Genomic DNA, 54,003 nt, shown 5'->3' on the forward strand with positions numbered 1-54,003 from the left:
TCACTACCCTACGTGAAGTGTTTTTGCTAAATGTTAGTATATTATTAAAGTAATAAACATAGTATTTACTTAAGCAAATCTTGGAGGATATCATGATTATCAGAAAATTCAGCATACGGTGAAGAATGGGGGTTATTAGACCCTAAAGTCTTGGAAAGAACTAAAAATAAGCCTCTTCTTTCTGATGAAGAAGCTATGGCAGCAATTGATTTAAGCAATGTTGATTTCCAAAATGCGAGAGATGGCATGGGTTCGCCAAATAAAGATTTGGCTAGTTCATCAATTATTGATAAAAGTATTTTAGTTCAATGTGAAAATAGATATATACCTGCTATAGTTTGCAGGCCTGCTAGTAAAATTCCCACACGCAATGCCTGTCTATATTTGCATGGTGGTGGCTTTATCGGTGGTAATAGTTTAACTTTGCTAAATCAATGCCGTTTAATTGCGGAGAATGCAAATTGCACTGTTATTTCTCTTGATTATCGTTTAGCTCCAGAAATTCCCTTTCCAGGGGCATTGTATGATTCTTATGAAGCAGTGCAATGGATTTGTTAATCATCAAAAATATTTAGGTTTAAAAATTGCCAGTGTAAAGTAAATAATAAGAACTAAGCCTTTAAAAAGCAGGTCATTGACCTTACAAAAAAAGAAGATGAATCACATTTTTATGATTCATCTTCTTTTTTCTTTGCTAAATTGACGGATAGAATAAACCAGATGCTTTTGCAAAATAGTAAAGTCTAAAATGAAAACCTAAGATTTTTTAAACTATGGCATAACTTTGGCACATAATGATTGGTTTCTGATCGATTTGAGTTAGTTAATACTATCAAGACTGAGGAAAAATGTATGTATAAAGGACACTGACCGATAACCTCAGTGCGCTTTTGTTGATCTGGTAAAAGATCTTTTTCAGAATTATTTATTTAGGTTTTTAACATTTAATTCTACCAGCTAAAATTTAGCAGGAACAATAAGGGGTTCATAATTTTTGCTATTATCTTCTCCACTTAAACTCTTAAGTAAAATTTCTGCAGCACTTGCTCCCATTAGATATGGGTTTTGGGAAATTAATCTTGCTTCGGGTAAAATGGTTTGTACTAACTTGGTATCTGAAAATCCAGTGATCAAGACTTGGTCGCTATTTAAAAAGCCATCGGCAAAAAGCATAGGTAAAAATGCAAGTAGCCAACGTTCTTTGAAACTAAAAATCAAAGTTTTTTTATTTCGAACTTTTTGTTTTAACAGGAAAGATTCAATCTTATTTTTAATCGTCACATAATTATACGACTCTTCGTCAAGCTCAATTAAATGAATTTGATCAGGATTTGCAATAGCACAAACACCACTGTATCTGTCTCTTCTTGTGGAAGCAATTTTGACTTCAGAAGATAAAATTAAGATGTCATCGCAACCTTGTTTTAAAAAATATTTCGTGGCGTCCTTTGAAGCCGTAACATTATTGGAAATAACCTGAGGCCAGCGTTTGGTGGCTAGCCGTCTGTCTAAGATTACTGTGGGAATGTTATGGATAAATTCAGATTGAATGGTTTTTATATTACTACCCAAGGGTTGAAACAGTAGTCCATCAAAGAAACTGCTGCTGACGGTTTTAATTAATTCTCGTTCTCGTTGCTGTTCTGCATTGGTATCTAACAAAAAAGCCTCATAACCTTTAACTCTGAGGATGTTAGATGCTCCTTTAAACAATTCAGTTGAAAAATAATCGTCTATATTGGAAACAACTACGGCAATAGTCTTGCTTTGATTAGTAGCCATTTGACGAGCTGCAAGATTAGGAATGTAATTTAAGTCTTTAATTGCTTGTTCTATTGCCTTAGCTTTTTCTTCGGAAAGTCTACCTTTAGCCTTATTATTTAAATACCTTGATACAGACGCAACGGAAACATGTGCTAATTCAGCTACGTTACGGATTGTTGCTTTTTTCATAATCACTATTCTTTTTGTTAAATGTTTTTAAAACTAGTATATCATTTTAATGCTCTTAAAAAGATATATTGCAAAAATCAGTATTAATTTGAAAAGCGCTTGCAAAGACAAACTAAATGTTTTATATTAAGAAGGTAACCGGTTACCTTAAAAAGAAATATGCTGATATTCATTAGATGAAATAATGAGTTAGTAAAGAGGTAAGTGTAATGAATTCTACAATAATAGCAATTTTGCTATTAATAACTTTTGCTTTATTTATATGGTACATTTTAAAAGGTGGAAACTTGATGATTGGCTTCTTCGTGATGGCAATCTTATGGTGCTTCATTGGTTTAGTACCATTTAATGAAGCAATTAATAAAGTTTTTGCGCAGCCAGCGCTCAGCTATGGTCCAACTATTATTTATATTGTATTTGGTTCATGGTTTGGTCGAGTACTGGTAGATAGTGGGATTGCACCTGCAATATCAGAAGCTACTAAGTCAATTGGTAAAAAGAAGCCACTATTAGCAGCAATTTTAGTTGTTTTAGTTACAGCTTTTATTTTTGTAAGTGCATACGGTGTTGGTTCAGTAATAGCAATTGGAGTTATTTTATTACCAATTCTATTATCATTGGGATTGCCTCGAGATGTTGCTTTGGCAGCATTTTCTATGGCTATTGGTGCCCCAATGTATATTAACGTTGTGCTTTATAACCAGATGAAGGCCTTTGTGCCAAAAGCTGCTTATGACAGTAAGTACCTTGCTTTTGGTATATGTGCTGCAATAGTACAGCTGCTGGCAATTATTATCTTTTTATTCTTTAATCGTAAAAAGATTGATCCGGCGATGGCAGATAATAATCTTAAATTAATTGGAGCCGAAAATAATGAAAATAGTGTTACTAAAGTTCCTAAAATAGCGTACATTGTTCCTGTTATTCCAGTTGCAATGAATATGGCATTTAAATGGGATGCGGTACCTGCATTAACTTTAGCAAGTATTATTGCTATTTTCTTAACTGGTCAATTTAAAGATTACAAGAAGGGACTTAAGTTTTTAAATGATTCAATTTCTCATGCAATCAGTGATATTGCAGGATTGATCATGTTTTTAATGGCTCTGGAAAGTTTTACTGGCGCTGCAACTATTAATGCTGAAAGATTTCGTCCGATATTGTCAGCTGTTTTGCCTCATGAACACTTAATCCTTTGTCTTGCTTTGGGTATTTTGGCTCCACTCGCTTTATTCCGTGGTCCTTTACACGTTTGGGGTGCCGGAGCAGCCACCGCTGCAGTTTTGTATAGTACTGGATTATTCAGTGATGCCTTCTTATTACCACTCTTATATGTTCCAACTTTGATGGCTGTATCTGTAGATATTACCCAATCTTGGAATGTCTGGGGTTTAGACTATATGAAGGTAAAGTCAAAGGACTTCTTAAAATATGGTGTACCTGTAATGTGGGTAGTTTCAATTATAAATGAAATACTTGTTTATCACTTTTTTGGGTGAGTATGAAAGACAAAGAGAGGAAAGATTATGTCTGAAGTAATTACTATTGGTGAACCACTTGTTATATTGTGTTCAAAAGATCCAGATGTTTCTTTAGTAGACGCTGAAGAATTTCACAAGGTGATGGGTGGTGCTGAACTAAATGTTGCTATTGGCGTGAGAAGGCTGGGACACTCTGTTGAGTATGTTACACGAGTTGGCGAAGATCCTTTTGGCAAGTATGTTCAAAAAACTATTGCTTCTCACAATGTAGGTACTAAGTATGTTAGTTATGATGATAAGTATTTTACAGGTCATCAATTAAAGCAGCTAGTAACACATGGTGATCCTGCGACTTTTAACTACCGGCGTGATTCTGCTGCTTGTCACCTAGAAGCCAGTCAGATTGATAATATTGATTTAAGCGATGTTAAAATTGCCCATATGTCTGGAATTTTTCCTGCAATTTCTGATACTGCAGAAAAAACTTTCCGTGCTTTTTACAAAAAGCTAATTGCTGCAAAAAAGCTAATCACGTTTGATCCTAATTTGCGGCCACCTTTATGGAAGAGTAAAGATTATATGATTAAGACAATCAATGAACTGGCGGGCATGGCTGATATTGTCTTGCCGGGTATCAGTGAAGGCAAGACATTAATGGGTTCGGAAGATCCAGAAGAAATAGCTGACTTTTACTTGAAAGGTGAAAGAACTACAACAGTAATGGTTAAACTAGGAGATAAAGGAGTTTTCGTCAAAAATGCTAAAGGTGAAGAATACACTGTTCCTAGTTTTAAACCAGATAAGGTTCTTGATACTGTCGGTGCTGGAGATGGATTTGCTTTAGGTCTGATTACTGCTTTGCTTGAAGGAAAAAGTTTGAAGGCCGGAGCTATTCGCGGTAATGCTGTAGGTTGTCTGCAGGTGCAAACCTTAGGTGATAATGACGGGTATCCTACAAAAGAAGAATTAAAAGAATTTTATCAAAAACAGGGTGTTTCTGAAGATGAAGCTGCAAGTCGCAATTGATCGGGTCTCTTTAGCCGATGCAGTTCAACTGGCACGAAAACTTGATGGTATTGCTGATATTGTAGAATTTGGTACTTCAATAATAAAAGATTATGGCTTTTATGAAATTCAAGCTGCAAATGTCAATTTAAAACACAGTTTGCTTTTATTGGATACTAAAACTAATGATGAGGGCCAATACGAATTTGAACAAGGATTTAAAACCGGTGCAGATATTCTAACAGTAATGGGAACGGCTGGTCAGGAAACTCTTGCCGGCGTTTATCAAATTGCAGAGCAAAAAAACAAGAAAGTACTTATTGACTTAATGGGAATGAGCAATAAAGCCATTTTAGAGATTGCCAAATTTCCGAATGCAATTTATAACTTGCATAATTCTCATGATGCTGGCAAAAACACGGATTTGACTAATCTAGTCTCTGATTTCAAGAAGAATTTTCCCGCAATTAAAAATATAGCAGTTGCTGGTAGTATTGATTTAGAGCAGGCAAAAAAATTAGCTGTGCAAAACGAGGTACAAGAGGTTATTGTAGGAAGTAAAATTGTTCATTCTAATGACCCTGTTAATGAGGCCAGCAAGTTTAAGGAGATTATTAATTTATGTTAGATTCTAAACATTTAATTAAACCTGTTTTAGCAGAAATAAATACAGTTTTAGATAAAGTAAGCGAAGCAGAAATTGATCAGGCTGCAACGTTAATTACTAAGGATAAAAGAATATTTGTTTTAGGCTCAGGCCGCTCTGGGTTTATGGCTAAAAGTTTTGCTATGAGGTTAATGCATATTGGCTACCAGGTTTATGTTATTGGAGAGACAATTACACCTTCAATTCAGCCAAACGATGTTTTAGTTTCTGTGTCAGGTTCTGGTAAAACCAGCAGTGTGCTGGAATTGACAGAAAAAGCTGCTGAATCTGGAGTTGAAGTAATTGCAGTATCGAGCAACTCCAATTCACCTTTGGTCAAATTGGCGGACCGCGTGATAATAGTACCTGGGGCAACGAAAAATGGGGATGGAGTTAAATCTATTCAACTTTTAAGTTCTCTGTTTGATCAAAGTGTGCACATTGTGCTAGATATTCTTTGTCTCAAGTTGAGCATCAGGGATGAAGTTTCTAATGGTGCTGCTAAAAAGCAGCACAGTAATATGGAATGATAGGAGAGTTAATATGCTTTTAAAATATGAATCGATAAAGAGAATTCAGAAAGCTGGAGTTGTAGCAGTAGTTAGAGGGAATAATGAAGAAAATTCCTACCAAACTGCCAAAGCATGTATAAAAGGACATGTCACTGCTATCGAATTAGCATTTACTTCACCCAGTGCAGATATAACTATCAAAAGATTAACAGAAGAATACGGCAGTGACAAAGATGTGATTGTTGGTGCAGGTACGGTGCTGGATCCAGCAACAGCAAGGCTGGCTATTATAGCGGGAGCTAAATTTGTAGTTAGTCCATCTTTAAATAAAGATACGGCCAAGCTTTGTAATTTATACCAGATTCCTTATATTCCAGGGTGTTTTACTTCGACTGAAATTCAAGATGCGCTAACGTATGGTGCCGATGTAATTAAAGTTTTCCCTGGTTCAGTTGCTGGCAAAACAATGATCAATGAAATTCATGGACCGTTTCCAAACGTAAATGTTATGCCAACAGGTGGTGTTTCATTAGAAAACATGAACGAATGGTTTGAAAAGGGAGCTTTCGTTATTGGAGTAGGCGGTAGTTTAGTCGGACCGGGTAAAAAGAATGATTACGAAGCTGTTACTGAAAATGCTAGAAAATTTAATGAGAAATATATCAATTTTAGAACAAATAGGAGCAAATCATGACTTTAATAATAAATACATTGGTTTATGAAAAAGAAATTCAAAGTGGTATTAGCCAACTGGATTTAGTGGATAGAATTGCTGATTTAGCTGCAGATGGAATTGAAATTAGACGTGAGTATTTCAAAGATGTAGATGCAGAAATCAAAGAGCTGGCACCAGCTGTTAGAGAAAAGGGTTTATTGCTAAACTATAGTGTGCCTGATAATATTTTTGATGAGAACGGTAATTTTAATCAGAATTTAAATAAGTATTATAAAGAAGCCCAAGAGCTTGGTGCACAGAAAATCAAGTTTAGTACCGGTAATTTCTATAAATACCATGGTGATTTAGCAGAAGATCTTTCAAATTTACCTTTAGCAACTATTCAAACAACTATTGAGAACGATCAAACTCCAATAAGTGGTAACCCAGATACAATATTTGATTTTCTGACTGCTGTCAGAAAAGCTGGGTTCAATTCAATTTTTGCTACATTTGACCTAGGAAATCTTGCTTTTACAGGTTTTGATCCAAATTTAGCCGCAAAGAAGCTTGCACCTTTTGTAGCGTACATTCACTTGAAGAATCCTATGCTTAATGCAAAGGGCAAAATGCAAAACACTGAGTCATTAGACCTTGGGATGTTCAATTGGAAAGCAGTAGTAAGATACCTGCCTAAAGATGCACAATTTGCATTTGAATTTGCAATGCCAGATGATGAAGTTATTGGCAAGGAAATGGAAAAGTTTCATGACTATTTCAATGGTAAAAGATAACTTTTAAGAATTTTGGATATTAATTTAGCTGATTTCCTCACAAAAAACTTATACAGACTTTAAGCGCTTAAATAATCGTTAGTTAGAAACTTGAAAAAAACAAAAAAATTTAATTGGTAAATCGTCGTTTTAATGTGAAACAAGATTTACCCTTTTTATTTGGCTAATAAAAAAAGGTAAATTAGTTTTATATGCATCTTTACAGGTTTAAATAAACAAACCTAATAATCTTTATATTTTTAATGATGCTCAAAGAATAAAATTCTATGAGCATTTTTGTTGTTCAATTCTTTGCACCAACAGTGTTGAATTAATTTGGAGTTCTTTTTATAATACCGCTTTCATATAATTTAAATATAGAAAGGAGCAAGCAAAATGACTCTAATTTCTAGGCAAATTAACATTGCAACAAACTTATTAAATAACCCGCAGACTTATAAAGTTAAGGATTTATCTGCTAGATATAAAGTTTCAATTAGAACTTTAAGAAGTGATCTCAAAAAAATAGCAGAATGGATAAATAAGCAACCTGGTTGTAAGTATAATTCAAAGCCTGGTAAGGGAATATGGATAAGTTTTGCTAGTGATTTTGATCGAAAAAATGCAATTAACTCATTACAATCTTTTTCAAGCGAAGAAGTAATTTCGCAGTATTTAAGTCCAACTCAAAGAAAATGGAAAATTTTGACCAGTTTGATTTTTGCTGATGGATTTATAACCGGTAAAAAAATGACTAAAATGCTTGACGTTTCTGCAAATACTTTTTTAGCAGACATAAATAATGCCAAGTCAGAAGCTAAAAGATTCAATTTGCTTTTAGAAGGGAAAAATTATTATGGCTACTACTTAACTGGAGATGAAATTAATATTCGTGCGCTAATGGAATATATCTTGCAAAAGCAAATAGATAGATATTCATTTGGTGCCAACAATTTGATTGATTTGATTTCTAAAATAAGTACAAGTTCAGCTGGTAACACGAATTTACCTAAAAACATAAATAAGTTAATCAATTATGTTTCTTTAATATTATGTGACATTTTAAATCTAAAAAAGGCTTTTAATACTGGCATGGATTTGAGCATTGCTAAGTCAATGATTAATCGGTTAACGATAATTATTTTAGAAAATCATCGTCATCGATTTTTAAATCTTTCTGGTTATGGTAAAAGACTTAATCAGACTCAAAAGCATTATGCCCAGATCTACAAATTTGTAAGTGAAATTTTTGATATTAAACCAACAAAAGATGAAGAAAAGTACTTTATTTTTGGAGTAAAAGTGTTGGAAAAAGATGTGGAAACTAATAAGGCTGTCAAGGAGATTATTTCCTATGTTTCACAAAAAATGGTTTTGCCTTTGGAGAATGATTTACAGTTACAAGACTCATTAACTCAGCATTTGATAAGTGAATTGAATAGTAATTTTCAGCATTTTAATGACTATACTCCTTTTACAGCAGAGGTTAAAAGTCGGTTTGGCACTTTGTTTGAAACTGTTAAAGCTGCATTGGACAAATATATTTCTAAAAGCCCACTAATTAATAGTGATACTTTTGTGACTTTAGTTTCTCTTCATTTCTTGGTTTCAATTAGTGATTTGCAAAAAGTACCACAAGTCAGTGCACTTTATGTTTGTTCAACCGGTCTAGGAGCAACGAAACTTTTAAAAAAAGTAATTCAAAGCAGAATTCCATACATTACAAGTGCTGGTTTTGCCTCAGCAATTAATTACCGCACCAAAATATATGAAACAAAGCCTGATCTCGTAATTAGTATTTTCCCTTTGAAAAAAATAGAGTCAACTAAAATCATACAGGTTAATCCGATCCCTAATGAGCAGGATATGTTGAAAGTTGAACGGGAAGTTTCTTTCTTACTCAAACAAAATGCTGTTAAAAATGACAATGATTTGAGGAATGTTATTAAGGAAGAACAAAGTATTAATAATGTAGAGAAAATACTTTCTTTAAGTATAGAAGCCTATATCAATGTCAGTGAATATTTAGGAGATCGCATCAGTAAAAAATATGAAAAAGCATTTATGATCCATGTGCAATTAGCAACGGAGCGAATCTACTTTGATAAGCAATATGACTCTAAGCCAACTGATAAACAATTAAATAAATTTTCAAAAACTGACATCAGTCGACTGCGCACAATTTACTTAGATTTGGGCTTACACATTAATATTAATGAAATAATAGCAATTTTACGTTATACGTTGTTGAGATAAAGAAACGGTAATTTAGATGAAAGTAGAGTTATATAAAGAATTCCAAAAATATATTGCAAAAAGTAATTATAAAGATGAATTAAGGCGGGTAATGGTATATGTAGTTTCTTTAATACATCAAAATAAGCTGCATCCGAGCGACATAGAAACTCAAATTTTAGGTAATCATTTATCTGAAATGGTTAATAGAGCAAAGAATGGAAAAAAATTAGAAAAAGTAGATAAGAAAATTTTTGCTAAGGTTTCACAGCAATCGTTAGAAATGTCTCAGCAAGTTGTGGATTTTATTGATAATAACATCGGCAAAATAGCTGAATCAGAAAAGTATGTTTTGTCAATTCACTTTGAGAATATGAAGTTAGATTAAAGGAGAAATTAATATGTTGAAAATTGTAGTTGCTGACCGAATGGGAAAAGGAAGTAATGTTGCTAAAGGCATTGAAAAAGCGGGCGCCAAGGCTATTTTAATTCCTGGGATTGGTGCAGACATGAAATTAGGGGATGTAATGAATAAAGAAAAAGCTGATTTCGGTATTTCTTTTTGTGGTAGTGGTGGAGCTGGCGCTTTGATTGCCAATAATAAATACGGCTATCCAGAAAGACATGGCATGAGATCAATTACTCAAGGGGTTACTGCTATTAATGATGGTAAAAAAGTTCTGGGTTTTGGCTTTATGGATAAAGAAGAGTTAGGAGAAAAACTTGTTGAAGCAATCAATAAAAAGTATCCCAACAAGTTTTAGGTGTTCAGATGAAAAATGTAATTCAAGCAGAAGATAGAAACATTGTAGTGAAAGGAAAAGCAAAGAATAAGAAAGAGGCATTTGCCAATGCAATAAACCAAGTAGCAAGAAATTTAGGCGCAAAAGAAGATAATTTGATTTTTAAGATAGAACCAAAATCTTTTGAAGTGGAAGAACTTAAGGAAATAGATGAAAAAGAACATTTTTTATTTTTCTTTTTCCCAAGAATACGCAAGTCTTATGAGGTTCAACTTAGAGTTTTGGTTCATGTAGAGTACGTTTGCGTTAATGAAATAGATTGTCAGAAAGTAGCAACTACTGACAACCCACTTTTTAACAGAGCAACTAAAGGAGTATAAAAATGCATATTTTGATAATTTTAATTGAATCCTTAATTATTGGTACTCTTGTTGGTTTAGCGGTTGGAATAGGAGCAGCTAGAATGTTTAATGCTCCAACTGTCCAGGCTTTAGGAGCATTCAGAACATTAGGCGAAATGAATGCAAGTGAAGGAGATCCTGCATCACACTTTTCGTTTGGATTGGGTTTCTTCTTTAATGCGTGGGCTTCCACTGTGGCAGCAGGATCTTTTACACAGGATGTTACTCACAGGGTAATACCAAATTGGGCCGCTGCACTTTTGATGTTGAAAAATCACGATGAAAAAGAGATGCATGATGCTAAGAAGATGGGTATAGCAGGTGCAATAATAGGAGCTCTCATTGTATCTTTTCTTAACTTAACGAGTTCAGCTTTGCCCCAATCACTTCAAATTACGGCGGTAAAAGTCCTCGTTCCAGCTGCAACATTATTAATTAATACTGTTATGCCTGTTATCTTTTGGCTGGCAGCAATTGATGGCGGAAAAAGATCTGGAATTTTCGGAACGGTCTTTGGTGGCATTGCTCAGCTGATTATGGGCAATGCTGTTCCAGGAGTAGTTTTGGGAATTTTAGTCGGTAAAGGAGTGGATGAAAGTGGTTGGAATAAGATTACTAAAATTATTCTAATTACTACAATTGTCTTATTTATTTTGAGTGCATTTTTCAGAGGAATAGATCTGACACTGATTAAGCAACTGAATATGGGAGTTCCTGCTTGGTTAAAACAAATTCACTCAGTTTTTGGTGGCTAAAACCTAGTTGAAAAGAGGCAAAGACATGGATAAAAGTGATGAAACTTTAGAAGAAAAAGAATTAGATTTAAAGAATACTAAAAGTTTTTGGTATGCCGATTGGAGTTTCCCAATTATTGTTGGCTTGATGTCGGCTGGGGTATTTGCTGGAACTTCAATGTATTTTAACTATGGTACTGGTGCATTTAATGAAGTTGCATTTGTTGCCATGTTGAAGGCAGGTATGACTGGTGGCTCGTATGGTGCTTGTGCAGCGTTTGGAGCTAGCTTTCTGTTTGCCAGAGTTTTAGAAGGATCGTTAGATGGAATCTTAGATTTAGGTGGCTCAATTTTAACTGGTGTTGGTTTAGGTATTCCTGCTATATTACTCAGCATGAACATTAAAGAACCAATTAAGAGCTTTCCGCTGGCTCTATTGACCGGTGCTATCATCGGAATTTTGATCGGTCTTGTTATTTATGCTATTAGACATTTTACTTTAAAACAATCTAACTCAACTTTTGGTGCTGATATTATGATGGGCGCAGGTAACGATACAGGCAGATTTTTAGGCCCATTAATCATAATTTCTGCCTGTCAAGCATCAATTCCTATTGGCTTAGGTGCAATTATTGGTGCGGTAATATTTTATGCTTGGAAGAAACCGATCACTGGTGGCGCAATTATTGGAGCTATGATTGCTGGTTTGTTCTTCCCTGTGAAAGTTTAGTTGAGGTAAAAGATGATAGATTTGTATTTGAAAAATGGTAAAAGGGTTACAGACGGTTCTCCAATCGAAATTGGCGTTTTAGGTAAAAAAATTGTTGCTGTCGGTCATTGTCTGGATGGAATCGAAGCTGGTAAAGTAATTGATCTTCAAGGAAAGTATGTTTCGGCTGGATGGATTGATGATCATGTTCATTGTTACGAAAAATTGACCCTTTATTATGATGATCCTGATGAAGACGGTTATAAATCTGGTGTCACTACCGTAATTGATGCCGGTTCTACCGGAGCAGAGAACATTGGTGATTTTTATGATATAACCAGAAATAAAATTACTAATGTCTATGCAATGATTAACGTCGGCCAAACAGGCATATTGGCACAAAATGAACTGGGCGACATTAACACTGTTCAAAAAGATCCTCTGATGGAATCTATTCAAAAATACCATGATTTTATTGTTGGCATCAAAGTAAGAGAAAGTCATTCTGTAGTTATCGATAATGGTGTAGTGCCTTTACAAAAAGCTAAAACATTCCAAAAAAATTTAGGTGGCAATTTCCCGATTATGGTACACGTTGGTGCAAATCCACCACAATTAAAAGAAGTTTTAGACTTAATGGACGATAACGATATTTTAACTCATGGCTATAACGGTAAACCAAATGGCATGCTTGATGAATCAGACAACATTCGTCAATTTGTCTGGGAAGCCTATCGCAGAGGTGTAACTTTTGATGTTGGACATGGTACAGACAGCTTTAACTTCCATACTTTTGATATTGCAAATGCTGCCGGTTTAATTCCATATTCTATTAGTACTGATATATATAACCGCAATCGTGTAAATGGTCCTGTGTATAACATGGCTACAACTTTGGACAAGTTTTTAATGTATGGCTATTCGCTTAGCGATGTGATTAGTAAGGTAACTGCAGCTCCGGCAGATAATTTTAACTTGATTAACAAAGGTCATTTGAAGCCGGGATATGACGCTGATCTGACTATTTTTGAATTAGAAGAAAATAAAGAGGTTACACTTACAGATTCAAATCATAATCAGCGTCAATTTAATGAACATATTTGTCCTAAAATGGTTGTCGTTATGGGTAAAGCTTATCAGATTGGAGAATAAAATGGATTATTATCAGAAATTGAACTTAAAGCATGTAATAAATGCCAGCGGTAAGATGACAATTTTGGGTGTTTCAAAAACAAGTAATGCAGGAATTGAAGCCCAAGAATTTGGCGACAAACATTTTTTTGAAATGTCAGATTTAGTCAAAAAAAGCGGGAAGTATGTGGCTGAATTAATAGGAGCTGAAGATGCAGTCATTGTGAACTCAGCGTCTGCCGGGATTGCTTTAGCAGTTGCAGGAGTTATTGGTCAGGGAAGTCAATATCATGTTTATCATCCCTACTCACCCAAATTTAAAACTAGAAATATTGTGATACCTAAAGGGCAAAATGTGGACTATGGCGCTCCTGAAGAAGAAATGATTACTTTGGGTGGAGGTAATGTAGTTGAAGCAGGCTATGCTAATATGTGCTCACCAGAACATTTGGAAATGATGATTGATGAAGATACTGCAGCTGTTTTCTACGTTAAAAGTCACCATGCAGTACAAAAAAGCATGCTTACAGTTAAACAGGCAGTTGAAATTGCTCATAAACATAACTTGCCTTTAATTTTAGATGCTGCAGCAGAAGAAGATCTAAAAAAATATCTGGCTTTAAACGTAGATATTATTCTTTTTAGTGGTGCAAAAGCAATTGAAGGTCCAGCTTCAGGCTTGGTATTTGGTAAAGCAAAATACATCGATTGGATTCGTATGCAAAGTTCAGGAATCGGTAGAGCGATGAAAATTGGTAAAGATAATCTTTTGGGTTTGGTAGGAGCAATTGAAGAATATGTCAGCGCAGGTCCAGAGGATGGCACACACATGCGTAAGCGACTCGCACCATTTTTACAAAATCTGAACACAATTCCTGGGCTTACAGTCAAAGAAGCACAAGATCAAGCAGGACGAGAAATCTATCGTGCCGATATTAAAATGAATGCTGATGCATCGAAGAGTGCATTTCAAGTAATTAAGGAATTAAAAAACAATGATCCGGCTATCTACACTCGAGAATATCGTGCTAATGAAGGAATAATTGAGTTTGATATCAGAGCACTCGATTCAGAGGAAATGAATTTAATAGTTGAAAGATTAAAGGAGATTATGAAATAAATGGAATTAGTACCAAATTATTATAAGGCTAGAGTAGCGTTAAATGTTTTAGCCGGAAGTGTCGCCAATGCTAAAGAGATATATGAAGCTGCTGATGGTCATGTTGTTTGCGGCGTCTTAACTAAAAACTATCCTGATAATGACAGCTGTATTGCTGATTTGAAAAAGTATCAAAGTGCCGTCAATAATGCTATTTCGGTTGGATTAGGTGCAGGCGATCCTAATCAAAGTAAGATGGTTAGTGAAGTATCGCAAGTAATCCAACCGCAACATGTCAATCAAGTTTTTACAGGGGTTGGCTATTCTCGGGCCTTATTAGGACAAGACCAAACTATTATTAATGGTTTAGTTTCACCAACAGGTAAGGTTGGTTATGTCAATATTGCAACAGGTCCTCTAAGCTCTAAAGAAATGGCAACAGAAGTTCCTGTTACTACTGCTATTGCATTGCTGAAGGATATGGGTGGCAGTTCATTTAAGTTCTTTCCAATGAAAGGTTTAGCACACAAGGCGGAATACAAATATATTGCTAAAGCTTGTGCCGCAAATGATTTTAGCCTTGAGCCAACAGGTGGCATAGATTTGGAAAACTTTGAGGCTATTTTAGATATTGCTTTAGAAGCCGGAGTAACTAGAATATTGCCACATGTATACTCATCAATTATTGACAAAGATACCGGGCTTACCAAGCCAGATGATGTAGCAAAATTGTTTGAGATTGTTAAAAGAAAACTTGCATAAAAGTAGGCACTAAGATGAAGCGAAAACTAGGAATATCGATATACCCAGATCATAGCGATTTCGCCAGTGATAAGGCCTATATCAAAAAAGCAAGTGAATTTGGTTTTTCCAGAATTTTTATGAGTTTGCTTGAAATTACCGGCGAGAAGGAGGAAGTAGTTTCTAAATATCAAGAGTTAACTAAATTGGCAAAAGAACTTAACTATGAAGTGATTTTGGATGTTTCACCGGCAATATTTAACCTTTTGAGGATTTCATATGATGACCTCTCATTTTTTGTTGAACTTGGTGTAGATGGTTTACGTCTGGATGATGGATTCGATGGCAAAAAAGAGGCTTTGCTCAGTTATAACCCGCAGGGATTAATTATTGAATTAAACATGAGTAATGATGTTGCCTATGTAGATAACATTCTGAGTTATCAAGCTAATAAACCTTTTATTTATGGCTGTCACAATTTTTATCCTCAAAAAGGAACAGGTCTACCTTATGATTTCTTTGTGAAATGTAGTCAGCGTTTTAAAAGAAATAACCTCCATACAGCTGCTTTTATCAGTTCTCAATCAGGAAAAATTGGCCCCTGGAGCGTGAATGATGGCTTACCAACTTTAGAAGAAGATCGTGAATTGCCTATTGAAGTGCAAGCTAAAAAAATGTTTGCGACCGGACTCATTGACGATGTAATTATCGGTAATTCCTATGCTAGTGACGAAGAATTAAAAAAACTTAGTTTAATAGATCGCTATCAAGTGGAATTAAAAATTGATTTTGTTTCAGATATAAATAAGGTTGAACATGACATCGTTCTTAAAAATCAACATGTTAGACGAGGGGATATTAATGAACAGGTAATCAGGTCAACAGAAGTTAGAAAAAAGTATCATAGTTTTTCCAATTCGCCCCATGACAATGAAATTGAGTTTCAAAAAGGGGATGTAGTCATAGGCAATAATGGGTTTGGAAAGTATAAGAATGAGCTACAGATTGTATTAAAGCCACATAAAGATAATCGTAAAAATCTCGTTGGACATATCAATACCGATGAACTTTTACTATTACCATTTATTAAGTCTTGGTCAAAATTTAAGTTTGTCTGTTAAAAATTCTATAACTAAAAAATAAATATGAGGTGAAAATAAATGAATAATTTTGTCAATTTTTTGGAAGCAAAAATTCTACCTGTAGCTAATAAAATGGGTCAGCAAAGACATATGACAGCTATTCGTAAAGGTATTATTGCTACCTTACCACTAACTATTGTTGGCTCTTTCTTTACCATTCTGAGTAATATGCCCATACCAGCAGTCGCTAATTTCTTAGCACCTTATCAGGCAATTCTAGATATTCCTTTTCGCTTTACGGTAGGAATTCTGTCGTTATATGCAACATTTGGTATTGCTTCTGCTCTTGCTGAAAGCTATAAAATGGATACTTTATCCAGTGGTATATTAGCTGTACTCGCATTTTTAGTAGCAACAGTACAGCCAGTTAAAGTAAATGCAGATGTTAAAAATGTGATTACGGCAGGTCGCTACATTAATATAGCCAATTTAAGTGCATCTTCGTTATTTGCAGCGATTGCAACAGCCTTGATTTCTGTCGAAATTTACCACTTTTTAGAAAAGAAAAACATTACAATTAAAATGCCTCAGGGTGTCCCACCTGAGGTTTCCAATTCTTTTGTAGCTCTTTTTCCAGCAGCGGTCATTTTAATATTATTTTGGGTTGTAAGAGATATATTTAATTTCAATATCGCTACTTTTATTTCCAATATTTTAATGCCGTTAAAAGGATTTTTAGTTGGCAACAGCTTGGCCGGTGGCCTGACTACTGTGTTCTTTATCTGTGGCTTCTGGACACTTGGTATTCATGGGGCAGCTATTATGGATCCAATTGTTAGACCATTCTGGGAAATGTCAATCGCTACCAATATGAATCAATTTCATGCTGGTGTATCAGCGACTCACTTATCCACAATTTTTACTGAACAATTTTTACAGTGGTTTGTTTGGATTGGTGGAGCTGGTGGTACGCTTGCCTTAGTAGTACTTTTTATGTTTTCTAAATCGAAGTACTTAAAAGATTTAGGTAAGTTATCTATTTTACCTGGTTTATTCAATATTAACGAGCCAATTATATTTGGTGCCCCAATTGTGTTAAATCCGATTCTTGGTATTCCATTTATTTTAGCTCCACTCGTAACAACTACCATTTCTTATTTTGCAACTACTTCTCACCTGGTACCAATGATGATGGTCAGATTACCATTTACTATTCCCGCACCAATTGCAGCAATCATGAGTACAAATTGGAGTTGGAATGCTTTGATACTGTCAGTGGTTAACTTTATTATCTACATCATCATCTACTATCCATTTTTCAAAGTGTTTGAAAAACAGCAATTGGAAAAAGAGAATGATGCTTTGCAAAGCTAATTAACTAAGGTTAAGTGAAATAATAATGATATATATAATTTTATTAGCTGTATATTTTATAGCTTGTCAGGTAGTAGTTTTTAAGGTTGATCGCGTCAGAAAATTCATTAACGAATATAGCGCAGGAAAGATAGTTTTATATGGCATAATTGCTATCGGCCTGGGGACAATTTTATGCATGACTTTAAAAGTAAGCTGGATATTAATTGCTTTAATTACTGTTTTTGAATGTTCAATTATTTCAGAAAAATATCGACTTGTTTTCAAAGACATGGAAAAGGGGAGAAAAATATAGAATAATAAAACTATACATTATATCAAAATAAATAATTTAAGGACTAATATCTAATGCTTTAGATAATTAGTCCTTTTTATTAAATTAATAATGTTAACTTATGTTAATAAAGTAGCGACATTTAAGGTTATAAATTACAGCTTCTTACAAAAATTTTGTCACAGTCAGTTTTTTCCCAACATTTCAATATAAATTGTTGGTTGTTTATCTTTTCTACATCAATATAATTAAAACAACTTAAATTGAAAGAAGAGAAATTCATGACTGGAAAAAAAGCTAATTTAATTTTTGGAACTCTTTTGACTGGAACAATTGTTACATCGTTTCTTCAAACTTCTTTAACAACAGCCTTACCACAAATTATGCATGAGTTATCATTGACCGCACTAACTGCCCAGTGGTTAACCAGCGCTTTTAGTTTAGCTATGGCAGTAATGATTCCTATATCAGCATATTTGATTAAAAGCTTTACTACTAGGCAAATATTTTTATCGTCAATGCTATTATTTGCTTTCGGCACATTACTTTGTTGTTGGGGGAACAATTTTCCTATTATACTAATAGGTCGTATATTTCAAGCTTTGGGTAGCGGCATTATTTTACCATTAACTCAAGTAGTAATTATGATTCTTTATCGGGTTAACAAACAGGGAATGGTCATGGGGATATTGGGATTGGCATCAGGAGCAGCACCTGTGATAGCACCAACTTTAACAGGCTTCTTTATTGAAATATGGGATTGGCGTAGTGTTTTCTTTATTTCAGCAGCTATATCACTGTTTATTATAATTTTAGCAATCTTTAGCGTTGAAAATGTTTCACCAGTTGCAAAAAATCATCTAGATTACTTTTCTTTATTATTAAGTACTGGTGGCTTGAGCAGTATGTTGATAGGACTAAGCAATATTACTACTAGATTATTTACAAGCTTAATCTTGATGGTTATTGGAACAGTATTAATAATTATTTTTTGTAAAAGACAGTTACAAGATGATGAACCATTACTAAATCTAAGAATTTTTAAGAATTCAAATTTTCGTTTGGCTGTATTAATCAGTATGCTTCTTTATGCAATAATGATGGGTAGTTCAACTATTTACCCTATTTTAATTCAAACTGTAATGAAAAAATCAGCCTTTATTTCAGCATTTATAATGTTGCCCGGATCGTTAGCTATGGCTATAATTAATCCTTTTACAGGGATGTTTTATGACAGATTTGGAATAACTAAATTGGCAATTTCAGGAAGCTTGTTATTAGTAATTAGTTGCTTGGGAGTAACATTTATTAGTTCTCCAAAAGAAATAATTTTGTTAGGAGTTTTTTATCTTCTCCGTTTATTTGGGGTTGGCTGCTTGATGATGCCAATCGTAACTTGGGGAATGCAAAGTTTGCCTAAAAATGAAGCAGCAAATGGTACAGCTCTTCTAACTTGTTTAAGAACATTAAGCGGTGCTATAGGAACTTCTTTATTTATGGAAGCTATGACTAGCGCAACCCACTTTATTGATACCAAAGTGACAGCAAATTATATAGGAATTCAATTCACATTCGGTATGATGTCATTTTTGGCTTCAGTTCAATTATTTATTAGCATATATAAATTCAAAAAGCTTTAACAAAAAGATTTTTATATGTCATAATCATTTCTATGAATAAAAAAAGAAATCGCACCGTATCACGTAAAAAAATTCAAAATGCCGTCGTAGAACTTTTAAAGAATAGTAACTTAGAAAATTTAAAAGTCACTGAAATTTGTCAAAAGGCACATATTAACAGGTCAACTTTTTATGATAATTACACAGATATTTATGATATGGCAGACAAATTAAGAAAATATCTTGTTGATGAATACGCACTAACACAAAAGAATTTAAAAAAACCATGTTTTTCAAAATTATTGCAACATGTTAAAGACAACCAAGATTTATATCGTTTATTTTTTAAACTTAATTTACAAAATGGTATTACTGAAAAGTTTATAGATAGTCATGAAGAAAAAGATCATTATGATGAGGTGTTTTTTCGCAATGGCATAGTAGCTATAATTAGCGAGTGGCTAAAAAATAATTGTTCTGAGCCAATAAATAACATTGTCAAAGTAATTGATGCTCATCAAAATTGTTTGAAGAATAAAAAAACAATCTGAAATTCAGATTGTTTTTCTGTTTTAAGCCAGTAAAATAGCATCGTCTTCAAGCCCCGAACCAAGGTGCTTTTGGAATAGTTCCATCAGTTTAGGCACCGTCAAGTTTTGTTTATCTTCACCGGCCAAATCAATTGCCACACGACCTTGATGCAACATAATCAATCGATTACCGTATCGTATAGCATCTTCCATGTTGTGGGTAACCATAAAAGCTGTTAAATGCTGTTCGGATATTAACTTTTCAGTTAATTGCATGACTGTAATCGAGGTTTGCGGATCAAGAGCAGCAGTATGTTCATCCAGTAAAATTAAATCTGGTCTTTGCAAAGTAGCCATTAAGAGTGTAATTGCTTGTCTTTGACCGCCGGAAAGAAGTCCAATTTCAGTTTCCAAACGGTTTTCCAAATTTAAGTTAAGTTGGGCAAGCTGTTTTTTGAAAAATTTTCTATCCTGTTTTTTAACGCCGGGACGAAAACCGCGTCGTTGGCCTCGTTTCATCGCTAAAGCCAAATTTTCTTCAACTGTTAATCTGACCGCTGTTCCCATTTTAGGATCTTGAAATACGCGACTAATATTTTTTGCTCGTTTAGTAACAGGCATTTTTGTAATATCGGTACCTTTTAAAATAATCTGACCCTCTTGAATAGGCAACGTACCAGCAATACTATTAAGTAAGGTAGATTTACCCGCTCCGTTACTACCAATAATGGTCACAAAATCCCCGGCTTCTAAATTAAGGTCAATTCCGCGTAAAACCCGGTTTTCATTGACAGTTCCTTGTTCAAAAGTTTGATGTAAATTTTTAATCTTTAGTACTTCTGGCATTTTGCTTTCCTCCTTTAAGATTGCGTGGCAAGTGGAAATTCGGCAAAGTTAAGCACACAACTAAAACTAAAGCTGAAGCTAATTTTGCATCAGATGGTTCTACATTCATCTGGAAAACCAGGGCTAAAATCAGCCTATAAATGATGGCACCTACGACTAAAGTAAGTAAACGACCACCAATTGACAGATTCCTGATAAGTACTTCTGCAATAATAATTGAAGCTAATCCAATAACCAGAGTACCAACACCAGAGTTAAGATCGGCAAAGCCGTTATTTTGTGCTAAAAGTCCACCTGACAAGGCAATACAGCCGTTAGAAATCATGTAGCCTAAAATTTTCATTCCTTGAGTTTTGATACCATTAGCGGCACTCATTTGCGGATTATCACCAGTTGCTCTCATAGCTAGGCCAATTTCAGTTTTGAAGAAAACAACTAATAATAGTATAACCAAAAGTGCAATTATCAATCCCATCGCAATTACTGCATTGTTACGACTTAATCCCCAATTTTGCGCAATTGTAAAAACTGTATCTTTGCCCAACAATGAAACATTAGCAGCGTTTTGCATTACTCTGGAAGTAATGGAGTACAGTCCAGTCATTGTAATAATTCCTGCTAGTAAGGAAGGAATACGCAATTTGGTGTTCAAAATACCAGTAACTAAGCCAGCAATCAAACCGCCAACAAATGCGGCAATTGTTGCTAAAACAGGATTAATTCCCTTAATAATACACATCGTTGCAACGGCTCCCCCTAACGGAAAGCTGCCTTCAGCTGTCATGTCCGCTAGATCTAATATCCGAAAAGTTAAGTAAACACCGATTGCCATTAATGACCAAAGTAATCCTTGAGAAGTAGATGAAAGTAATAACTCCCAAAATGTATTCAACATAACTATTGATTCACGCTGCCTTTCTTTAATTTACTTAGGTGCTTTAATTGAAGCAGGATCAATTCCAAGTGCCTTTGCCATTTTCTTGTTAACCACCAATTTCAAATCAGTTGCCCTTTCAACTGGCATGTCTTTAGGCTTAGCTTTACCGTCTAAAATTTTAGCAGCCATTTTACCTGTTTGTTTACCAAGCGCCTCGTAATCTATTCCAATTGAAGCCAAGCCGCCAGTTTTAACCTGGTCAGTTGAACCAGCTACTAGTGGGATCTTCTTTTCCTTAACAACCTTACCAATAATTGAAGAAGCAGAAGCAAATGTGTTGTCTGTTGGTACGTAAATTCCTTGTACTTTACCAGCTAAGGTTTCTGTTACTTGTTGAACATCGCTAGTGGTATTAGCTGTTTTAACTAAAACTTTAACGCCAGCTTTTTTCAGTGCCTTGATGGCTAGATCAGCTTGAATTTTAGAATTGGCTTCGCCCGCATTGTACATAATGCCAATTGTTTTAGCCTTAGGCACAATTGATAAAAGTAACTTGATTTGTTTATCAATTGAGACCATGTCAGTAGTTCCTGTGACATTTCTGCCAGGTTTAGCATCTGAATTTACTAATTTTGCAGCTTTAAGATCAGTTACGGCAGTGACCACAATAGGAATATCCTGGGTCGCATTAGCAACACTTTGCGCTGCCGGTGTAGCAATTCCCAAGATTAAATCTGATTTTTCATTGACTAATTTTTCACTCATACTCTTCAGATTGTCTTGGCTGTTTTGCGCATTTTGGTAATCAATTTTCAAGTTCTTTCCTTCAGTGTAGCCTTCTTCTTTCAGGCCTTCTTTGAAACCTTTGTTAGCCTCATCTAAAGAGGGATGCTGTACTACCTGCAGTATACCCACATGCTTGACAGTTGCTGTACTTCCTGATTTCTTGTTGCTGCAGCCACTAAGCAGCAACAGACTAGTTAAAGCCATTCCCATAATAATTTTCTTGATTCGCATTTTCGTTCCTCCGTAATACTGCTGACCGTAAAAAAATATCCACTTATTTCTAAGTGGATATACAAGAATTATTAGTAATAATCATTTGTGATTAGCCACTTAGAAAGTTATGTGGCTAACCGCAATTAAAGGACTTTAGCCATCATAGATAAATTCAAAACTTGAGTCTGGTTTGAATTCATCTAGATGAACCCAAACCTTATCTAAAATAGCTAAAGTAATAACGGTTATTCAGTTGTGAGACTCGTATTAAATTATATTTCATAAAACTTTACCTCCAACCTTAATGAGAAGATTATAAAAAATAAAGAAGAAAAAGTCAAGAAATAATAAATTTAGCTTGTAAAAATAATAATAATTATGATCACTTAAAGCAAAAATTAAATAAAATTCCTCGTTCTAGTTATTATTGTTAAATAAAAAGGTCACCCTTTTGAAATAAGCAACAAAGCTTTTCACTTTCATCGTTTATTTCACTGTTCAGTGGCCTTTTTATATCAACTTAAAATTATTTGGGTGCTTTAATTGATTTAGGATCAATTCCCAGTGCTTTAGCCATACTCTTGTTAACAACTAATTTCATATCATGTGCTCTTTCAACCGGCATGTTAGCTGGCTTTGCTTTTCCAGATAAGATTTTAGCAGCCATTTTGCCAGTTTGTTCTCCTAATAATTCGTAATCAATTCCGATTGAGGCCAAACCACCTGTTCTAACTTGATCGACGGAACTTGCTACCAGGGGAACTTTCTTTTCTTTGACTACTTTTCCAACTACAGAAGCAGCTGAATCGAAAGTATTGTCAGTAGGAACGAATATACCGTCAACTTTAGAGGCAAGCGTTTCAGTTACTTGCTGGACATCATTAGTTGTGTTTGCAGTTTTAATCAAAACTTTCACTCCTGCTTTTTTCAGTGCCGCCGTAGCTAAATCGGCCTGTATTTTAGAGTTTGATTCACCGGCATTGTACATAATACCAACCGTTTTTGCTTTAGGAACAATTGATAGCAGCAACTTAATTTGCCTTTTAATAGAAACCATGTCTGTTGTTCCTGTAATGTTTCTGCCAGGCTTAGCATCTGAATCAACTAACTTGGCTGCTTTTAAGTCAGTTACAGCAGTAACAACAGTTGGTATTTTTTGGGTCGCATTGGCAACGCTCTGTGCTGCCGGCGTGGCAATGCCCAAAATCAAATCAGATTTTTCATTAACCAGTTTTTCACTCATACTTTTTAAATTGTCCTGATTATTTTGCGCATTCTGGTAATCAATCTTAAGATTTTTACCTTCGACAAAGCCGCTTTCTTTTAGTCCCTTTTTAAAACCTTTGTATGCCTTGTCTAAAGAAGGGTGTTGTACTACCTGTAAAACTCCAACATGTTTGACATCTGGCGCTTTGCCAGCTTTTTTGCTGCTGCAGCCTCCTAATGCCATTAATCCGACAATACTAATTCCTGTGATCAATTTCTTAAAACGCATTTTTCTGCCTCCATAAAAATACCCACTTACTTCTAAGTGGGTGCACAAAAATTTTTATTGCCAAAAACGATTGGATGTGGTCAGCCACTTAGAAAGCTATGTGGCTAACCAAACTAAAAGAGTCTTAGCCATCATAGATAAATTCAAACTTGTGTTTAGTTTGAATTCACCTAGATGAACCCAAACTCTTATCTATAGTAGCTAAGATAATAACGATTATTTAGTTGATTTTCTTTTTGACTAAATTGAATCATTATCCTTACCTCCAATTTCAATAATCGAATTATAAAAAAATAAGAAATTAAAGTCAAGGCTTAATTTAATTTTATTGTTAGTGTTAAAAATGTATGGCTAAAGATAAACTCTTTAAAATCTAATTTATGGTAGTAAGGATAAATAGAAAGCGCTCTGATTAATGGTTATAATACAGATAATGAAAGTAGGGGTAGTTAAAAGAAATGAGTATAGCTAAAGAGCGTGTATTAAAAGAAATTGAATTATTACCAGATGGTACAACAATTGACACGAAGGGTCTCGCCCAAAAGTTAAATTTATCTAGATCAGTAGTTAGTCATTATCTTAACCAATTAGTTAAAGACAAGAAAATACAAAAAATTGCTGAACGACCGGTTAAGTGGTCTAAAGTTGAGGCTAAAAATCCAATTAAACATGCGTCTTTTGAGAGTGTAATTGGTAGTGACGGTTCACTGAAAAAAGCAATAGAACAGTTAAGTGCTGCAGCAGCTTATCCTCCTGATGGATTAAATGTTCTAATTACAGGTAAGTCAGGAGTAGGGAAAAGCTTTTTAGCTCGTAAATTATATTCTTATTCTAAAGAAATTGGTGTTATTGCTACTAAAGCACCTTATATAGTTTTAAACTGTGCTAATTATGCCAACAATCCTGAACTTATTTCCAGTATGCTTTTTGGCTATGTTCAAGGTGCATTTACTGGCGCCGATACTGCTAAAGATGGCTTGCTGAAAGAGGCAAATGGCGGCTATTTATTTTTGGATGAAGTGCATCGTCTCAGTAGTGAAAATCAGGAAAAGCTTTTTAGTTTTATTGACTCCGGGCAATTTTATAAAATGGGAGATAATGTACATCCGCAAAAGTCAAAAGTCAGACTGATTATGGCAACGACTGAAACGCCTGAAAATGTTCTTTTAACAACCTTTTTACGACGGATTCCCGTCAGAATAAATTTACCTGATTATATTGATCGACCCGTTGACGAACGATTGGAGCTAATTAATACATTATTTATGGGTGAAGCTCATAAAATTAATAAAAAAATTTTTGTAGATAAAGATGTGGTATCAACACTTTTACAACTAAATCATACTGGAAATATTGGGTATCTTAAAAATACCATTAAAGTTTCATGTGCTGCAGCCTATCATGATTGTTATAACAGCACTACCATTACTCTTAAATTAAAAAATCTAGAACTGGAAACTTTACCTGAATTTAAAGATTATGGAGAAATAATTGTTGATCCAGATAAAAAGAAATCTTTTATACCCCAGATTAGTTTGGAACAAAAATTAACTGATATTACTGATTCTCTAAAGATTCTTGAAGAAAATTATACTGATGAAAACTTGAATACATGTCGGTTAAGAGTGCAGGCAGTTAATAAATTTATTAATAAAGAGTCATTAAAATCTGGTTTACATGTTCAACATCAATACCTTTTTAAAAATATCATTGCCAAACAATATGGTTTAAATAAAACTGATTATTTAGAACCGATTATTTATTTGTTATATGTGCGTCACTTTAAACCCAATTGTGATATCTCTAAGCTGAAAGAAGTAATAACGAATTATTTGCCTCGTTCATTTCATGTAGCCAGCAAATTTTATGAAAAATTACCTGTTTTAGATTCTGAAAGTCATAAAAGCATAGCTTTAATCCTGGCATTGTTGTTAAGTGACCATGTGGATGAAAATATTCAGTTACGTGGTTTAATGGTAGCTCATGGTGAAAATACAGCCACCAGTATTCAGGCAGTTATTAACTATCTTTGTGGCAACTATATTTTTGATGCAATCGATATGCCAATTGATGCTGATATAACTACTGTTATCAAGGAAGCTAACAAGTTAATTAGTAGCTTTAACACCACCAATGGTTTCATTTTGATGATAGATATGGGTTCATTGAGCCAGCTTTATGGCCAAATTAGTGCCCAATTGGATGGCGATTTGTTGGTAGTTAATAATTTAACAACTTTAACTGCCTTAGATTTAGCACTTCAAATGAAACAAAATTTGCCTTTCAAGCAAATAGCGGAAAAAGCAGAAAAAGATTACAGCATTGATGTTAAGTATTATGAGGGCTTTTCCCAGTCAATGAATATTTTGGTTTCATGTATTTCTGGATTAGGAATAGCTGAAAAAATTAGTGATATTATGCGACAATATTTACCTGTAGGGATAAAGGTAATACCAATTGGTTATAATTCTTTAAAAGAAAAAATTGCTGGTAAGAAATGGTCGTATTTCAAGCAAACGCTTTTTGTATTAACTACAATTGATATCACAGAAAAAGTTGAGTTTAACCATATGAATCTATATGACATATTAGATTCCCGTGGTGAAAATAAACTTAAGAAGTGGCTCTCTCCTTATCTAACTCCAGGACAATTGGAAAGCTTTAATAATCAATTGTTGCGTTTCTTTTCAAAGGAAGGAATTTCAGAAAGGCTTAGTTTTTTAAATCCAGATGTAGTACTTGGAGAAGTGGAAACTATTAATAGGAAATACGAAGACTATTATAATTTAAAATTAGATGGTAAAGTCAAATTGAATCTGTACATGCACATAGCGCTTATGATTGAACGCACAATGATGCGTAACACTTCAGAAGTTCCTGTTAAACCAAAGTCAGAAAAAGAAAGGAACTTTTACAAAATTACCAAAAGTATATTTCAACCTATTGAAATCAAATATAATATTAAAGTTTCTACATACGAGATGTCCCTTTTATATGAATTGTTTAAACAGTTTATTTAAAAGAGTTTAAAATTTTACTAAGAAGTGTTTACTGGCTTAAACACTTCTTTTTTTATGCTTTTAAACAGCACTTGGCATTATATTTGCTAAATATTAGTGAAATGGTAAATAACTAAAGGAGTGACAAGATGACAGATATATTGATTGCAAGTCATGGGCATTTTGCCAGTGGCTTAAACAGCTCTATCGAAATCTTAACGGGTATGAGCAAGAAAATTAAAGTTATCGATGCCTATGTTGATAAATCAGACTATATAAAACAAATAGATGATTTTATTGCAAAGTCTAAACGACCAGCTGTGATTTTTACAGATTTAAAAGGGGGCAGTGTAAATCAAAATGTAGTCTTAAGAGTTGCTAAGGAAAAAGATATATTTGTAGTTACTCAAACTAATCTTGCAGTTGTATTAGCAGTGCTTTTAGATACCGAAAAGCTAACTAAACAACATCTACAGGATTTGATAAATCAGAGTCAAGTAGAATTGTTCCAAATTGACGATGATAATAATAGTTTGTCAAATCAAGAAGAAGAATTTTTTAAATAAGGAGAGAAAAGATGATTGCGGCATTAAGAGTAGATGAAAGACTGATTCACGGTCAGATTTCAATGTCATGGAGTAAAGCTTTAAAACTGCAGGGGATTGTGGTAGCTAACGATAAAGCGGCATCAGATAATATGCAAAAAATGATGCTCAAAATGGCAGCACCGTCAGATATTAAGACGATCATTTCATCAGTAGACAATGCAATTAAGTTGCTTAATGATGAGCGTTCTCACAACATGCGTTTACTAGTCATTACGACCACTGTCAAGGATGCCCTTACTATTGCAGACAATGTCAATGAAAAACCGGAGCAGGTCAACATTGGTAATGCCGGTAAGATGGATGCAAAGGGTGATGAGGTCACTCTCACAAAAGAAGTACGGCTGTCACCAGAAGAGATTGAATATTTAAAGAAATTAGTAGCAGAATATCCTGATACTTATTTCCAAGGTACACCAAATATGGAAAAACATATGGGTAAAGATCTTTTAAAGAAACTAGAAAAATAGGAGGTAAAAAATGTTTTATGATGCTTTAATGACTGCTATTGCGGTTTTTGTAGGCACTGCAGGACATGAATTTTTTGGAAATGCCATGCTTAGCAGACCCATTGTAGTAGCGCCTTTACTGGGATTTTTATTAGGTGATATACACACAGGACTACTAGTAGGAGCTTCAGTTGAAACTATTTTTATGGGTGTCGTCAATATTGGTATTTCCAGCACCGCAGAGCCGGCATTAGCTGCGGCTTTGGCTACAGTGTTTACAATTCAGTCTGGAAATATGGGCGCCAATATTACACTTGCATTTCCACTAGCAGTATTAGGCTTACAGTTTTTAAACATGATTCTTTCGTTTGTAATCGGGCCTTTTGCTCCTTTATTCGCTAAATTTGCAAGAAAAGGCGAAGATAAAAAAATGGTAGCACTACACTATGGCTTATGGTTCTTACACTATGGTTTATATTCGCTGATCCCGTTTTTTGCTGTTCTTTTTGGTTCAAAGGCAGTGCAATTTGCTCTGCAAGCAATTCCTAAGTCAATTATGAATGGCCTAACAGTTGCAGGTAATTTATTACCAGCAGTCGGAATGGCAATGTTACTACTACTGTTATGGGACAACAAGTTGGCACAATATTACTTTTTAGGAGTCGTATTAATGGCTTACTTAAAATTGCCATTAATGGCTATTGCGGTCATTGCGGCTATTGTAGCTGTAGCTATTGCTGAACGTGATATGAGTGAAATAAAAATTTCTAAAAATAAGGCAGTTACTAGTTCTGTATCTGATTCAGATCAAAAGGATGAGAAAAAATCATTTAGTCAAGAAGAGGAGGACTTTTTCGCATGAAATTAACACAAGGTTTGTCTAAAGATGAAAAGAAAATGATTCGCAGTATGTTCTGGCGGTCCTCAACCATGTACATATCTGTTAACCCAGTTTTGATGGGTGGAGGCGGTTTCTGCTACTCACTAATGCCTTTCATTAATAAATATTATAAAAATGATGAAGCTGGTAGACGTAAAGCTTTGGAACGTGAAACTTCTTACTTTAGTACCACTGTACCAATGTCTACATTTGTTATGGGTATTGCCGCTTCAATGGAAAAGGAAAACAGTAAAGAACCTGATTTCAATGCTGATTCAATTAATGCTGTTAAGACCAGCTTGATGGGGCCTTTAGCTGGTATTGGTGACTCTTTATTTTGGGGAGTTTGGCGTGCAGTTTGTGCTGCTTTGGCTATTAATTTTGCTAAAAATGGCAATTTCCTCGCACCAATTATATTTTTAATCATGTTTAATATACCTAATTACATTATTCGTTATTATGGCGGTTTCTTGGGCTATTCTTTAGGCTCAAGTTATGTTAAAAAACTTTATGAAAATGGATTAATGAATGTATTGACCAAGGCTGCAAGCATTCTAGGACTTGTAATGGTCGGTGCTATGACTGTGCAAATGGTAATTTTTAAAACTACGATTAAATGGACAATGGGTGGCAAAACGATAATGGATGTCCAATCGGTCCTCGATCAAATATTTAAAGGTTTGTTACCTGTGGCAATTACTTTAGTATGTTACAAACTTTTAAAAGACAAGAAAATCGGTGTGATCAGCCTAATTTTTGCAATTGTTGTGCTATCGATTTTAGCGTCATTAATCGGAATAGTCTAATATGAATCCTTCAATTAAAAAAATTGTCGAAGAAGCTTGGCAAACACCAGAAAACAATTTTTATAACATTACCTCCTTGCAAAACAAAGAAGCAAGCACTAATAAAGAAAGTTATTATGAACATTTGCTTCCTGACAAGGACTTTTCAATTGATATTAGTAATCAAAAAATGCTTGCTAGCTTAGATGAAAAAGGCACTATAAAAAGTATCAGCTTTTTTAGAGACTCGTATTATACTGAAGATAAACCTGGTACTTGGGTCTCTAATGGCTTTGTTCAAGAAGAGAATATTACTTCTGAAATTGAATTTAATAACCAAAGATTTTCTTTGGCAGAGGGAACTCACACAATAAGATATGATCTTATGTATAATTTGTTTCCTAGGTATATTCATAATTTTGGCAGTTTTAAAGTTTTACAACTATTTTTACCAATCTATTTAGAGTCAGGTGCTTCTGTTAGTGGACTAATTGAAGTTTGTGCTTTGACAGGTAATGATAAAGCACATTTAATTTTCCCCAGATGTTTTAATCGAAAATTTTCCGATCGTCATAATGTAGAATTTAATTACTGTGCGGGGAAACGTACCATGCATCAAGGTATTAGTTGGGTATTTATAACTGATCCCAATGCCACATTTAATGTATCTAAAAAAGCAATGGAAAATATTATTATTTCTTCCTACGATCATATTGCGCAAAAGTATGGGCAATTGGAAATACCTGAAAAGCCACAATTGGCAGCACTAATTATTAGAAAAACAGATAGTGCCTTAAATAGTATTTCTTGCGCTACTGATAATAAAGTTGTTGGTGCAAATTGGGGCTCAAGTCCAGTAATTAATCGTACCTGGTTGCGGGATATGTATTATGCCAGCTTGCCAGCCATTTATTTTGATCACGGATTGGCTAAAAGAATTATTTTGTGGTTTTCACAATATGAAATTAAACCACAAGGTGACAAATTTGCTGGAGGGGTTGAGCATTCTGTAGTAAATTCATTGAATTGTGCAAACTTGTTGTCATTTTATTTGGCACAAACAAATGATTTTGAATTTATTAGAAATAACCCTCAAATGTGGCAACATGTTTTATATGTCGTTAATTACTTAATTGCACATTTAGATCAAAAATACGGATTGATAAAATCACAGTGGATTTCTGATGGCCTGGCTTTAGGAGAATTTCATACTGGAACTCAGATAACTCTATGGTCGGCTATAAATAGTATCAGTAATATTTATAATAAAATTTTGGGCCAACCAAAAGAGGCAAAGTATTATAAAGAAGTTGCCGATAAATTGAAGAAGAATATTGATGAATATTGCTTAGTTGAAAATGAACAAGGTAGAAAAAAATATCTTGAAGGTATAAATCCAGGCAATCACAAACTAAGTGTAGATTCCAAGCAATATGAAACAGGACTGTTAAAGCAGGGACTTGACTTTCTAACCAGAGTAAATCACCACGGGCAAATTACTTTAGAATTCCATGATGGTGAAGAATCCGATACAACACTTGCACCATTTTATGGATTTTGTAACGTAATTAATGAAAATTATCTTTCTACTATGAAATTTGCTGGAAGTAAGCAAAATCCTAGTTATAGTTCATTAAGCAAAGGAATTTCATGGGGAAACCAATCAGAAGCAACTTTTCCCGGGTACATTACTTTGCTAATGGGTACAGTTGATAATAGTAATGAATTTAATAAGAGATTAACTTTGCTTAATAAGCTTGCAGATTTAGATGGCAGCTGGTGGTGGTGGCCATACGAGGTTGGTCACAGTCAGGAAGAAGTTAGTCGCTTTAATCATTGTGGTAAATGTGGTTGGAGCGATGGAACTTTTAGTGCTTTAATGATAAAAAATATATTGGGCATTCAGTTTGATGCACCAGAAAATAAATTATGGTTAAGACCGCTAAAAATTACTCCTGATTTTACTTGGCAGCAATTTCCGTTAGCTCAAGGATTGAAAGTAAACCTAAATTATCAAAAAAACGAAATGGAGAAAAAAATCACAGTATCTTTAACTGGATCTCTAAAGAAAGAAATAGAGGTTATTTTCCAGCCACAGAATTGTGACCATTTAATAAAGAAGAGTTTAAACACTAATAATAGTGTTCAACTTGAAGAAAGGAACGTTTAAATGTTTAGCAGTTTAACAGAATATAATTCTTTTGCTACCAGAGCCATAACACCAGAGAATCCAACAGGAACCAAAGGAAAAGCAGCTATGACGGCAAGCGAACTGGGACCAAGTCGTAAGGGCAAAGCCAGCATTACTTTACCTGTAAATGAAGAAATAACCATTGCCGATATTAATGGTTCTGGTGAAATAAAACATATGTGGTTTACTATTCGTGATCATACCGAACAAGGCAGTTTTATTATGCGTAATACAATTTTACGAATCTATTGGGATAATGAAACAGTTCCAGCTGTGAATTGCCCTTTGGGAGACTTCTTTTGCAATGGATTTGGGGAACGCTATGATGTTAATTCTGCACCAATTGTTGTTGCTCCCACTGGTGGTATGAACTCATATTTTGAAATGCCTTTTAAAAAACATGCACGTATAACTATCACAAACTTGTTCAGGCAGGATATTAGATCATTTTTCTATACTATTAATTATGAACTGCATGATCAAGTTGATGAAGCTCATAAATTATATTTTCATGCATACTGGAACAGGGAGAGACAAACCCAAATTCAACAAGACTATACATTGTTGCCTGAGATCTCTGATCATGGCTACTATGTTGGAACTTTCATTGCATTAACTGCTTTGGAACGATACTGGTGGGGTGAAGGAGAATTTAAATTTTATCTTGATGGAGACCATAAATACCCTACAATTACTTCTACAGGGATGGAAGATTACTTTGGTGGAGCATGGGCTTTTCACAAGTATAATGAAGATGGTACAACATATCCTGCTACTTTTTGTACACCTTACCTTGGATTCCCTTACCATAGTAATGTAGACCATTCACGAGAACACTTCAGTACTGGTAAACCGAATTCGCCTCATGCATTTGGTAATGATGGTTTGCCGCAGAATGCTTTATACCGCTGGCATTTAGTAGATCCTATTTCTTTTGATGACAATATTCATGTTACTCTGCAACAAATTGGTAACGATGATGTGGGATTATTTGAAAGAAGTGATGACTTATCTTCAGTAGCTTATTGGTATGGTGCTAATCCAAATGGAATAACAAATAGTCTTCCTGCAAAAGAAAATTTACGTCCACGATAGAAAGTTTTTTCCTATAAATATAATTTGGTATAATTGTATTTAAATAAGAGGAGGAAAAGTCGATGACGCGATTGCAAAAAATGGTATTAAAGCCGAAAGAGCAGTTAGTGACACGGCTTTTTTTGTCACCAAAATTAAAGCAGAATTTAACCGTTCTTTCCTACAGTACTCATGACTTAATAAATGCTATGAAGGAAATGAGTGCTAGCAATCCCTTTGTGACTTTGAAAGAACCTAAAGGCGAGATGCAAAATTTGGAATGGCTGCGCTCGCCTGAAACAGAAAATTTAATAGATCATTTATTGATGCAAGTGGATTTAAGCGACTGGCACAGTTGGGAAAAAAGTGCAGTCAAAGCTTTGATTTATCATCTTGATGAAGATGGCTACTTGAGAATTGATTTGGCTAAAATTGCGGAACAAACTGAGTTTACGCTTGAAAAATTATTACAGGCAAAAAGCCTGCTTCAAAGTCTTGACCCCTGTGGGATCGGAGCTGCGAATCTGGCAGAATGTTTAGCACTTCAGGCAAAGCAAAAAGACAATTTTAATCCTGTAGCCCTTGAAATTTTGCTTAATAATCAGTTGGAAATGCTAGCTGACCCTAAAAAATGGCCTCACTTCAAGTTTTCAGTATCCGAATTAAATGATGCCCTTGCCAGCATCCAAACATTGAACCCGACTCCAGCCAGCGATTATATAGTTGACAGTAATGTTCAATATTTGTTACCCGATTTGATTTACAAGGTAACAGATGGACGTATAACGGTAGAAAACTTTCAAGCGCAAATACCAGAGATGGTTTTTGATGAAAAATCATATCGTGAATTAAAAGATCAATCTAATGAAAGTAAGTATTTTTCGGAGCAAAAGCAGCGTTTTCTTGAAATGAAAAATGCGATTACAGAGCGTCAGAAAACTATCATGAGATTGGGTAAATATGTGGGCCAGTTTCAACATGGTTTTTTAACTACAATGCAAAAGCAGAAATTAAAGCCACTTGGTTTAAAAGAAACCGCTCAGGCTTTGGGTCTGGCACCAAGTACAATTAGCAGGGCGATTAAAGATAAATACGTCCAGTGTCAGAATAAGGTTTTCAGTTTGAAAATTCTTTTTCCGCGTAAAGTAACTACTGATTTATCCCAAGCACGCATAGAATACGACCTGCAAAAGATCATAAAAAAAGAAGATGTCCGTGCTCCCTTAAGTGATCAGCAATTAGTAGAAATTTTTGCAGCGCATGATGTGACTTTAAGTCGACGAGTAATTGCTAAATATCGTAAAAAACTCAATATACCTAATAGTTATAGTAGAAAATCCAAGTCAATTGATTAATATTGGCAAAAAAAATCCTAACGTAAAATTGCGCTAGGATTTTAAAATTTAGTTAGTTAAATTTTTAAGGCAAATCATTACCTGCAGCAAGATAAATATCATACCATTCCTGAGCAGTAAGTGAAATATCTGCTCCCTTGGCACTGTCGATGATATGAGCTGGTGTCATCGTACCGATAATAACTTGTGTATTTGCCGGATGCCTTAAAATCCATGCAGCAGCAATAGCATTTTTAGAAACACCTTTTTGCTCAGCTACTTTTTGTAAAGCTTCGTTGACTTCTGGAAACTTAGGATTACCAATGAAATTGCCTTCAATTTGACCGTATTGGAAAGGCGACCATGCCTGAACGGTCATATTGTGCAAGCGTGAGTAATCCAAAACACCACGGTCATGATCAATACTCCGCTCATCCGTCATATTAGTGTGAATATTGAAGTCAATTGGACCAGTGTGCATGACACTTAATTGCAGTTGATTAATTAACAGCCTTTGGCTGACTCCACTTTGCAGTAGGTCTACTTGCATCGGGTTGAAGTTGGAAACTCCAAAGTGCCGCACTTTGCCGTCTCTTTGCAATTCATCAAAGGCAGCGCCAACTTCAGCTGGATCCATTAAAGCATCTGGTCTGTGGAGCAGCAAGCTGTCTAAATAGTCAATTTTCATCCGGGAAAGAATACCATCTACGGCATTAATCAAATACTTTTTAGAAAAATCATACCTGGTTGTCTTGTAGTCCAATTTAGGATTTTCATAAATCCCCGTCTTAGATTGAATGTAAAAATCGTCGCGTTTTAAGGATGATTTTTGCAATGCTTCTCCGAAAATTTCTTCAGATTTACCATGACCATAAACATCAGCTGAATCAATATAGTTAATCCCAGTTTCATGGGCAGTTTCTAATACCCTGACTGCTTCTTCTACGGTCAATTTATTCATGCGCATAATTCCCAGTGCAATGGCTGAACCAGTAAAGTTAGTGTTACCAATTTTAATTTGTCTCATAATGTACCTCCTTTCTTTAGTATACGCTTTCTTAGAGGCAAAAATTTAAAAACAGGGAGTTTTAATTTATATTTAGCAATAATTGCAAAAAACTAATATTTTTTTAAAAATAATTTTATTTTTATCATTATTTTGTATATAATAGATATTACATAATTTTGAAAAAACAAGTAGGAGGGAAAATTATGAGTAATAAAATAGGAGTTATCGGTGACGGTCACGTTGGCAGTACGGTAGCGCAACAGTTAATATTAACAGGTTTAGTAGATGACCTCGTTATGATTGATGTTAATGAAGCAAAGGTTAGAGCAGATCAGCTTGATTTTCAAGACGCGATGGCAAATTTGAAGCATCACACTACTATTACGATCAATGATTATTCCGCCCTCAAGGATGCAGACATTGTCATTAGTGCTTTTGGAAATATTGAGTTGGAAGCAGGCGGCGAGCGCTTTGCAGAATTGAATTATAACCGTGAGCGAATTGGAGACATTGCGGAGTCAATCAAGAAGAGCGGCTTCAATGGTATTTTGGTTGCCATTACCAATCCAGTAGACGCAATTACTAATATGTATCAAGAGCTAACTGGTTTACCGCGCAAGCATGTCATTGGTACTGGTACTCTATTAGATACGGCTCGTATGAAGCGTGCTGTTGGTGAACGGATGAATGTAGATCCTCGTTCAGTTGAAGGTTTTAACTTGGGTGAACACGGTAATTCACAATTTACTGCTTGGTCAACCGTTAAAGTTTTGGAAAAGCCAATTACTGAAGTAGCTGAAGCAAAACACCTTAAGCTTGAAGACTTAAACGATGAAATTAAGTTTGGTGGTCAAACAGTTTATAAGGGTAAGCAATATACTAACTACGGTATTTCAGCTGCTGTGACTCGTTTGGTAGAAACCATTCAAAGCGATGCTCACACTGAAATGCCAGTTTCAAATTACCAAGAAAAATATGGTACCTACTTATCTTACCCGGCAATTGTTGGTCGTGACGGTATTGTCCAAACTGTTGAATTGACACTGACAGATGAAGAAGAAAAGAAATTACAGGCATCTGCAGAAACAATTAAAGAAAAAGCAAACAAATAGTTCTAGTTTATTTAGTAAAAATGGTGGTCACAAAGATCATCATTTTTTTATTATATAAAAAAAGATAGTGAATTCTATTGTTATAAGGGGTATTCTTATAGTAATGAAAGCGTATAAAGGAGAAAATAGATGAAAAGAGTTAATGAAGATTATATTTTAGGTCTCGATATCGGGACCAATTCTTGCGGCTGGGCCGTGACTGATAAGAAAAATAATTTATTAAAGCTCAGAGGAAAAACAGCAATTGGCTCACATTTATTTGAAGAAGGTCATACTGCGGCTGATCGTCGCGGTTTTAGAACTACCAGAAGACGGCTTAAGCGTAGAAAATGGCGCTTAAGATTGCTGGAAGAAATATTTGCGGAACCAATGGCTAAGGTGGATCCGGGATTTTTTGTGCGCCTGCACCAATCATGGGTTTCGCCACTTGATAAAGATCGCAAAAAGTATAATGCGATTGTGTTTCCAACTGCTAAGGAAGATCAGGCATTTTATAAACATTATGCTACAATCTATCATTTGCGTGATGAATTGATGACGCAAGACCGTCAATTTGATTTGCGGGAAATATTTTTAGCCATCCACCACATTGTTAAATATCGCGGTAATTTTTTACAAGATACTCCTGTTAAAGATTTTGAAGCTTCCAAAATTGAAGTAGGACCAATTTTATCGCATATCAACAACGCTTTTGCGGAAAAGATAGTTGAAGACCAAGATCCGATTGAATTAAATGTCGCAAACGCTGCCGATATTGAGGATGTTATACGCGGTAAAGATGCAGAAAAAACCGTTTATAAGCTGGACAAGGTCAAGAAAATTGCCAAGTTATTAACGGATTCAACTGCTAAGGAAGAAAAAAATGTAGCCAAGCAGATTGCTAACGCCATCATGGGCTACAAAACGCAATTTGAAACTATCTTGGACAAAGAAATCGATAAAAGTGACAAGGCGCAATGGGAATTCAAACTTTCGGATGCAGATGCAGATGATAAGCTTGATGCGTTACTGCCAGATCTTGATGAAACTGATCAGACTGTTGTCGCTGAAATCGAAAAATTGTTTAGCGCGATTACCTTAAGTACTATTGTTGATGAAAACAAGAGCTTATCACAGTCAATGGTGGAAAAATATAAAAAGCATAAAAAAGACTATAAAAAGTTAAAGAAATATATAAATACTTTACAAGATCAGACCAAAGCTAAAAAATTGCTTTTAGCCTATGATTTATACGTTAATAATCGTCATGGTCGTTTGCTGGAAGCAAAAAAAACATTTGAAGATAAAAAAAAGAAAAAAGCTTTAACCAAAGATGAATTTTATAAAATAGTTAAGGATAATCTTGACGATTCCGATCTTGCTCATGAAATACAGCAAGAAATAGCTGCAGATAACTTCATGCCTAAACAGCGAACAAACAGTAATGGCGTAATTCCGTTTCAGCTGCATCAAATCGAACTGGATAAGATTATTGCTAATCAAGGTAAGTATTACCCCTTCTTAGCTGCAGAAAACCCAGTAGAAGATCACCGTAAACAAGCACCTTACAAGTTAGATGAACTGGTTAGATTCAGAGTACCTTATTATGTAGGTCCGATGATTACAGCTGATGAACAGGAAAAAACTTCCGGTAAGAGTTTTGCTTGGATGGTCAGAAAAGAAGATGGTCAGATTACGCCTTGGAATTTTGAGCAAAAAGTAGACCGGCAAGAATCTGCCAACAAGTTTATTAAGCGCATGACTATTAAGGATACTTATCTTTTAAGTGAAGATGTTTTGCCAGCTAATAGTTTGCTTTATCAAAGATTTGAAGTTCTAAATGAGCTTAATAATATTAGAATCAATGGTAGTAGAATCAGCGTCGACCTTAAGCAACAAATTTTCAATGATCTTTTTGAAGAAAAGAAAACTGTCACAGAAAAATCTTTGACAAGTTATTTGAAGCAAAATCTCCATTTGCCAACTGTAGAAATTAAGGGGCTGGCGGATCCAACTAAATTTAATTCAAGTCTTGCGAGTTATTATCACCTCAAAAGCTTACATGTGTTTGATAAGGAATTAGCAGATCCACAATATCAAAAAGACTTTGAAAAAATAATTGAGTATTCATCTATTTTTGAAGATAAAAAGATCTTTCAAGATAAGTTGCATGCTGAATTTAAATGGTTAACGCCTGAACAGTTTAAAGCTATTTCAACTTGGCGCTTGCAAGGCTGGGGTAGATTATCACGTAAGCTCCTTGTTGAATTGCATGATACAAATGGCCAAAACATTATGGAACAACTGTGGGATAGCCAAAAGAACTTCATGCAAATTGTGACTGAACCAGATTTTAAAGATGCAATTGCTAAGGAAAACCAAAATGTTACTCGAGCAAATGGTGTTGAAGAAATTCTGGCTGATGCTTATACCTCTCCTGCTAACAAAAAAGCTATTAGGCAGGTTGTTAAAGTAGTAGCTGATGTTGTAAAAGCAGCTGGTGGTAAGAAACCCGCACAATTTGCGATTGAATTTACCCGTGATCCGGATAAAAATCCCCAATTATCACATATTCGTGGCACGAAATTGCTCAAGGCATATCAGGAAACTGCCGGCGAACTAGTGGATCAGAAGTTAACGGATAGTTTAAAGGAAGCGATGACCAGCCGTAAATTGCTAAAAGATAAGTACTTTTTATACTTTATGCAGGCTGGAAGGGATGCCTATACGGGTCAAAAAATTAATATTGATGAAGTATCGACAAATTATCAGATTGATCATATTTTGCCACAGTCATTTATTAAAGATGATTCCTTTGATAACAGAGTATTAACTGCTACGCCGCTAAATGCAGAAAAATCAGATGATGTGCCATATAAGCGCTTTGCCAACAATTATGTTTCAGACATGAAAATGACAGTTGGTGAAATGTGGAAACACTGGCAAAAAGCTGGCATCATAAATAAACATAAGCTAGGTAACCTATTACTTGATCCAGATAGGCTAAATAAATTTCAAAAGTCTGGTTTTATTAATAGACAACTTGTAGAAACAAGTCAAATTATTAAACTAGTGTCAGTTATTTTGCAGAATAAATATCCTGATGCTGAAATTATTACGGTTAAAGCCGGAGACAACTCGGCTCTGCGTCAGCGTCTAAACTTGTACAAGAGTCGTGACGTAAATGACTATCACCATGCCATTGATGCCTACCTTTCAATTATTTGTGGCAACTTTTTGTACCAGGTTTACCCTAAGTATCGTCCCTACTTTGTTTATGGCAAGTATAAAAAGTTCAGTCAAGACCCGGACTTGCAGAAGGAAGTCATCAAACACTTCAAAGGCTTTACGTTTATGTGGCCATTATTGCAAAAGGATAATTCTGAGCGTAAAGCTCCAGAAAAAATTAAAGAAAATAATAGTGATCGAATTGTATTTTACAAGCATCCTGATATTTTTGATAAATTACGTAAAGCATACAATTATAAGTATATGCTGGTTTCAAGAGAAACGACTACTGAAAATAGTGGCCTTTTTGATGTAACTATTTATCCACGCGGTGAACGTGACCTTGCGAAGACTAGAAAGCTGATTCCTAAAAGTAATGGACTCGATCCGAAAATTTACGGTGGCTATAGCGGCAATACTGATGCATATATGGTAATTGTCAAGATTGATAAGGGCAAAGAATCTATTTATAAAGTTATTGGCGTTCCGATGCGCGCTCTTGCAAGCTTAAACCGGGCTAAAAAACAAGGAAATTATAAGGAAGAACTCCACCAAGTGCTAGAACCGCAGATTATGTTTGATAAAAACGGTAAACCTAAACGTAGCGTTAAAGGCTTCAGGATAATAAAAGATCATGTACCTTTTAAGCAAGTTGTCTTAGACGGTGACAAAAAGTTTATGTTAAATTCTTCAACTTATGAAATTAATGCTAAACAATTAACACTTACCCCGGAAACTATGCGAATAGTGACAGACAACTTGAAAAAGGGCGAAGATCAAGATCAATTATTGGTAAAAGCATATGATGAGATTCTGCAAAAAGTTGATCAGTATTTACCATTATTTGATGTGAATAAGTTTAGAAATAGTTTGCATCTAGGTAGAGCAAAGTTCCTTGATTTGGCGGTTAATGATAAGAAAATTACTTTAACCAATATTTTGAATGGCTTACATGATAATCTAGTAACTCCAGATCTAAAAAATATTGGAATTAAAACTCCACTTGGTAAGCTTCAAGTTCCTTCAGGAATTGTTTTATCATCAGAAGCAATACTAATCTTTCAGTCACCAACAGGACTTTTTGAAAAGCGGGTTAGGATAGCTGATTTGTAAACAAAAATAGGGAAGCGCAATAATCCGGTTCCCTATTTTTATGCATAAAAAAACCTCCGCTATAGAGCTGAGGCAGGACGGTAATAATACCGCGTTGAAACTTAGTATCAAAGATACATTGTTTGATTTTAAAATCTGGTTGTTAGATCAATAATGATTAGATCGTTGGTAGCTAACCAACAAACATAGTATAACATTTATTTTTTAAAATACAAGGAGGAATTATGGGATGGAGATCGGTAATCATCACGCAACATGCTAAATTGACTTATTCAATGCAAATGATGATTGTACAAACTCGTGATGGCATTAATCAGATTCCAATTGAGGATATTAATTTATTGCTTGTTTCAACTACACAGGCAGTGATTACCAGCGCCCTCATTAGTAAGTTGGCGCAGAATCAAACCAAAGTTATATTTGTTGATGAAAAAGGAAATCCTATCGTTGAAACAGCTGTTTATTATCCGGGAGCAAGGAATATGGCCAAATTAACGCAACAATTTAGTTGGGATGATCATTTAAAAGAATTATTGTGGACAAGAATTGTTAGTCAAAAGATCAAAAATCAGATTGCGGTTTTAGCTAATTATCATTTGAATAAGGACGAGGTTCAGAGTGAACTTGATCAGTTAGAAATTAATGATGAAAGCAATCGAGAGGCAATTGCAGCCCGTAAATACTTTATGCTTTTATTCGATAAGGACTTTGTCAGGCGTGATACCAGTGCCATTAATGCAGCATTGGATTATGGCTATGCCATTTTGCTTTCTAGTTTTAACCGTGAAATTGCAATGAATGGCTATCTGACCTATTTTGGCATTCACCACTGTTCACAGGAAAATCAGTTTAATTTAGCTTCGGATCTAATGGAACCATTTCGTCCGTTTGTAGATTATTGGGTTAAGGCTCATGAAAAAATTAAAGAACTAACGCCAGATATTAAGTATGGCCTAGTTGAACTTTTAAGTTTAGAAATAAAATTTAATGGTAAAAAGACGCTTTTAACAAATGCTATTACAGTTTATACGAGAGAATGTTTAAAGTTTCTGAGTGGGGATAGTAAGGAATTACCAGAAATGGAGATGAGTTTAACCAATGAGGTACCGAATAATGCGCTTAATGATAATGTTTGATTTACCAACAGAAACAGCTGAAGAACGAAAAGAATATCGTCAATTTCATAAAAAGTTGATTAATGAAGGTTTTCTGATGGTCCAATTTTCAGTATATGTGCGAGTCTGTGTTACTAGACAAACAGCTAAGTTTTTGGAAAATCGTATTAGAAAATTTTTGCCTCGAGGAGGATTAGTACAGTCATTAATGGTTACTGAAAAACAATATAATGACATGCATTTTTTAGTCGGTAAGCCAATTGATGATGTGCGTAATACATCAGATAGGACGGTAATTTTATGATTTTAACTTATGCGACTCATAAAAAATGGATATTTAAGGATCCTGGAATAAAAGTAATTGGTTTACAAAGTTCAATTGCTTACCGTGATATAATTCAAGGCTTTCAAGGAAAAATAAGCTGTTAATTTGTTCAGAGGATGACTATAGTCCCCTTGATGTAAATAAAACTTTTGATTTTATTGGTGATCCAATGCTTAGTGGGGATATTACTAAAAAGTATATGCCCCATATTGTAAGTAGTTATCTGAAAAATTTAGACGAAGAAAATCGTAATAAAGTGATTAAGTCTTTTTATAATTTAGAGTCAACCTTGCAGAATTCACTTTTACTTGAAGACTTACCTTTAGCAATTAATTTTGATGAAGACTTAAAAAAATTACTTAAATTTACAGAAATTCATTTAGATAAATCAATGTTGCTCAGTCCATATGGTATAATAGAAACAGTTTTAAAAATTCACCAAACGTGTAATTTAAAATCAGTTCCTGTTATTTGTAATGTAGCTCATTACTTGGAAGAACGGGAGTGGCAAGAGTTAGCTAGTCTTGTCACAGAAATGAATTTAATTTTGGTTGTAATTGAATTCACCACAAAAGAAAATTTGGCAATTTCTAAAGACATACCTTTTTACTATATTGATAAGGATCTAATCGATTGGTACTAGCAACAATATTAAAATCAGATTATAAAATATCGGGTTTTAGATGATTGTTAGATCAATGATGATTAGAACCTAAAAAGTATCGTGGAAGAATTAGCAAAGGTTTTAGATGATTGTTAGATCAATGATGATTAGAACAAATAGCATTAGGGTCTAAATCGGCAGTAGGTTTTAGATGATTGTTAGATCAATGATGATTAGAACTGTATACCCTCTGTATGAGCCTGAGATGCCGTTTTAGATGATTGTTAGATCAATGATGATTAGAACTCTTGAATGTGTTGAAGAAAAGCGTGAGCAGTTTTAGATGATTGTTAGATCAATGATGATTAGAACAAAAATTCTTCTGGAATAAAAGGTGGTAAAGTTTTAGATGATTGTTAGATCAATGATGATTAGAACTTGGAATTAATTCAAAGTAAAGCTAAGCCTGTTTTAGATGATTGTTAGATCAATGATGATTAGAACTGTGTCTTGTGGCACAGCGTGATTTAGCGAGTTTTAGATGATTGTTAGATCAATGATGATTAGAACATGGTCACAGTCGCTCAAATTCCAGAAATCGTTTTAGATGATTGTTAGATCAATGATGATTAGAACAACAAGCACATAGCCTACTATCAGTATCTTGTTTTAGATGATTGTTAGATCAATGATGATTAGAACGCTATTAAACAATTCAACGATCAATACAAGGTTTTAGATGATTGTTAGATCAATGATGATTAGAACAATGAATCCAAAGGCGGCAACACGTCAACAGTTTTAGATGATTGTTAGATCAATGATGATTAGAACATTTAATTCCAACGTTTTCAATGCAAGCTGGTTTTAGATGATTGTTAGATCAATGATGATTAGAACATTTAATTCCAACGTTTTCAATGCAAGCTGGTTTTAGATGATTGTTAGATCAATGATGATTAGAACTATCATCGTTTTCAGCATTCGCCCAATCGCGTTTTAGATGATTGTTAGATCAATGATGATTAGAACATCTTTTGCATGATTTTTACCATAGCCATTGTTTTAGATGATTGTTAGATCAATGATGATTAGAACATTTAATTCCAACGTTTTCAATGCAAGCTGGTTTTAGATGATTGTTAGATCAATGATGATTAGAACATTTAATTCCAACGTTTTCAATGCAAGCTGGTTTTAGATGATTGTTAGATCAATGATGATTAGAACTAGTTAAAGCTAAGATCAAGACTTCTATCGGTTTTAGATGATTGTTAGATCAATGATGATTAGAACTATCATCGTTTTCAGCATTCGCCCAATCGCGTTTTAGATAATTGTTAGATCAATGATGATTAGAACAGGATATGCAACAGACTTTGCCAGAAAGACGTTTTAGATGATTGTTGGATCAACGATAATTAAAGCATAATTAATTGGGCTAAAGAAAGCGCAATTTAAAATGAAAAAAATCAGTCAAATTAAAGAAATGGGGCAACTCTAGGGCTGCTATTTGTTCATATGAAAAACATACTAAAAAGTAACAACAACAAACTATACCTTTTGTCAGTGATCACCGATAACTTGGGCAGCTCTTTAATGTCATTTGCATTGCCGTTGATGGTTCTTGATATTACTAAAAATGGTATTCACTTATCAATAATTTCTATTATTGAAACATTGCCTATTTTGGTTTTAGGTCTTCCGGCAGGTGCTTTAACGGATAAATTAGATGTTAAAAAGATTCTCATTTTTAGTGATTTGATTAGATTAATCAGCTACTTGATTCTTTCCGCATCATTTGCATTCCAGATAACGGTGAATTGCATGATTTTAATTATTTATGCGGTATCACTTGTCGTCAGCGTGACAAACACAATTAATACGGTGTCAGAAATTACTTTTGTTTCTTTTTTAGTAGAAAAGAAGGATTTTTCAGAATTAAACAGTCTGATTTATGGCATACAATATGCAGCTAATTTTGCATTGCCTATTGTAGGCGGAATATTATATCAATATATTTCGCATAGTCTTTTAATTGTTATTTGTGCAATTTTCTACCTAATTAGCCTTTTACTGGAAAAAAGTATCAGCCTGAAAACTAAATCTACCGCTTTTACCGGCTTTACAGCTCTTAAATCTGCACTTAAAACGGTAAAAACAGATATAAAGGAAGGTCTGCAATATACCCTTAATCTTCGTTCTGTTTTGTATCCGTTAATATTAGCTGCATTAGTTAATATTGTGTCAGCTAATTTTGATAATGACAGCCTCATAATATTACGTACGCAATTAAAACTTTCCTCTCAAAATATTGGAATAATTTCAGCGATTGCAGCTGTCGGTGCCTTAATTGGTACTTTTGTGGTCAATTGGTTGAATAGGCACATTAAGTTTAATCTATTGTTTGTATTGCTAATTTTTGCAGGTGCTCTTTTTCGTGCCCTTTTTGCGCTGTACCAAAATGTACCAACAATGGTTCTGACCATTGCATTTGTTTCTATAATTGAATCAATTATTAATATTAGTATCATCACGAATAGGCAACAGCAAGTTGAACAAAAATACCTTGGACGAGTAACGAGTATCTATAAAACAGTGCTAATTGGAGTAAACTCTTTGGGCTATCTTTTAGGCGGTCTTGTTGCTAAAAAAATAGGTTCAAGATCAGGCATTGGAGTTTCAGCTATTGAACTTTTGCTAGTTACAGCAATTAGTATTTTTTTACTGGCACCTGAAATCAAGCATGATAACGAGTCTTAGCATCAAAAATTTGGGCAAAAATAGTAAAAAGTAAGAATTTATAGGCAGGTTGGGAAACTATAAATTCTTTTTTTGTTTATATATGCAGGTCATTTGTTTAAAGTAGCAGATAGATTAATAATGATTATAGTCTGTGACTTAATAAATTAATGAGGAGATATATAAATGACTACAGTGCATAATAATAGTCGTGAAATTAAACCAGATTGGTCTTCAGTGATTGTGGAAGAAGAGCAAATGCCCTGGTCCCAAAATGGTGCCAAGACCATCTGCGCAAGGTATAAGGATCCAGTTCTTAGAGGCTATTCTGCTGTAATTGTTAAAGATTCAATTAACAGAGAGTTTTCTGAGAATGAAAACTTAATTACACCAGAAAGAGTCACAACTATGATTGTCAGGTTTCCCAGATTTATTCTTCCCGAGTGGAATACTCATCGGGTTTTCAGCAGAAACAGTGCCTCTTCTAGAGCCAGAAGCATAAAGACTACCGTCAAGCCAGTAATGAAGCAACCAGTGATTCCACTCTGGACTATTAATCACAAGGGCATGACAGGGCCATTTGCCGATTCGGAAAGGGCGAAGAGATCTACTGCAAATTGGCTGCACTCCCGAGATAAAGCCGTTCTGGGTATGTTTCGACAGCTAATGAATGAAGAAGAAGTCCCTTACGATGCTGAAGCTAGTGACTGGGAAAAATTTGCTGACAAGTATGATGAAGCATATAAAAATGATGCAGTTCCAGCTTCATGGAATGATGCTCATAAACAAGACTGCAACAGATTGATTGAACCATGGATGTGGCATGAAACTCTGGTAACATCAACTTACTGGCAAAATTTTCTGGATTTGCGAATTGCTGCTGGCGTCCAGCCGGAAATGGAAGCTACAGCAATTTTGATTAAAGCGGTTCTTAAAGCAAGCCCCAAGTATGGAACGCTGAAAAAAAGAGTAATGCATGTCCCGTTTGTTGATGTTGAAGAGAATGATCTGTTATCATGGGAAAGGCTTGAGCCAGTGCTTCTGCAATCGGCTTCAGAATGTGCCCGAATTTCCTATCATGACCGTTCTCAAATGAAAAACAGAAACGGCTCAAATTTGGGCAAAAGGCTGCTTACTGAAAAGCATATGAGTCCGTTTGAACACATAGCATGGTCAGCTAAAAGCAGTGATTGGGAAAAAATTTCCGCATTAAAAGAAAAGATGACAGATTTACTTGAAAAACATCCTGATTGCCCTCCCGACAAGATAGCTGGTTCGCTGACTTCAAATCTTAGTGAGAACTGGCTGCAATTTAGAAGAGTCATTGAGAATAGAGAACAGTAAGACAATTAACTGTGTCTAATTACATAAAATTTGCAGATAGCAAAAGACTAATAGATTGGGTTATCAATACTCAAATTTATTAGTCTTTTTGAATGTAAATATTTAAAAATAGAAGTTAATTCCTTTTTCTGCCTTGTTAAGTATGAGAAGTTTTTGACCAGGACTGATTGCCAACTAAAATTCGTCCCAAAGCTTTATATGGAACTATGGCTAACGACCATCTGTAAAAATCAATCAAAAACAATATTTTCAGCAAATAAGAAGTTTTTAGCGGTTCATCAAATCTAGCTTCGCGATATTGCTTTAGTATTAACATTGTATTTGTCAAATATTCTATTACCAGCAAACTTGCAATAATTGAAATGCTAATCCAGGCATTCGTTTTGACATAAAGCAGTAAAACTATCAATGAAATTGCAGAAGCAGGTGTTGTGACCATTGAAAGTACTGGAATAAGCAGGAAGAGCAGTACAAAAGTTTTAACCATTGACGGAATAGATTTAGACTTAACAATCTTTTTGCTATATTTGTCTAAACATTGAAAACCGCCTTGGCACCAGCGAGTACGTTGCTTGATCAGTTTCTTATATTTTGTAACTCCCTCTTGTCCAATGCTGACGGTATTTAAAAAAGTACCACGGTAACCCTTTAATAAGCCTTTTAAGGAGAATTCGCAATCTTCCAATAATGATGATGACCAGCCAACGTTATTGGTCATTTTTAAGGTCATGAATTGACCATTGCCTGAAGCTAAAGATGAACCCCAATCAGTTCTTGCCATTTGTAAAAGAGAATTATAAATAGTGAATTCAAAATTTTGCATTGCTGCAATATTATGATCCAGATTATAGATATTTACTCTTGTTTGAAGCAAGTCGCAATTTGAATGGTTAAAAGCATAGACCACTTGCCGTAAGTAATTCGCATCTAAGTGGCTATCAGCGTCTATGACTCCAATAATAGTTTTATCCTCAGAATAGTTCATTTTGGCAATACGTTCGGCTGCTTCTTCTAATGCTGGCCCCTTACCTTGTTGAGCATTAGGTTTTACGCGATGTACAACTATGACATTAGGATGATAAGCATATTTTTGTAATAAAGTGGTTGTTCCATCACTAGAATCATCATCGATAAAGACCAGCTTGAGTTTGATAAAACTATCACATTGTTTTTGCAACTCCATTAAATAAGGTATGTTTTTTCGTAAGGATTGAAATTCATTCATTGCTGGGATTAACAAGAACATAGTATCGAAGTCTCGACAGCGGTCACCATAATGATCTTGCTTAACATTATTGCTAAATGTCAGATAAAGAGTCCAAATTAAATCAAAAATGAACGAACAGCCACCCAAAATTAAAATGATGGCTATTAATAATTTCATTTTATTATCTCCAAGTTATTTATTCCATATTCTAAATATACATCAACTTTATAATAACATGAATTGGTCTAGACGAAAAATATATTCTTTTAAAATTTATAAGTTTAAACTTTAATAAAAAATATATACCCTTATAGGCATTGCTTTAATCACGGAAAACCTAAAATTTAAATAAGTGAAAAGTATACTAGATTATTTTTCATATAGTTTTTTTATTGTTGCTAATTAATAAGTAAAGCAAAATATTTTATTGTTATTTTTTAAAAAAGTCATATTATTGTAAACTGTTATTTTATACAGTCTCAAAATATAGTGAAAAAGTCATTATGTTTGCAAAAAGTAATTAGCAGGTAAGCTTTTTTTAAGTGAACAAAAAAACAAGCAGTTGAGTGCTTGTTTTTCAGATGCTTTTACTTGCATAAAAATAATTGGACTTGTTATTCTCCTTTAAAAGTCCCTGCTTCAACTTGACGGATAAAGTCTGCTAAATGCTTGTAATAAACATCAGGGTTATCGACCATATGATGATGGCCACCATCAGGAGTTGTAACTAAGCGGGAATTCGGAATTTCTTTTTGCATAATTTTAGCCGTAGCGATTGGCATTGTTTCATTTTCACCAAAGGTTAACAAAGTTGGTACTTTAATATTTTTAAGTTGGTCTCTAAAGTGCCAGTCTTTTAGTTTGCCAGTAATCACAAATTCATTGTCACCCTGAAAGGCTTCGTATACAGCAGAACCACCAATATCCTTTAGATGATATAACTTAGACGGCTGTTTGCGGTCAACAAAGTTAATGTTGAGAATGTTGACATCTTCTTGATAGCGGTCATTGCCATAATCGTTATTGTCTTCGCATTCATGCATGAAGTCAATTTCAGTTTGAGGCAAGACTTCTTGGCGGCGACGGTTCACGGCTTTAACATAATCATCAATGTCATCCACCATTGAGGAAATAATTGCTCCTTTCAGGTGCTGACCATATTTAACGGCATATTCTTGTACTAGAAGACCGCCCCAGCTTTGACCAATCAAATAAAAATTGTCTAAACCCAGTTTTTCACGTACCTTGTCAACTTCATCCAGGAAGTATTCGTATGTTAGATACTTTTTAGCAATTTCCGGATCAGAATAATCGGGTTGATCGGAATAAAGGGAACCAAGCTGATCATACATCGTTACTTGCACATCCAAGCCCTGCTTTTTTAATTGCTCGGCAGTATCTTCCCAATATTCATGGTTTCCTCCGGGGCCTCCATGTAGAGCCAGTAAATGAATTTTGCCTTGACCCTGAGTGTTTGTCCATAAATGATAGCCATTATCCAGCGTAATAATTTTGGTACCTGTTTTCATATTTTTCTCCTTTAATTGTTATCAACTAGTTTCTATTTTAGCTCATTATAATAGAAAGAAAAACCAATCCCAAAAATGAAAAGTAATTTAAGGTAATGCCTAAAATTAAGCGATTACATGTTACAATTAGTTTAGTATGTTAGATGAAGATTAAGGAGAACAAAATGGCTGAACCCAAATGGTTAAAAGACATGGATGCTAGCGAGTATTTAAAAGAAGAGGCTTAAGCAGAAGCTGAGTCAGATGCAGCAACAGGTGCTTTTCAAAACTAGAAATAAATTGAATATTAATAAGCAGTAGTTAGACAGGTTCTAACTACTTTTTTGTTATACTGATAATAGGTGAGCTTATAAACACAGTTGAAGTAAGCTTATGGGAGGAATTAAATGTTTTAGCTATATTTGGTAATAATTAAGGTAGTTAATATTAAATTTCTTAAAAAGTATTGACTACAGTAAAATAGAATAAATTGTTTTTTATAGAGGTAATTATGTCATGACTTTTTACACACTTAAATATATTGAGCAAAATCAAAATACAAGTAAAACCATTCTCTATGTACTGATTGCGGTCGCGGCGTTAACGATGATTGCTTTTACAGTTCTTTATCTCAGGCATAGATTCGATACGCGCTACCGAGACCTGGGCATTATTGCACTTTTGTTTTTGCTTTTATTTATGGGAACACAATACGAAAAATACGTGCAAACCAATGTGGTAAAATCCCAATCCGAGCAGATTGCGCCTTTTATTAAATCAGTTGCTAAAGATCATAAGGTTCCGGTTTCGGACGTCATGGTCAGTTCTACAACTTTGCAAAACGGCTTAATTGTCAGAGTTGATTCCAAAGATATTGACTATCAACTGGAACTAAATGACGATAACAATTCATATTCTTTAAAGCAGGCTCACGTGATTAACCACACGGTCGACGTAAAGAATTAGGAGGAAAATAATAATGAATTATACGCAGCTTTTTATTAAATTCGTATTAGGTGTGTTAACTTTAATTTTTCAAATAAATGTGTTTGGCAAGAGCAATATTGCTCCCACAACGGCTCTGGATCAACTGCAAAATTATGTTTTGGGTGGTATTATAGGAGGCGTTATTTATAATGCCAATATTTCCGTATTACAGTTTCTGCTGGTTTTGATTGTCTGGACTTTAGTTGTGTTTATCTTGAAATTTGCCAGGGAGCACAGCAACTTTATTCGCAGTTTGATTGATGGCAAACCAATTCAAATAATTAAAAATGGTCAAGTTTTGCCTCGAAATTGTTTATCTGCTGGGCTTTCAGCTAATGAATTAATGTTTAAATTGCGCAGTCAAGGAATTTATTCTGTTGATAAAGTGAAAAACTGTATTTTTGAAAAGAACGGTCAATTAACTGTAATTAAAAAAGATGAAAAGAATGTGCGTTTTCCGTTAATTAATGATGGTCAAATCAACCAAGATGTGCTTGAATCTATTAATAAGGATGAAGATTGGCTAAAAGAACAAGTAAAGCAAGCTGGTTATGATGATCCCAGTGACATTTTCTTAGGTGAAATTGAAGATGGCCAGCTTTCATTTACAGGTTATAATCAAAAATAGAAAAGGTAATCAAATGGAAAATTTGAATAAGGCACGACAGTTAGTGCAAAATGCTGACACTGTGATAGTGGTTGCCGGTAACGGCTTAGCTAAAACCGAAGGACTTGACCTTTTGGGCCAGGAAGATTTTGAACAGAGTTTTCCCGGAGTTGTCCAAAAGTATGATGTCCATTCAGTCGGCTTTGCGCTTGATCAGCACATTTCTTCTTGGTCAGAAAAGTGGCAGTTATGGTCAAACCTTATTCAAAAATATTCTGTTGATTATCATCCTAGTAAAACATTGCAAAAACTGAAGCAATTAATTGATAACAAGCAGTATTTTATTGCTACCTCAGCATTTGGTCACTTTTTTGAAACTGCCGGCTTTAATGAAAAACGCATTTTTAATGTGTTTGGCGACTGGACCAAAGCGCAGTGTTCCAGCGGCATCAATCATGGGCTTAAGGATTGTCAGTCTGTCGTTCAAAAAATTGCTGCCAAGAAGCCTGATACTGGCATAGAAGAATTGGTACCAAAATGTGATGTATGTGGTCAGCCACTGGAAATACATATGCCACTTAATGAGCACTTTTATCCAGATACTGAAGCTAACACTCGTTTCCGCTGGTTTTTAACCGGTAATGAAGATAAAGACACTGTTTTTTTGGAATTAGGAGTTGACGAAACGAGTCCGCAATTACGGGAGCCAATTGAACATTTGGTAGCAGAATTTCCGCAATGGTCCTATGTGGCTGCTGACTTCAAGCAGAAAAATTTATTACCGGAAATTCAAGAACGTAGCGCTGGTACAAACGCGGATGCAGCAAGTTTAATTAATAATTTGGTGATGGAGTAGCTGATTTCAATGAGTATTTACGTAAAAAATGGCGTACTGCATGTTTCTGGCGTTCAAGATAAGATCCGGGGCAAGGGTCAGGAATGGCCTGACTTCATTTCCGACTACACTATGCTCGATATTGAAACTACGGGCTTAAACCCATATCGTGATCATGTAACTGAACTTGGTGCAGTTAAAGTGCGTGCTAACAAAGTAGTAGATGAGTTTAGTCAACTGGTTGTTTATCCACGGTCAAATCATGTACCGAGTTTTATCACTAAGTTAAATTGTATTACTGAAGAACTGCTTCTTAAAGAAGGAAAACCGGTAAAAGAGGCAATGACGGCTTTTCGCACATTTATTGGTGACGATATTATCATTGGCTATAACGTCAATTTCGATCTCAATTTTTTGTATGATTTAGCACGAAAATTTCATTTGCCGGAGCTAAGTAACAATTATGTTGATGTGTTGCGCTTAGCTCGAGTATATTATCCGCAGCAGCACAATCGCTTGCTTGACTGCATTCAGCGCGCAGGCATTGCACAAGTAGAACAGCATCATGGCCTGGCAGATTCCCTTGATACTAAAAAAGTTTATGATGATTTTCGCCGGCATTTTACCCCTGAACTATTGCAAGAAGCACAAGGCAAACTGAAAAACATTGATTTGCTGCAGGAAGAGCTGGAAGTCTGGGAATTAGGATTTCGTAATCCGGTTAATAATAAAAAGATTGCTTTTGCTCCTGAGGTGGAAATAAACGGCACTGAAGCTGCTCAAATGGTTAATAATATGAATGGGGTAGCCCAAACTGGTGTCAAAGCTGATACAGACTATTTAATTATGAGTGATAATGGCTTTTTCAGTAAAAGTAATCCGGAAACATTGAAGGCAAAAGAATTTAATCATGCAGGCAGCAAGATTAAGCGCTTGTCTGAAAGCTATTTTTTGAATATGCTGGATGAATGGGCCAGAAGTTAAAACTAGAGGCAAGGGATCATCAACCTTGCTTTTTTATTGTTCCTGTTGCAAACAACAGTTCGATTAGCTATACTTAATTATTATTAAAAAGGAGCAATGTGAATGGCACGCAGGAGGAGCAGACGAAAAACTAAAACAACTAATGGAGATTTTTGGGCAATAGTCATTATTATCTTGTTCTTGTTGTGGTTTGTTTCTACTAAAGGTGGCTCAGACCCAAGCGGACACCAGACAATGAACAGGATCACGCGCAGTGACCGCCAGAAAAGCAATAAAATTGATAAGGCCAAACCCGCCAATAAGGTTTATGGTGGCTTGTCGCATGAAGACTACCAAAAACTGGCTAATTTAAACTTTAAAAGTGGAAGTTCTTCTTATATTACTGTTAATAATGACCATTCCACGTTAATTAAAAATGCCTGGCGCCTTAATCGGGTTATTTATTCTGATCTGGACAGTTTAAATCGCACATCTCATTCGAATACAGCCTTTTTACAAAAGCGCAATGTTGCTAATGATAGTTTGAGGGTTCGCCAATTCGTTGAACCGACTGGTTGGCATTATAACCGGCGCAACGGCACACAAATTTATAATCGTGGACACCTCATCGCGTATTCGGTTTCTGCCGGTATTGACTTTGAAGGCAACTTCAATCCCGGTAATCATTCAGGTGATCAAAATAACCCTAAAAATTTGTTCACACAGTCTGCTTTTTCCAACCAAAGAATTCAAACAATGTTTGAAAGCCGTATCCGTGTTGCTTTAAGGCAAAATAAAAAAGTGATTTATCAAGCTACGCCAATTTTTCGAGGAGAGGAATTAATGGCACGTGGTATTAACTTGCAGGCGGTCTCAACTGACGGAGAACTTGATTTTAATGTTTATCTGTTTAACGTTCAGCCTGGTTATTCTTTTAACTATAACAATGGACGAGCCAAAGTAAATCATGAGATTTTTGTGAAAGATAATTACTAACCAGTAGTTGCTGACAAAATCAGCTTTAAAGAATAACCAAATGTTCGGATAAAATAATAGTTAATATATACAGAGATTAAAAAGAGTGGTAGTAACAG

Annotated in this window: 49 protein-coding genes and 1 CRISPR repeat array; of the genes, 41 read left to right on the plus strand and 8 right to left on the minus strand. The window is 34.8% G+C overall.

Going from position 1 to position 54,003, the window contains the following annotated elements:
- The first annotated feature begins 150 nt into the window (after window positions 1-150).
- Complete coding sequence (locus tag JF76_RS01480) at window positions 151-558, plus strand: alpha/beta hydrolase fold domain-containing protein (protein ID WP_052697042.1); 408 nt, start codon at window positions 151-153, stop codon at window positions 556-558.
- A gap of 399 nt (window positions 559-957) precedes the next feature.
- On the opposite strand, the gene JF76_RS01485 is transcribed toward JF76_RS01480, so the two are convergent.
- Complete coding sequence (locus JF76_RS01485; protein WP_045927508.1) at window positions 958-1,953, minus strand: LacI family DNA-binding transcriptional regulator; 996 nt, start codon at window positions 1,951-1,953, stop codon at window positions 958-960.
- 209 nt (window positions 1,954-2,162) lie between these two features.
- Between JF76_RS01485 and JF76_RS01490 the strand changes: the two genes are divergently transcribed.
- From JF76_RS01490 to JF76_RS01585, 20 genes are all read left to right on the plus strand, one after another.
- Window positions 2,163-3,452: a gluconate:proton symporter gene (locus JF76_RS01490; RefSeq protein ID WP_045927509.1), complete on the plus strand. Its 1,290-nt coding sequence runs from the start codon at window positions 2,163-2,165 to the stop codon at window positions 3,450-3,452.
- A 27-nt stretch (window positions 3,453-3,479) separates the two neighbouring features.
- A complete protein-coding gene (locus tag JF76_RS01495; protein ID WP_045927510.1) occupies window positions 3,480-4,460 on the plus strand; it encodes a sugar kinase in 981 nt (326 codons plus the stop codon).
- Complete coding sequence (locus JF76_RS01500; RefSeq protein ID WP_045927511.1) at window positions 4,438-5,067, plus strand: orotidine 5'-phosphate decarboxylase / HUMPS family protein; 630 nt, start codon at window positions 4,438-4,440, stop codon at window positions 5,065-5,067. The genes JF76_RS01495 and JF76_RS01500 overlap by 23 nt, the downstream gene beginning before the upstream one ends.
- On the plus strand, window positions 5,061-5,615 hold the full coding sequence (gene hxlB, locus JF76_RS01505) for a 6-phospho-3-hexuloisomerase (RefSeq protein ID WP_045927512.1): 555 nt from the start codon (window positions 5,061-5,063) through the stop codon (window positions 5,613-5,615). The genes JF76_RS01500 and hxlB overlap by 7 nt, the downstream gene beginning before the upstream one ends.
- Before the next feature lie 13 nt (window positions 5,616-5,628).
- Entirely contained in the window at window positions 5,629-6,291 is a 663-nt protein-coding gene (locus JF76_RS01510) for a bifunctional 2-keto-4-hydroxyglutarate aldolase/2-keto-3-deoxy-6-phosphogluconate aldolase (RefSeq protein WP_045927513.1), read from the plus strand.
- Complete coding sequence (locus JF76_RS01515; RefSeq protein WP_045927514.1) at window positions 6,288-7,046, plus strand: sugar phosphate isomerase/epimerase family protein; 759 nt, start codon at window positions 6,288-6,290, stop codon at window positions 7,044-7,046. Before JF76_RS01510 ends, JF76_RS01515 begins: the two co-directional genes overlap by 4 nt.
- Window positions 7,047-7,421: 375 nt before the next feature.
- Window positions 7,422-9,281 (plus strand): BglG family transcription antiterminator, encoded by a 1,860-nt coding sequence (locus JF76_RS01520; RefSeq protein WP_045927515.1) that lies wholly within the window; start codon window positions 7,422-7,424, stop codon window positions 9,279-9,281.
- 16 nt (window positions 9,282-9,297) lie between these two features.
- Entirely contained in the window at window positions 9,298-9,648 is a 351-nt protein-coding gene (locus JF76_RS01525) for a PRD domain-containing protein (protein WP_045927516.1), read from the plus strand.
- 13 nt (window positions 9,649-9,661) lie between these two features.
- Window positions 9,662-10,024 (plus strand): SFCGS family glycine-rich protein, encoded by a 363-nt coding sequence (locus JF76_RS01530; RefSeq protein ID WP_045927517.1) that lies wholly within the window; start codon window positions 9,662-9,664, stop codon window positions 10,022-10,024.
- 8 nt (window positions 10,025-10,032) lie between these two features.
- Window positions 10,033-10,383: a DUF4312 family protein gene (locus JF76_RS01535; protein WP_045927518.1), complete on the plus strand. Its 351-nt coding sequence runs from the start codon at window positions 10,033-10,035 to the stop codon at window positions 10,381-10,383.
- Between the two features lie 2 nt (window positions 10,384-10,385).
- Complete coding sequence (locus tag JF76_RS01540; protein ID WP_045927519.1) at window positions 10,386-11,159, plus strand: DUF4311 domain-containing protein; 774 nt, start codon at window positions 10,386-10,388, stop codon at window positions 11,157-11,159.
- Between the two features lie 25 nt (window positions 11,160-11,184).
- Window positions 11,185-11,868, plus strand: coding sequence for a DUF4310 family protein (locus JF76_RS01545; protein ID WP_045927520.1), 684 nt, complete (start codon window positions 11,185-11,187; stop codon window positions 11,866-11,868).
- A gap of 12 nt (window positions 11,869-11,880) precedes the next feature.
- Window positions 11,881-12,999, plus strand: coding sequence for an amidohydrolase/deacetylase family metallohydrolase (locus JF76_RS01550; RefSeq protein ID WP_045927521.1), 1,119 nt, complete (start codon window positions 11,881-11,883; stop codon window positions 12,997-12,999).
- A gap of 1 nt (window position 13,000) precedes the next feature.
- The gene (locus JF76_RS01555) at window positions 13,001-14,098 is read left to right on the plus strand and encodes a DgaE family pyridoxal phosphate-dependent ammonia lyase (protein WP_045927522.1); all 1,098 of its coding nucleotides are present in this window, start codon (window positions 13,001-13,003) and stop codon (window positions 14,096-14,098) included.
- Entirely contained in the window at window positions 14,099-14,839 is a 741-nt protein-coding gene (dagF, locus tag JF76_RS01560) for a 2-dehydro-3-deoxy-phosphogluconate aldolase (RefSeq protein ID WP_045927523.1), read from the plus strand.
- A 14-nt stretch (window positions 14,840-14,853) separates the two neighbouring features.
- Window positions 14,854-15,939 carry a DUF871 domain-containing protein gene (locus JF76_RS01565; RefSeq protein WP_045927524.1) on the plus strand — a complete coding sequence of 362 codons (1,086 nt, stop codon included), beginning with the start codon at window positions 14,854-14,856 and terminating at the stop codon, window positions 15,937-15,939.
- A 39-nt stretch (window positions 15,940-15,978) separates the two neighbouring features.
- Window positions 15,979-17,274 (plus strand): PTS sugar transporter subunit IIC, encoded by a 1,296-nt coding sequence (locus JF76_RS01570; protein ID WP_045927525.1) that lies wholly within the window; start codon window positions 15,979-15,981, stop codon window positions 17,272-17,274.
- 25 nt (window positions 17,275-17,299) lie between these two features.
- Window positions 17,300-17,569: a hypothetical protein gene (locus JF76_RS01575; protein WP_045927526.1), complete on the plus strand. Its 270-nt coding sequence runs from the start codon at window positions 17,300-17,302 to the stop codon at window positions 17,567-17,569.
- 260 nt (window positions 17,570-17,829) lie between these two features.
- Window positions 17,830-19,188 (plus strand): DHA2 family efflux MFS transporter permease subunit, encoded by a 1,359-nt coding sequence (locus JF76_RS01580; protein ID WP_045927527.1) that lies wholly within the window; start codon window positions 17,830-17,832, stop codon window positions 19,186-19,188.
- 32 nt (window positions 19,189-19,220) lie between these two features.
- Window positions 19,221-19,718, plus strand: coding sequence for a TetR/AcrR family transcriptional regulator (locus tag JF76_RS01585; RefSeq protein ID WP_045927528.1), 498 nt, complete (start codon window positions 19,221-19,223; stop codon window positions 19,716-19,718).
- A 21-nt stretch (window positions 19,719-19,739) separates the two neighbouring features.
- Here JF76_RS01585 and JF76_RS01590 read toward each other — a convergent pair whose 3' ends face one another.
- The 4 genes from JF76_RS01590 to JF76_RS01605 all read right to left on the minus strand — a co-directional run bounded on the left by JF76_RS01590 (window position 19,740) and on the right by JF76_RS01605 (window position 23,869).
- Window positions 19,740-20,543 (minus strand): ABC transporter ATP-binding protein, encoded by an 804-nt coding sequence (locus JF76_RS01590; protein ID WP_045927529.1) that lies wholly within the window; start codon window positions 20,541-20,543, stop codon window positions 19,740-19,742.
- Window positions 20,521-21,438, minus strand: a complete 918-nt coding sequence (locus tag JF76_RS01595; RefSeq protein WP_052697043.1) for an ABC transporter permease — start codon at window positions 21,436-21,438, stop codon at window positions 20,521-20,523. Before JF76_RS01595 ends, JF76_RS01590 begins: the two co-directional genes overlap by 23 nt.
- Before the next feature lie 30 nt (window positions 21,439-21,468).
- Window positions 21,469-22,437 carry an ABC transporter substrate-binding protein gene (locus JF76_RS01600; protein WP_045927531.1) on the minus strand — a complete coding sequence of 323 codons (969 nt, stop codon included), beginning with the start codon at window positions 22,435-22,437 and terminating at the stop codon, window positions 21,469-21,471.
- A 508-nt stretch (window positions 22,438-22,945) separates the two neighbouring features.
- Window positions 22,946-23,869 (minus strand): ABC transporter substrate binding protein, encoded by a 924-nt coding sequence (locus tag JF76_RS01605; protein ID WP_379853959.1) that lies wholly within the window; start codon window positions 23,867-23,869, stop codon window positions 22,946-22,948.
- Window positions 23,870-24,372: 503 nt separating this feature from the next.
- Here JF76_RS01605 and JF76_RS01610 point away from each other — a divergent pair.
- The 8 genes from JF76_RS01610 to rpoN all read left to right on the plus strand — a co-directional run bounded on the left by JF76_RS01610 (window position 24,373) and on the right by rpoN (window position 34,252).
- Window positions 24,373-26,934 (plus strand): sigma 54-interacting transcriptional regulator, encoded by a 2,562-nt coding sequence (locus JF76_RS01610; RefSeq protein ID WP_045927533.1) that lies wholly within the window; start codon window positions 24,373-24,375, stop codon window positions 26,932-26,934.
- Between the two features lie 128 nt (window positions 26,935-27,062).
- Entirely contained in the window at window positions 27,063-27,479 is a 417-nt protein-coding gene (locus JF76_RS01615) for a PTS sugar transporter subunit IIA (protein WP_045927534.1), read from the plus strand.
- Between the two features lie 11 nt (window positions 27,480-27,490).
- Complete coding sequence (locus tag JF76_RS01620) at window positions 27,491-27,988, plus strand: PTS sugar transporter subunit IIB (protein ID WP_045927535.1); 498 nt, start codon at window positions 27,491-27,493, stop codon at window positions 27,986-27,988.
- A 10-nt stretch (window positions 27,989-27,998) separates the two neighbouring features.
- Complete coding sequence (locus tag JF76_RS01625; RefSeq protein ID WP_045927536.1) at window positions 27,999-28,829, plus strand: PTS sugar transporter subunit IIC; 831 nt, start codon at window positions 27,999-28,001, stop codon at window positions 28,827-28,829.
- Entirely contained in the window at window positions 28,826-29,653 is an 828-nt protein-coding gene (locus JF76_RS01630) for a PTS system mannose/fructose/sorbose family transporter subunit IID (protein WP_045927537.1), read from the plus strand. Before JF76_RS01625 ends, JF76_RS01630 begins: the two co-directional genes overlap by 4 nt.
- A gap of 1 nt (window position 29,654) precedes the next feature.
- Complete coding sequence (locus JF76_RS01635; RefSeq protein WP_045927538.1) at window positions 29,655-31,802, plus strand: glucosidase family protein; 2,148 nt, start codon at window positions 29,655-29,657, stop codon at window positions 31,800-31,802.
- A complete protein-coding gene (locus JF76_RS01640; protein WP_045927539.1) occupies window positions 31,803-32,918 on the plus strand; it encodes a glycoside hydrolase family 172 protein in 1,116 nt (371 codons plus the stop codon).
- Window positions 32,919-32,980: 62 nt separating this feature from the next.
- Window positions 32,981-34,252, plus strand: a complete 1,272-nt coding sequence (gene rpoN, locus JF76_RS01645) for an RNA polymerase factor sigma-54 (protein WP_045927540.1) — start codon at window positions 32,981-32,983, stop codon at window positions 34,250-34,252.
- 64 nt (window positions 34,253-34,316) lie between these two features.
- Here rpoN and JF76_RS01650 read toward each other — a convergent pair whose 3' ends face one another.
- Window positions 34,317-35,258, minus strand: coding sequence for an aldo/keto reductase (locus tag JF76_RS01650; protein WP_045927541.1), 942 nt, complete (start codon window positions 35,256-35,258; stop codon window positions 34,317-34,319).
- A 185-nt stretch (window positions 35,259-35,443) separates the two neighbouring features.
- Here JF76_RS01650 and JF76_RS01655 point away from each other — a divergent pair, with 185 nt between their 5' ends.
- The 7 genes from JF76_RS01655 (at window position 35,444) to JF76_RS01685 (ending at window position 46,802) form a co-directional block, all read left to right on the plus strand.
- Entirely contained in the window at window positions 35,444-36,352 is a 909-nt protein-coding gene (locus tag JF76_RS01655; protein ID WP_045927542.1) for an L-lactate dehydrogenase, read from the plus strand.
- Window positions 36,353-36,481: 129 nt separating this feature from the next.
- Complete coding sequence (gene cas9 / locus JF76_RS01660; RefSeq protein WP_045927543.1) at window positions 36,482-40,672, plus strand: type II CRISPR RNA-guided endonuclease Cas9; 4,191 nt, start codon at window positions 36,482-36,484, stop codon at window positions 40,670-40,672.
- 224 nt (window positions 40,673-40,896) lie between these two features.
- The gene (gene cas1 / locus JF76_RS01665; protein WP_045927544.1) at window positions 40,897-41,808 is read left to right on the plus strand and encodes a type II CRISPR-associated endonuclease Cas1; all 912 of its coding nucleotides are present in this window, start codon (window positions 40,897-40,899) and stop codon (window positions 41,806-41,808) included.
- Window positions 41,786-42,091, plus strand: a complete 306-nt coding sequence (cas2, locus tag JF76_RS01670; protein ID WP_045927545.1) for a CRISPR-associated endonuclease Cas2 — start codon at window positions 41,786-41,788, stop codon at window positions 42,089-42,091. The genes cas1 and cas2 overlap by 23 nt, the downstream gene beginning before the upstream one ends.
- A gap of 124 nt (window positions 42,092-42,215) precedes the next feature.
- Entirely contained in the window at window positions 42,216-42,755 is a 540-nt protein-coding gene (gene csn2, locus JF76_RS01675) for a type II-A CRISPR-associated protein Csn2 (protein WP_244267943.1), read from the plus strand.
- A 33-nt stretch (window positions 42,756-42,788) separates the two neighbouring features.
- Window positions 42,789-44,144: direct repeats of the CRISPR family, unit length 36 nt; unit sequence GTTTTAGATGATTGTTAGATCAATGATGATTAGAAC.
- Between the two features lie 93 nt (window positions 44,145-44,237).
- A complete protein-coding gene (locus tag JF76_RS01680; RefSeq protein ID WP_045927546.1) occupies window positions 44,238-45,479 on the plus strand; it encodes an MFS transporter in 1,242 nt (413 codons plus the stop codon).
- Between the two features lie 165 nt (window positions 45,480-45,644).
- The gene (locus JF76_RS01685) at window positions 45,645-46,802 is read left to right on the plus strand and encodes an FAD-dependent thymidylate synthase (RefSeq protein WP_045927547.1); all 1,158 of its coding nucleotides are present in this window, start codon (window positions 45,645-45,647) and stop codon (window positions 46,800-46,802) included.
- A 136-nt stretch (window positions 46,803-46,938) separates the two neighbouring features.
- Here JF76_RS01685 and JF76_RS01690 read toward each other — a convergent pair whose 3' ends face one another.
- On the minus strand, window positions 46,939-48,186 hold the full coding sequence (locus JF76_RS01690) for a glycosyltransferase family 2 protein (RefSeq protein ID WP_045927548.1): 1,248 nt from the start codon (window positions 48,184-48,186) through the stop codon (window positions 46,939-46,941).
- A 437-nt stretch (window positions 48,187-48,623) separates the two neighbouring features.
- Window positions 48,624-49,538 carry a proline-specific peptidase family protein gene (locus JF76_RS01695; protein ID WP_045927549.1) on the minus strand — a complete coding sequence of 305 codons (915 nt, stop codon included), beginning with the start codon at window positions 49,536-49,538 and terminating at the stop codon, window positions 48,624-48,626.
- 495 nt (window positions 49,539-50,033) lie between these two features.
- Between JF76_RS01695 and JF76_RS01700 the strand changes: the two genes are divergently transcribed.
- From JF76_RS01700 to JF76_RS01720, 5 genes are all read left to right on the plus strand, one after another.
- On the plus strand, window positions 50,034-50,483 hold the full coding sequence (locus tag JF76_RS01700; protein ID WP_045927550.1) for a DUF3290 domain-containing protein: 450 nt from the start codon (window positions 50,034-50,036) through the stop codon (window positions 50,481-50,483).
- Between the two features lie 13 nt (window positions 50,484-50,496).
- On the plus strand, window positions 50,497-51,132 hold the full coding sequence (locus JF76_RS01705; RefSeq protein WP_208854440.1) for a DUF421 domain-containing protein: 636 nt from the start codon (window positions 50,497-50,499) through the stop codon (window positions 51,130-51,132).
- 13 nt (window positions 51,133-51,145) lie between these two features.
- Entirely contained in the window at window positions 51,146-51,967 is an 822-nt protein-coding gene (locus JF76_RS01710; RefSeq protein ID WP_045928897.1) for an SIR2 family NAD-dependent protein deacylase, read from the plus strand.
- 9 nt (window positions 51,968-51,976) lie between these two features.
- Window positions 51,977-52,930, plus strand: a complete 954-nt coding sequence (locus tag JF76_RS01715) for an exonuclease domain-containing protein (RefSeq protein WP_045927552.1) — start codon at window positions 51,977-51,979, stop codon at window positions 52,928-52,930.
- A 102-nt stretch (window positions 52,931-53,032) separates the two neighbouring features.
- Window positions 53,033-53,905, plus strand: a complete 873-nt coding sequence (locus tag JF76_RS01720) for a DNA/RNA non-specific endonuclease (protein WP_045927553.1) — start codon at window positions 53,033-53,035, stop codon at window positions 53,903-53,905.
- Window positions 53,906-54,003: the final 98 nt, after the last annotated feature.

Origin of the sequence: Lactobacillus kullabergensis, assembly GCF_000967195.1 — a bacterium.
GTDB classification, from domain to species: Bacteria; Bacillota; Bacilli; order Lactobacillales; family Lactobacillaceae; genus Lactobacillus; species Lactobacillus kullabergensis.

What these genes read in the sequence shown, in the direction of transcription:
- JF76_RS01565 (WP_045927524.1), top strand. Translation starts at nt 14,854, where the DNA reads ATGAAGCGAAAACTAGGAATATCGATATACCCAGATCATAGCGATTTC.
- JF76_RS01535 (WP_045927518.1), top strand. Translation starts at nt 10,033, where the DNA reads ATGAAAAATGTAATTCAAGCAGAAGATAGAAACATTGTAGTGAAAGGA.
- JF76_RS01530 (WP_045927517.1), top strand. Translation starts at nt 9,662, where the DNA reads ATGTTGAAAATTGTAGTTGCTGACCGAATGGGAAAAGGAAGTAATGTT.
- JF76_RS01590 (WP_045927529.1), bottom strand. Translation starts at nt 20,543, where the DNA reads ATGCCAGAAGTACTAAAGATTAAAAATTTACATCAAACTTTTGAACAA.
- JF76_RS01705 (WP_208854440.1), top strand. Translation starts at nt 50,497, where the DNA reads ATGAATTATACGCAGCTTTTTATTAAATTCGTATTAGGTGTGTTAACT.
- JF76_RS01575 (WP_045927526.1), top strand. Translation starts at nt 17,300, where the DNA reads ATGATATATATAATTTTATTAGCTGTATATTTTATAGCTTGTCAGGTA.
- JF76_RS01640 (WP_045927539.1), top strand. Translation starts at nt 31,803, where the DNA reads ATGTTTAGCAGTTTAACAGAATATAATTCTTTTGCTACCAGAGCCATA.
- JF76_RS01650 (WP_045927541.1), bottom strand. Translation starts at nt 35,258, where the DNA reads ATGAGACAAATTAAAATTGGTAACACTAACTTTACTGGTTCAGCCATT.
- JF76_RS01610 (WP_045927533.1), top strand. Translation starts at nt 24,373, where the DNA reads ATGAGTATAGCTAAAGAGCGTGTATTAAAAGAAATTGAATTATTACCA.
- JF76_RS01500 (WP_045927511.1), top strand. Translation starts at nt 4,438, where the DNA reads ATGAAGCTGCAAGTCGCAATTGATCGGGTCTCTTTAGCCGATGCAGTT.
- JF76_RS01700 (WP_045927550.1), top strand. Translation starts at nt 50,034, where the DNA reads ATGACTTTTTACACACTTAAATATATTGAGCAAAATCAAAATACAAGT.
- JF76_RS01605 (WP_379853959.1), bottom strand. Translation starts at nt 23,869, where the DNA reads ATGGCATTAGGAGGCTGCAGCAGCAAAAAAGCTGGCAAAGCGCCAGAT.
- cas1 (WP_045927544.1), top strand. Translation starts at nt 40,897, where the DNA reads ATGGGATGGAGATCGGTAATCATCACGCAACATGCTAAATTGACTTAT.
- JF76_RS01655 (WP_045927542.1), top strand. Translation starts at nt 35,444, where the DNA reads ATGAGTAATAAAATAGGAGTTATCGGTGACGGTCACGTTGGCAGTACG.
- JF76_RS01685 (WP_045927547.1), top strand. Translation starts at nt 45,645, where the DNA reads ATGACTACAGTGCATAATAATAGTCGTGAAATTAAACCAGATTGGTCT.
- JF76_RS01625 (WP_045927536.1), top strand. Translation starts at nt 27,999, where the DNA reads ATGTTTTATGATGCTTTAATGACTGCTATTGCGGTTTTTGTAGGCACT.
- JF76_RS01515 (WP_045927514.1), top strand. Translation starts at nt 6,288, where the DNA reads ATGACTTTAATAATAAATACATTGGTTTATGAAAAAGAAATTCAAAGT.
- JF76_RS01620 (WP_045927535.1), top strand. Translation starts at nt 27,491, where the DNA reads ATGATTGCGGCATTAAGAGTAGATGAAAGACTGATTCACGGTCAGATT.
- JF76_RS01680 (WP_045927546.1), top strand. Translation starts at nt 44,238, where the DNA reads ATGAAAAACATACTAAAAAGTAACAACAACAAACTATACCTTTTGTCA.
- JF76_RS01600 (WP_045927531.1), bottom strand. Translation starts at nt 22,437, where the DNA reads ATGCGAATCAAGAAAATTATTATGGGAATGGCTTTAACTAGTCTGTTG.
- JF76_RS01585 (WP_045927528.1), top strand. Translation starts at nt 19,221, where the DNA reads ATGAATAAAAAAAGAAATCGCACCGTATCACGTAAAAAAATTCAAAAT.
- JF76_RS01635 (WP_045927538.1), top strand. Translation starts at nt 29,655, where the DNA reads ATGAATCCTTCAATTAAAAAAATTGTCGAAGAAGCTTGGCAAACACCA.
- JF76_RS01540 (WP_045927519.1), top strand. Translation starts at nt 10,386, where the DNA reads ATGCATATTTTGATAATTTTAATTGAATCCTTAATTATTGGTACTCTT.
- JF76_RS01595 (WP_052697043.1), bottom strand. Translation starts at nt 21,438, where the DNA reads ATGTTGAATACATTTTGGGAGTTATTACTTTCATCTACTTCTCAAGGA.
- JF76_RS01490 (WP_045927509.1), top strand. Translation starts at nt 2,163, where the DNA reads ATGAATTCTACAATAATAGCAATTTTGCTATTAATAACTTTTGCTTTA.
- hxlB (WP_045927512.1), top strand. Translation starts at nt 5,061, where the DNA reads ATGTTAGATTCTAAACATTTAATTAAACCTGTTTTAGCAGAAATAAAT.
- JF76_RS01550 (WP_045927521.1), top strand. Translation starts at nt 11,881, where the DNA reads ATGATAGATTTGTATTTGAAAAATGGTAAAAGGGTTACAGACGGTTCT.
- JF76_RS01695 (WP_045927549.1), bottom strand. Translation starts at nt 49,538, where the DNA reads ATGAAAACAGGTACCAAAATTATTACGCTGGATAATGGCTATCATTTA.
- JF76_RS01690 (WP_045927548.1), bottom strand. Translation starts at nt 48,186, where the DNA reads ATGAAATTATTAATAGCCATCATTTTAATTTTGGGTGGCTGTTCGTTC.
- JF76_RS01715 (WP_045927552.1), top strand. Translation starts at nt 51,977, where the DNA reads ATGAGTATTTACGTAAAAAATGGCGTACTGCATGTTTCTGGCGTTCAA.
- JF76_RS01495 (WP_045927510.1), top strand. Translation starts at nt 3,480, where the DNA reads ATGTCTGAAGTAATTACTATTGGTGAACCACTTGTTATATTGTGTTCA.
- rpoN (WP_045927540.1), top strand. Translation starts at nt 32,981, where the DNA reads ATGACGCGATTGCAAAAAATGGTATTAAAGCCGAAAGAGCAGTTAGTG.
- JF76_RS01710 (WP_045928897.1), top strand. Translation starts at nt 51,146, where the DNA reads ATGGAAAATTTGAATAAGGCACGACAGTTAGTGCAAAATGCTGACACT.
- JF76_RS01510 (WP_045927513.1), top strand. Translation starts at nt 5,629, where the DNA reads ATGCTTTTAAAATATGAATCGATAAAGAGAATTCAGAAAGCTGGAGTT.
- dagF (WP_045927523.1), top strand. Translation starts at nt 14,099, where the DNA reads ATGGAATTAGTACCAAATTATTATAAGGCTAGAGTAGCGTTAAATGTT.
- JF76_RS01580 (WP_045927527.1), top strand. Translation starts at nt 17,830, where the DNA reads ATGACTGGAAAAAAAGCTAATTTAATTTTTGGAACTCTTTTGACTGGA.
- cas9 (WP_045927543.1), top strand. Translation starts at nt 36,482, where the DNA reads ATGAAAAGAGTTAATGAAGATTATATTTTAGGTCTCGATATCGGGACC.
- JF76_RS01615 (WP_045927534.1), top strand. Translation starts at nt 27,063, where the DNA reads ATGACAGATATATTGATTGCAAGTCATGGGCATTTTGCCAGTGGCTTA.
- cas2 (WP_045927545.1), top strand. Translation starts at nt 41,786, where the DNA reads ATGCGCTTAATGATAATGTTTGATTTACCAACAGAAACAGCTGAAGAA.
- JF76_RS01630 (WP_045927537.1), top strand. Translation starts at nt 28,826, where the DNA reads ATGAAATTAACACAAGGTTTGTCTAAAGATGAAAAGAAAATGATTCGC.
- JF76_RS01720 (WP_045927553.1), top strand. Translation starts at nt 53,033, where the DNA reads ATGGCACGCAGGAGGAGCAGACGAAAAACTAAAACAACTAATGGAGAT.
- JF76_RS01485 (WP_045927508.1), bottom strand. Translation starts at nt 1,953, where the DNA reads ATGAAAAAAGCAACAATCCGTAACGTAGCTGAATTAGCACATGTTTCC.
- JF76_RS01570 (WP_045927525.1), top strand. Translation starts at nt 15,979, where the DNA reads ATGAATAATTTTGTCAATTTTTTGGAAGCAAAAATTCTACCTGTAGCT.
- JF76_RS01545 (WP_045927520.1), top strand. Translation starts at nt 11,185, where the DNA reads ATGGATAAAAGTGATGAAACTTTAGAAGAAAAAGAATTAGATTTAAAG.
- JF76_RS01520 (WP_045927515.1), top strand. Translation starts at nt 7,422, where the DNA reads ATGACTCTAATTTCTAGGCAAATTAACATTGCAACAAACTTATTAAAT.
- JF76_RS01525 (WP_045927516.1), top strand. Translation starts at nt 9,298, where the DNA reads ATGAAAGTAGAGTTATATAAAGAATTCCAAAAATATATTGCAAAAAGT.
- JF76_RS01555 (WP_045927522.1), top strand. Translation starts at nt 13,001, where the DNA reads ATGGATTATTATCAGAAATTGAACTTAAAGCATGTAATAAATGCCAGC.